Annotated in this window: 49 protein-coding genes and 1 tRNA gene (2 of these 50 cut by a window edge); 25 read left to right on the forward strand and 25 right to left on the reverse strand. The window is 45.6% G+C overall.

Going from position 1 to position 57,671, the window contains the following annotated elements; translation table 11 throughout:
- From KYK27_RS14130 to KYK27_RS14155, 6 genes are all read left to right on the forward strand, one after another.
- Positions 1–244, forward strand: partial view of a C40 family peptidase gene (locus KYK27_RS14130; protein ID WP_233150453.1) — the 3' portion only. 389 nt of this gene lie to the left of the window's left edge; only the last 244 of its 633 coding nucleotides appear in the window; its start codon lies beyond the left edge, outside the window; its stop codon occupies positions 242–244.
- 147 nt (positions 245–391) lie between these two features.
- Positions 392–3,529: a TonB-dependent receptor gene (locus tag KYK27_RS14135; RefSeq protein ID WP_199110723.1), complete on the forward strand. Its 3,138-nt coding sequence runs from the start codon at positions 392–394 to the stop codon at positions 3,527–3,529.
- Between the two features lie 25 nt (positions 3,530–3,554).
- Positions 3,555–3,716 (forward strand): hypothetical protein, encoded by a 162-nt coding sequence (locus KYK27_RS14140; protein ID WP_199110724.1) that lies wholly within the window; start codon positions 3,555–3,557, stop codon positions 3,714–3,716.
- A 240-nt stretch (positions 3,717–3,956) separates the two neighbouring features.
- Positions 3,957–7,115, forward strand: a complete 3,159-nt coding sequence (locus tag KYK27_RS14145) for a TonB-dependent receptor (protein ID WP_199110725.1) — start codon at positions 3,957–3,959, stop codon at positions 7,113–7,115.
- Between the two features lie 128 nt (positions 7,116–7,243).
- Positions 7,244–7,320, forward strand: a tRNA-Ala gene (locus tag KYK27_RS14150).
- Positions 7,321–7,517: 197 nt separating this feature from the next.
- Complete coding sequence (locus tag KYK27_RS14155) at positions 7,518–8,180, forward strand: outer membrane beta-barrel protein (protein ID WP_199110727.1); 663 nt, start codon at positions 7,518–7,520, stop codon at positions 8,178–8,180.
- A gap of 127 nt (positions 8,181–8,307) precedes the next feature.
- On the opposite strand, the gene cysK is transcribed toward KYK27_RS14155, so the two are convergent.
- From cysK to KYK27_RS14195, 8 genes are all read right to left on the reverse strand, one after another.
- The gene (cysK, locus tag KYK27_RS14160) at positions 8,308–9,222 is read right to left on the reverse strand and encodes a cysteine synthase A (RefSeq protein WP_199110729.1); all 915 of its coding nucleotides are present in this window, start codon (positions 9,220–9,222) and stop codon (positions 8,308–8,310) included.
- Positions 9,223–9,232: 10 nt separating this feature from the next.
- The gene (gene epsC / locus KYK27_RS14165) at positions 9,233–10,066 is read right to left on the reverse strand and encodes a serine O-acetyltransferase EpsC (protein ID WP_199110730.1); all 834 of its coding nucleotides are present in this window, start codon (positions 10,064–10,066) and stop codon (positions 9,233–9,235) included.
- Positions 10,067–10,175: 109 nt separating this feature from the next.
- Complete coding sequence (locus KYK27_RS14170; RefSeq protein WP_199110732.1) at positions 10,176–11,252, reverse strand: hypothetical protein; 1,077 nt, start codon at positions 11,250–11,252, stop codon at positions 10,176–10,178.
- Between the two features lie 295 nt (positions 11,253–11,547).
- A complete protein-coding gene (locus KYK27_RS14175; protein WP_199110734.1) occupies positions 11,548–12,255 on the reverse strand; it encodes a hypothetical protein in 708 nt (235 codons plus the stop codon).
- Positions 12,256–12,683: 428 nt separating this feature from the next.
- Positions 12,684–13,889 (reverse strand): hypothetical protein, encoded by a 1,206-nt coding sequence (locus tag KYK27_RS14180; RefSeq protein ID WP_199110735.1) that lies wholly within the window; start codon positions 13,887–13,889, stop codon positions 12,684–12,686.
- Between the two features lie 273 nt (positions 13,890–14,162).
- Entirely contained in the window at positions 14,163–15,338 is a 1,176-nt protein-coding gene (locus KYK27_RS14185) for an MFS transporter (protein WP_199110737.1), read from the reverse strand.
- A gap of 965 nt (positions 15,339–16,303) precedes the next feature.
- Complete coding sequence (locus tag KYK27_RS14190; RefSeq protein ID WP_199110739.1) at positions 16,304–16,798, reverse strand: hypothetical protein; 495 nt, start codon at positions 16,796–16,798, stop codon at positions 16,304–16,306.
- A 6-nt stretch (positions 16,799–16,804) separates the two neighbouring features.
- Positions 16,805–17,287, reverse strand: coding sequence for a hypothetical protein (locus tag KYK27_RS14195; protein WP_199110741.1), 483 nt, complete (start codon positions 17,285–17,287; stop codon positions 16,805–16,807).
- A 129-nt stretch (positions 17,288–17,416) separates the two neighbouring features.
- On the opposite strand from KYK27_RS14195, the gene KYK27_RS14200 reads away from it, so the two are divergent.
- Positions 17,417–19,366, forward strand: coding sequence for a peptidylprolyl isomerase (locus KYK27_RS14200; RefSeq protein WP_199110742.1), 1,950 nt, complete (start codon positions 17,417–17,419; stop codon positions 19,364–19,366).
- A 227-nt stretch (positions 19,367–19,593) separates the two neighbouring features.
- Here KYK27_RS14200 and KYK27_RS14205 read toward each other — a convergent pair whose 3' ends face one another.
- Both KYK27_RS14205 and KYK27_RS14210 read right to left on the reverse strand, forming a co-directional pair.
- Positions 19,594–20,241 carry a thioredoxin family protein gene (locus tag KYK27_RS14205; RefSeq protein ID WP_199110744.1) on the reverse strand — a complete coding sequence of 216 codons (648 nt, stop codon included), beginning with the start codon at positions 20,239–20,241 and terminating at the stop codon, positions 19,594–19,596.
- Between the two features lie 131 nt (positions 20,242–20,372).
- Entirely contained in the window at positions 20,373–21,287 is a 915-nt protein-coding gene (locus tag KYK27_RS14210; protein ID WP_199110746.1) for a DUF1684 domain-containing protein, read from the reverse strand.
- 151 nt (positions 21,288–21,438) lie between these two features.
- Here KYK27_RS14210 and KYK27_RS14215 point away from each other — a divergent pair, with 151 nt between their 5' ends.
- The 6 genes from KYK27_RS14215 to KYK27_RS14240 all read left to right on the forward strand — a co-directional run bounded on the left by KYK27_RS14215 (position 21,439) and on the right by KYK27_RS14240 (position 25,607).
- Positions 21,439–22,851 (forward strand): alpha/beta hydrolase family protein, encoded by a 1,413-nt coding sequence (locus KYK27_RS14215; protein ID WP_199110748.1) that lies wholly within the window; start codon positions 21,439–21,441, stop codon positions 22,849–22,851.
- 227 nt (positions 22,852–23,078) lie between these two features.
- Positions 23,079–23,423 carry a hypothetical protein gene (locus tag KYK27_RS14220; protein WP_199110750.1) on the forward strand — a complete coding sequence of 115 codons (345 nt, stop codon included), beginning with the start codon at positions 23,079–23,081 and terminating at the stop codon, positions 23,421–23,423.
- 74 nt (positions 23,424–23,497) lie between these two features.
- A complete protein-coding gene (locus tag KYK27_RS14225) occupies positions 23,498–23,929 on the forward strand; it encodes a DUF3592 domain-containing protein (RefSeq protein ID WP_199110751.1) in 432 nt (143 codons plus the stop codon).
- Positions 23,930–24,028: 99 nt separating this feature from the next.
- Complete coding sequence (locus tag KYK27_RS14230) at positions 24,029–24,508, forward strand: hypothetical protein (RefSeq protein WP_199110753.1); 480 nt, start codon at positions 24,029–24,031, stop codon at positions 24,506–24,508.
- A gap of 85 nt (positions 24,509–24,593) precedes the next feature.
- Positions 24,594–25,118 (forward strand): GNAT family N-acetyltransferase, encoded by a 525-nt coding sequence (locus tag KYK27_RS14235; RefSeq protein WP_199110755.1) that lies wholly within the window; start codon positions 24,594–24,596, stop codon positions 25,116–25,118.
- A 45-nt stretch (positions 25,119–25,163) separates the two neighbouring features.
- Positions 25,164–25,607 (forward strand): GNAT family N-acetyltransferase, encoded by a 444-nt coding sequence (locus tag KYK27_RS14240; RefSeq protein WP_199110757.1) that lies wholly within the window; start codon positions 25,164–25,166, stop codon positions 25,605–25,607.
- 29 nt (positions 25,608–25,636) lie between these two features.
- Here the strand turns inward: KYK27_RS14240 and KYK27_RS14245 are convergent, their stop codons facing one another.
- The 4 genes from KYK27_RS14245 to yidD all read right to left on the reverse strand — a co-directional run bounded on the left by KYK27_RS14245 (position 25,637) and on the right by yidD (position 28,770).
- Complete coding sequence (locus KYK27_RS14245; RefSeq protein ID WP_199110758.1) at positions 25,637–25,909, reverse strand: hypothetical protein; 273 nt, start codon at positions 25,907–25,909, stop codon at positions 25,637–25,639.
- A 107-nt stretch (positions 25,910–26,016) separates the two neighbouring features.
- Positions 26,017–26,712 carry an ABC transporter ATP-binding protein gene (locus KYK27_RS14250; protein ID WP_199110760.1) on the reverse strand — a complete coding sequence of 232 codons (696 nt, stop codon included), beginning with the start codon at positions 26,710–26,712 and terminating at the stop codon, positions 26,017–26,019.
- Positions 26,713–26,741: 29 nt separating this feature from the next.
- Entirely contained in the window at positions 26,742–28,217 is a 1,476-nt protein-coding gene (locus tag KYK27_RS14255; RefSeq protein ID WP_199110761.1) for a DUF5687 family protein, read from the reverse strand.
- Positions 28,218–28,548: 331 nt separating this feature from the next.
- Positions 28,549–28,770 carry a membrane protein insertion efficiency factor YidD gene (yidD, locus tag KYK27_RS14260; protein WP_199110763.1) on the reverse strand — a complete coding sequence of 74 codons (222 nt, stop codon included), beginning with the start codon at positions 28,768–28,770 and terminating at the stop codon, positions 28,549–28,551.
- Positions 28,771–28,956: 186 nt separating this feature from the next.
- Here yidD and KYK27_RS14265 point away from each other — a divergent pair, with 186 nt between their 5' ends.
- From KYK27_RS14265 to KYK27_RS14280, 4 genes are all read left to right on the forward strand, one after another.
- Positions 28,957–31,278, forward strand: a complete 2,322-nt coding sequence (locus KYK27_RS14265) for a S46 family peptidase (RefSeq protein ID WP_233150454.1) — start codon at positions 28,957–28,959, stop codon at positions 31,276–31,278.
- Positions 31,279–31,603: 325 nt separating this feature from the next.
- Positions 31,604–33,931 carry a family 20 glycosylhydrolase gene (locus tag KYK27_RS14270; RefSeq protein WP_199110765.1) on the forward strand — a complete coding sequence of 776 codons (2,328 nt, stop codon included), beginning with the start codon at positions 31,604–31,606 and terminating at the stop codon, positions 33,929–33,931.
- A gap of 452 nt (positions 33,932–34,383) precedes the next feature.
- Entirely contained in the window at positions 34,384–35,166 is a 783-nt protein-coding gene (locus KYK27_RS14275) for a hypothetical protein (protein WP_199110767.1), read from the forward strand.
- Position 35,167: 1 nt separating this feature from the next.
- Positions 35,168–37,249, forward strand: coding sequence for a hypothetical protein (locus KYK27_RS14280; RefSeq protein ID WP_199110769.1), 2,082 nt, complete (start codon positions 35,168–35,170; stop codon positions 37,247–37,249).
- Between the two features lie 299 nt (positions 37,250–37,548).
- On the opposite strand, the gene sigZ is transcribed toward KYK27_RS14280, so the two are convergent.
- The 10 genes from sigZ to KYK27_RS14325 all read right to left on the reverse strand — a co-directional run bounded on the left by sigZ (position 37,549) and on the right by KYK27_RS14325 (position 46,995).
- Complete coding sequence (gene sigZ / locus KYK27_RS14285; RefSeq protein WP_199110771.1) at positions 37,549–38,145, reverse strand: RNA polymerase sigma factor SigZ; 597 nt, start codon at positions 38,143–38,145, stop codon at positions 37,549–37,551.
- Between the two features lie 19 nt (positions 38,146–38,164).
- On the reverse strand, positions 38,165–38,677 hold the full coding sequence (locus tag KYK27_RS14290; RefSeq protein WP_199110773.1) for a GNAT family N-acetyltransferase: 513 nt from the start codon (positions 38,675–38,677) through the stop codon (positions 38,165–38,167).
- Positions 38,678–38,760: 83 nt separating this feature from the next.
- Positions 38,761–39,171, reverse strand: a complete 411-nt coding sequence (locus tag KYK27_RS14295) for an ArsI/CadI family heavy metal resistance metalloenzyme (RefSeq protein ID WP_199110775.1) — start codon at positions 39,169–39,171, stop codon at positions 38,761–38,763.
- A gap of 127 nt (positions 39,172–39,298) precedes the next feature.
- Positions 39,299–39,760 carry a hypothetical protein gene (locus tag KYK27_RS14300; RefSeq protein ID WP_199110777.1) on the reverse strand — a complete coding sequence of 154 codons (462 nt, stop codon included), beginning with the start codon at positions 39,758–39,760 and terminating at the stop codon, positions 39,299–39,301.
- 51 nt (positions 39,761–39,811) lie between these two features.
- Complete coding sequence (locus KYK27_RS14305) at positions 39,812–41,716, reverse strand: DUF3857 domain-containing protein (RefSeq protein ID WP_199110778.1); 1,905 nt, start codon at positions 41,714–41,716, stop codon at positions 39,812–39,814.
- 98 nt (positions 41,717–41,814) lie between these two features.
- Positions 41,815–43,779, reverse strand: coding sequence for a DUF3857 domain-containing protein (locus tag KYK27_RS14310; protein WP_199110780.1), 1,965 nt, complete (start codon positions 43,777–43,779; stop codon positions 41,815–41,817).
- Positions 43,780–44,160: 381 nt separating this feature from the next.
- Positions 44,161–44,529 (reverse strand): hypothetical protein, encoded by a 369-nt coding sequence (locus KYK27_RS14315; RefSeq protein ID WP_233150455.1) that lies wholly within the window; start codon positions 44,527–44,529, stop codon positions 44,161–44,163.
- A 200-nt stretch (positions 44,530–44,729) separates the two neighbouring features.
- Positions 44,730–45,506, reverse strand: coding sequence for a TIGR03915 family putative DNA repair protein (locus KYK27_RS14320; protein ID WP_199110781.1), 777 nt, complete (start codon positions 45,504–45,506; stop codon positions 44,730–44,732).
- Between the two features lie 7 nt (positions 45,507–45,513).
- On the reverse strand, positions 45,514–45,636 hold the full coding sequence (locus KYK27_RS18455) for a hypothetical protein (protein ID WP_262901898.1): 123 nt from the start codon (positions 45,634–45,636) through the stop codon (positions 45,514–45,516).
- 93 nt (positions 45,637–45,729) lie between these two features.
- Entirely contained in the window at positions 45,730–46,995 is a 1,266-nt protein-coding gene (locus KYK27_RS14325; protein WP_199110784.1) for a putative DNA modification/repair radical SAM protein, read from the reverse strand.
- Positions 46,996–47,237: 242 nt separating this feature from the next.
- Between KYK27_RS14325 and KYK27_RS14330 the strand changes: the two genes are divergently transcribed.
- The 8 genes from KYK27_RS14330 to KYK27_RS14365 all read left to right on the forward strand — a co-directional run bounded on the left by KYK27_RS14330 (position 47,238) and on the right by KYK27_RS14365 (position 57,053).
- Positions 47,238–49,124 carry a hypothetical protein gene (locus KYK27_RS14330; protein ID WP_233150456.1) on the forward strand — a complete coding sequence of 629 codons (1,887 nt, stop codon included), beginning with the start codon at positions 47,238–47,240 and terminating at the stop codon, positions 49,122–49,124.
- Between the two features lie 64 nt (positions 49,125–49,188).
- Complete coding sequence (locus tag KYK27_RS14335) at positions 49,189–49,821, forward strand: Dps family protein (protein ID WP_199110786.1); 633 nt, start codon at positions 49,189–49,191, stop codon at positions 49,819–49,821.
- 1,222 nt (positions 49,822–51,043) lie between these two features.
- Positions 51,044–51,883 carry a S1 RNA-binding domain-containing protein gene (locus tag KYK27_RS14340; protein ID WP_199110788.1) on the forward strand — a complete coding sequence of 280 codons (840 nt, stop codon included), beginning with the start codon at positions 51,044–51,046 and terminating at the stop codon, positions 51,881–51,883.
- An 83-nt stretch (positions 51,884–51,966) separates the two neighbouring features.
- Positions 51,967–54,480 carry a DUF5916 domain-containing protein gene (locus tag KYK27_RS14345; RefSeq protein ID WP_199110790.1) on the forward strand — a complete coding sequence of 838 codons (2,514 nt, stop codon included), beginning with the start codon at positions 51,967–51,969 and terminating at the stop codon, positions 54,478–54,480.
- A gap of 13 nt (positions 54,481–54,493) precedes the next feature.
- Positions 54,494–55,180 carry an oxidoreductase gene (locus tag KYK27_RS14350; RefSeq protein ID WP_199110791.1) on the forward strand — a complete coding sequence of 229 codons (687 nt, stop codon included), beginning with the start codon at positions 54,494–54,496 and terminating at the stop codon, positions 55,178–55,180.
- Between the two features lie 25 nt (positions 55,181–55,205).
- Positions 55,206–55,991 carry an SAM-dependent methyltransferase gene (locus KYK27_RS14355; protein WP_199110793.1) on the forward strand — a complete coding sequence of 262 codons (786 nt, stop codon included), beginning with the start codon at positions 55,206–55,208 and terminating at the stop codon, positions 55,989–55,991.
- A gap of 101 nt (positions 55,992–56,092) precedes the next feature.
- A complete protein-coding gene (locus KYK27_RS14360) occupies positions 56,093–56,587 on the forward strand; it encodes a hypothetical protein (RefSeq protein ID WP_199110795.1) in 495 nt (164 codons plus the stop codon).
- A gap of 229 nt (positions 56,588–56,816) precedes the next feature.
- Entirely contained in the window at positions 56,817–57,053 is a 237-nt protein-coding gene (locus tag KYK27_RS14365; RefSeq protein ID WP_199110796.1) for a hypothetical protein, read from the forward strand.
- Positions 57,054–57,173: 120 nt separating this feature from the next.
- Here KYK27_RS14365 and KYK27_RS14370 read toward each other — a convergent pair whose 3' ends face one another.
- A protein-coding gene (locus tag KYK27_RS14370) for a succinylglutamate desuccinylase/aspartoacylase family protein (RefSeq protein WP_199110798.1) crosses the window boundary here: on the reverse strand, positions 57,174–57,671 show its 3' portion. The gene runs 444 nt beyond the window's last position; 498 of the gene's 942 nt are visible here — the last part of the coding sequence; the start codon falls outside the window, past its right edge; the stop codon is at positions 57,174–57,176.

Here is a 57,671-nt window from a genome sequence, read left to right on the forward strand (position 1 = left end):
AGACGAGCAAAGCCGGTTTGGGAAAGAGGTAAGAGTTAAAGACCTGCAGGAAGGAGACCTTGTGTTTTTTGGAGCTAACAGGAACAGCAGGCAGATTACCCATGTGGGCATGGTAACCGAAGTAGTCGATGATAACAACATCCGTTTTATACATGCCTCCACTTCGCTCGGCGTAATCGAAAACAACCTGTTTGCCGAACACTACCAGAAGATTTTCATCAAGGCTGTGAGGCCGGCAATTTAAGATCCTCTATTAAATAATCATATTATAATTATACAACTATATTTAATTTTTATCCAAAATATATCCTATAGTTTGATATAAATTTCCAACTTCATACGTACTTGTAGGTAGTTACAACTTATTGTCCACTAACTACTTATCAGTGCTATGAAACACATCTACACTTTCATACTTCTGTGTACGTTCTTACTGCTCCAATTACAGGTAGCATGGGGGCAGGGCGCTACTACAGCCGCCATGAACGGAACAGTAAAAGACCAGAGTGGTACGCCCCTGCCGGGAGCCACAATCATTGCCATACACAACCCGACAAATACACAATATGTTGCCACCACCAACAGCGACGGGTATTTTAATATCCAGAACATGCGTGTGGGTGGCCCATATACTGTCCGGACCTCTTACGTAGGTTACCAGGAGCAGCGCTCTGATAACGTGACACTTGCGTTGGGACAGTCGGCCCGGGTCGATTTTACTTTAACAGAAAGTAGTCGCGAGCTGGGCGAAATAGAGATTGTTGGTGAGCAGAACGATGTATTTAACCAGGACCGTACAGGCGCAGCTACCAACGTATCGCGGGAGCAGATAGAACGGTTGCCAACACTTAGCCGCAGCATTCAGGATTTTACCCGACTTACGCCACAAGCATCCGGCAACTCTATAGGTGGCTCCAGTAACCGCTATAACAACATAACGATAGATGGCGCTGTAAACAATGATGTGTTTGGATTGTCGGGTAGTGGTACGCCTGGTGGCTCGGCCGGTACGCAGCCAATTTCGCTGGATGCCATTCAGGAGATACAGGTAGTAATAGCCCCTTACGATGTGAAGCAAGGCAACTTTACGGGTGGTGGTATAAATGCTGTTACCCGTTCGGGTACTAATAAATTTTCCGGTTCTGTGTATGGTTTTGGCCGTAACCAGGATATAATCGGTAAGGCAGTGGAAGGACCACGGGTTAAAGCAGATGAGTTTAAAAATTATCAGTATGGTGTTCGTATAGGCGGGCCTATCATTCCGGATAAACTGTTCTTTTTTACCAACTATGATGCTACACGGATTACCGAACCTGTTCGTTTTGCTCCGGGCTCCGCAGAATCGCAGATACCCCTTAGCGCTGCGCAGGATCTGGCCGCCTTTGTAAGAGAAACTTACAACTATGATGTGGGGTCTTTCGGAGGTTTTGACAGAGATACGGAAAGCGACAAACTATTTGCCCGCCTCGACTGGAACATTACCAACAACCACTCCCTTACGCTACGCCACAACTATATTGATGCCTTCCAGGTGTCATTTTCAAGAAGCCGTGCCGAGGCTCGTTTTGGCAATAACGCCTACCGGTTTAACAGCAAAACAAACTCCACAGTAGCTGAACTTAACAGTCGAATATCAAACAGTTTCTCAAATAACCTGATCATAGGGTACTCCAGAATTAGAGAAAATCGCGAACCTTTTGGCCAGCTCTTCCCGCAGGTTACTATTTTTGATCCGGTAGGCACACTGGTGTTCGGCTCTGAACGCTCCTCCACTGCCAACGAACTCGACCAGGATATCTTCGAATTTACCGATAACTTCTCGTACCTGGTTGGCAAACACAACTTTACTGTCGGCACGCACAACGAGTTCTTCAAATTCAGGAACCTGTTCATTAATAACCTGAATGGCCGCTGGGACTTTAACAGCATCGAAGACTTTATTGCCAATAACCCCTCCAGGGTACGGGCCGGTTATTCCCTGTCAGGTAACCCACGCCCGGCTGCCGAATTTAACGCGGCACAACTTGGCTTTTACCTGCAGGACGAATACACAGCTTCTGAACGGTTAAAATTAACCCTGGGCCTGCGCGTAGATATCCCGGTTTTCCCGGACAAGCCGGAACGTAACACAAAACTCGAAAGCGACTTTGGAGGCCTTTATCCGGGAATTAGAACAGACCGTACATCAAGCGGTCAGGTACTCTGGGCGCCACGATTCGGGTTCAACTTCACTCCTACCGAAGACAGAGCATTCCAGATAAGAGGTGGTACAGGTATTTTTACAGGCCGTGTGCCATTTGTGTGGATGTCGAATCAGTTTGTGAACACAGGTACAATACTTGGAACTATAGATGTGAGGAACCCTGAAGAATTTATTGCAGATCCAACTAACCAGACAGCCGCAGGACCTCCGGTTCAGACAGTAGAAGTAAACGTAATAAACGACAACTTTAAGCTACCACGCGTTTGGCGCAGCAACCTGGCCTTCGACTATACTTTGCCGTTAGAAATTATTGCTACCGTAGAAGGTATTTATTCTAAAACACTGAATGATGTGGTGTACCGCGACCTGAACCTGGTAGACCCGATTGGCAGACTAGCCGGGCCCGATAACCGGAATATCTTCTCGGATAGAGATAACAGCCGCCGCCGAAACGAAGATTATACAAATGTTATTCTTTTAGATAATACAGATGAAGGCTACCGCTATAGTTTAACAGGCCAGCTACGTAAAGATTTCACCAACGGCCTTAACACCTCCATTGCCTATACTTATGGTAAATCAAAAGATGTGAACAGCGGCACGAGTTCTACTGCCTTATCTAACTATGAATTTAACCAGATCGTGAATAACCCGAACGATCCGGAACTGGAATACTCCAGGTATGATGTAAGGCATAGAATTGTTGGTACAGGCGGCTATACGTTCCGTTTCGGAGAAAACTTTGCAACCGGTATCTCCTTATTTTACCAGGGCCAGTCAGGTTTGCCAATTACATTTGTTTATTCTCAGGACCTGAACGGCGATGGCAACATTGCAAACGACCTGATCTATGTGCCGAGAAATCAGAGCGACATAATTCTTGTACCTTTTACAGATCGTAGCGGTGCAGTAATTCCAGGAAGTGCTACGCCACAGGAACAATGGGACGCATTGGATGCACTGATCAGAAGCGATGATTACTTAAGTGACAGAAGGGGCCAATATGCGGAACGTTATGGAGGCCGTATGCCATGGACCCATCAGTTTGATCTGCGCCTGCTCCAGGACTTCTACCTCACCTCCGGCGAGAACAGGCACACTTTCCAGATCACCTTTGACATTTTTAATGTTGGCAACCTGATAAATAAAGACTGGGGCCGACAGTATTTTGTGAATAACAATGCTAACGAACTCATCCGGTTTGCGGGCCTTAACGCTGATGGTGTTCCAACTTTCACGTTTAACACAAATACCAGGATCTATAATATTTCACAATTCGATTCTAGGTGGCAGGGCCAGTTGGGACTACGCTACATTTTTAATTAAATTATAACGAAACAAAAAGCTATAGTTGCCCAGAAAGCCCGCAGGTGAATTGCCTGCGGGCTTTCTGGGCAACTATAGTTTATGGCTTGTCAGAGCAGGAGACTTAGGATTGCTTTCAGGGGTTTATAAGCACGCCCTTATCGGTGCCTTTGAGGGCAGTAAATACAGCATTTCAGACCAGGTTTAGTAAACCATTCATACTCCTATAACACAAGAATCACATGCGGCTCATGGCTACACCTGTCGCTACCTATCCGTAGGCAAACTATACTCAGCAATTTGTTCGTAGTCAACAATTACCATGTAAAAGTGCATAGAATGGGCTGGCTCGCAAGCAATAGTTTTTTTTAATATTAAGTTAATATTTCTGTTAGGATTTATCGACTTTAAGAAGTTAACTTTGCGCCAAAATCAATCAACCCATTTTATGAAAAACATTTATAGTACTTTATGCTTTCTTTTAGCATTGGTATTGTCAGTTCAGTCCAGTTTTGGGCAGGGTACAACTACCGCCGCGATGAACGGTGTGGTAAAAGACCATAGTGGAACGGCACTGCCAGGAGCAACGGTAGTTGTTGTCCATCAGCCAACAAATACCCAGTATGTAGCGCCTACAAACTCTGAGGGGCGTTATAACATTCAGAACATGCGTGTTGGTGGTCCTTACACTGTTAAAACCTCTTATGTAGGTTATCAGGAGCAACTCGTAGAGAACATTACGTTAACATTAGGTCAGAACTACCGTCTTGATCTGATCTTAAACCAGAGCTCTACCGACCTTGGTGAGGTTGAAGTAGTTGCAACACAGGATAAAGTTATCAACTCTGACAGAACTGGCGCTGCTACCAGCGTTTCTACTGAGCAGATTGAGGCTCTACCTACTATTTCAAGAAGCTTAAATGACTTCACACGTCTTACACCACAGGCTTCTACAGCTGGTTCAGGTACGTCTTTCGCAGGTCAGAGCAACAAGTACAACAACTTCTCTATCGATGGTACTGTAAACAACGACGTATTCGGTTTGTCATCAAACGGTACGAACGGTGGTCAGTCTGGTGTTCAGCCTATCTCTCTGGATGCTATTGAAGCTATCCAGGTAGTAGTAGCTCCATTCGATGTTCGTCAGAGTGGTTTTACAGGTGGTGGTATCAACGCTATTACAAGAAGTGGCTCTAACAACTTAGAAGGTTCAGCTTATTACTTCGGTAACAACGAGAGCCTGGTAGGTAAGAGCAACGATGCAGCAAGAGCTGAGTACCCAGAGTACACAGATTACCAGGTAGGTGCAAGATTAGGTGGCGCTTTATTAAAAGACAAACTGTTCTTCTTCGTAAACGGTGAAGTAACAAAGAAAAACCAGCCCCTTTTATTCGAACCAGGTACATCTACCTCAAACTTCACTGTAGAAGAACTTAACAGAATTGGTGCAGTTGCAAAACGCTTAGGTTACGATGCAGGCAGCTTCGGCTCTCAGACTGAAGAGACAAACAGTGAGAAGTTCTTTGCCCGTTTAGACTGGAACATCACTAACAACCACCAGTTAACACTACGTCATAGCTATGTATATGGCGAAGACCTGGACCTTTCCAGAAACCCTAACACAGTTCGTTTCTCAAACAACGCTGTGTTCTTCCCAAGCACAACTAACTCTACAGTAGCGCAGTTAAACAGCAACTTCGGTGGTACTTTCGCTAACGAATTTGTAGTTGGTTACACAACTGTAAGAGACAAAAGAACATACAATGGTAATCCTTTCCCAACTGTACAGCTTGACCTGTCAGGTGGTAGAAGAGTAACGTTAGGTAGCGAGGCATTCTCTGTTCGTAACCAGTTAGACCAGGATGTTCTTACTATTACAGATAACTTCAACTGGTTCTTAGGTAACCACACCCTTACTATCGGTACACACAACGAGTTCTACAAAACTTACAACCTGTTCATCCGTCAGGAGTTTGGTGCTTACCAGTACCGCTCTATCGAAGACTGGGAAAAAGTTGGTACAGCTGCTGAAGTGGCACCTTACCAGTTCGACAGAACTTACTCTCTCACTGACAACCGTCAGCAAGGATCAGACTTTACTGCTTACCAGTTAGGTTTCTATGTTCAGGATGAGTACGCTGTAATGCCAAACCTGAAAGTAACAGGTGGTGTTCGTTTAGATATCCCGACTTTCAACGATGAGCCAGCAACTAACCAGGCTTTCAACACTAAGTTTGCCAGCCGTGGTTTAGCTACTAACAAAACGCCAGGTGCTCAGCTTATGGTATCTCCAAGAGTTGGTGTAAACTGGGATGTATTTGATGATGGTAACACACAGGTACGTGGTGGTTTAGGTATATTCACAGGTAGAGCACCATTCGTATGGATCTCTAACCAGTACACAAACACTGGTACAGTACTTGGTAGCGTTAGCCAAAGAGGTTCTGGTATGCCAACACTGCGTTTCAACCCTAACCCTGATACGCAGCCGACTTCAGGTTCACTTGGCCTGAATGAAAAAGTATCAGAAATCAACATCACTGACCCTGACTTCAAATTCCCTCAGTTGTTCAGAGCAAACGCTGCTGTTGACCAGAGACTACCAGGTGGCGTAATTGCTACTTTAGAAGGTATCTACTCTAAAACAATGAACAACATCTTCTATCAGAACCTGAACCTGAAAGAAAATGGTAAGCTTGAAGGTAAAGGTGACACACGCCCTATCTTTAAAAAGGATGATGCTAATTTCAACGACATTATCTATTTAACAAATACAGATCAGGGTTACTCTTACAGCATTACAGGTCAGTTACAGAAGTCTTTCTCTTCTAACCTGTATGGTTCAGTAGCTTACACTTACTCAAGAGCTCAGGATGCTAACCCAGGTAACTCCAGCCAGGCACGTTCTAACTGGATCAACGTTAACCAGGTTTATGGTCTGAATGATGTTAGAGCTGCATGGGCTGATAACGATGTTCGTTCACGTGTAATTGCTGCTCTTAGCTACACTCTGAACTACGAAAACGGATCAGCAACTACAATCTCTGGTTTCTATAACGGTCAGTCTGGTGTTCCGCTTTCTTACATCTATAACGGTGACGTAAACGGTGACAACGGTACTACTAACGACCTTGTATACATCCCGCGTGATAAGAGCGAAATCAACTTTACTGGTGATCAAGCTTCTAAAGATGCACAGTGGAATGCTTTCAATGCTTACATCGAGAGCAACGAATACTTAAGAGAGAGAAGAGGCCAGTATGCAGAGCGTAACGGCGACAGATTACCTTGGACTAACCAGGTAGACCTGCGCTTAATGCACGAAATTAAGCTGAACACAACTGATGAGAACTCTCATAGACTTCAGTTTACTTTCGACGTAATGAACGTTGGTAACCTGATCAACAAGGATTGGGGTCGTCAGTATGGCGCTAACTTCAACGCATACCAGTTATTAGACGTTGATCGTAATACTGCCGGTACTCCTACTCCAGCTTTCACTTATACAGGTAAAGGTTTAACAGATGGTAACCCTTACTTCATGCAGGATTTCACTTCTCGTTGGAGAGGTCAGTTTGGTGTACGTTACATCTTCGGAGGTAAATAAGCGCCTGACTATATAAAACAAAAAGGGAGAGCAATTGCTCTCCCTTTTTGTTTTATATAAAAACCTGCATAAATAATCGCTGCGAATTTCAGAATATCAAAATTTAGTCTATTTTTGTAGCACCATAAGGGGGATTAGCTCAGCTGGCTAGAGCGCTTGCATGGCATGCAAGAGGTCATCGGTTCGACTCCGATATTCTCCACCAAAGGCAACTATAACTATAGTTGCCTTTTTTTGTTTTATCTCTCATATATAGTTAAAAACTATACTTTTGTGAAAGTGTGCTAATGCTTTGGGGCTTTCTATACAAAGTTCTTTAGCTTAACTATAGATTCCTGATACTACTTCAGCCAAACTTAAAATTAACTACAAACTTAATATTTCAACTTTCAGCTACTGTTCATGAAAAAATTATTACTATCTGCAACCCTTATAGTTCTGGGATTCACAGCAACAGCTCAGGATATTGAGTCAAATCCTATTAGATTAAGACTTGGTGGGGGTGTTACAATGGCCACAGGAGACTTTAAAAGTACAGATGTAAACAATGATAAATCTGGATATGCTAAAAATGGCATCTTTTACTCTTTGAGTATTATCAAAGACGTGCATTCTAATTTTGCTATTGGCCTATCCTTCGCCAAAGGAACTAATAAGTTTGATAAAGAAACTTATCGGGATCATTTTATCAGAAGTGGCGTCTACCCTGTAATAAAAGCTGACAACTATAAATTCACCCATATGACAGGTGATATTTATGGCCAGGTTCCTGTAAATAATTCTGCTTTTTATGCTAAGGCATCTTTGGGTCTGGGCTTTTTAACATCGGGAGATATAGAGGCGACTATATATAAAGGCAACGAAAAGATGACTCTCAGCCGAGAAGATAAACGTGCCCCGAGTTTAGTTGCTGGTCTGGGAGCTGGTTTTCGCCACGACTTTGGCAAATTTGGAATGGGTGTGGAAGTAGCTTATACATATGGCAAATTAAAGTTTGATGAATCTTACAAGCAGCTTTTTGCCACTGTTAACAGTACACTTGGGCTTTACTACAGAGTCAGGTAATTCAACCTCGTAACAAGAGATAGAGATAGTTGCTTTAGGAAATTTGCTATAGCACTAAACTACGGCTTAATCAAAACATAAAAGCCACAGTGGTTGCTGTGGCTTTTACTATTTATAGTCTGGTACTTTACACAAAAAGCCCTTCTACAGAAAGGTAGCGTTCACCGGTATCGTAACAGAAGGTTAGAACACGGGCGCCTTCCGGTATTTCTTTTAGTTTTTGCGCAACAGCTGCCAGCGATCCTCCAGACGAGATGCCAACAAAGATGCCTTCTTCGTGGGCTGCCCGCCGGGTATAATCAAAGGCGTCATCAGCTGCTACCTGTATGGTGCCATCCAGCAACGTAGTATCCATAATGGCTGGTATAAACCCTGCTCCCACTCCTTGTATTGGGTGTGGTCCTGGCTGGCCGCCGCTTAGTACTGCCGAAGCTGCGGGCTCAACAGCAAAAACTTTTAGGTCAGGATTCCGGGCTTTCAGAACACGCGCTACACCGGTAATATGCCCGCCTGTTCCAACGCCGGTTATCATGTAATCAAACCCTTCCGGAAAATCCTGCAATATCTCTTCTGCGGTAGTTTCAATATGCACCTGTGTATTGGCTTCGTTCTCAAACTGCATCGGCATCCAGGAGTGATCATGTTCGGTTAAAATCTCTTTGGCCCGCTCAATGGCACCTTTCATTCCCTGTTCCCGTGGAGTCAGTTCAAGTCTTGCTCCATACGCGGTCATCAGTCTGCGGCGCTCCACCGACATCGATTCCGGCATAACCAATATCAACTCATAGCCTTTTACAGCCGCCACCATGGCCAGCCCCACGCCCGTGTTACCCGATGTTGGCTCAACTATAACGCTTCCTTTTTTCAATATGCCTTTCTGTTCGGCATCTTCAATCATGGCAAGCGCAATGCGGTCTTTTATGCTTCCGCCCGGGTTGCTGCGCTCCAGTTTCATCCAGACCTCTGCCTTATCGCCGAATAATTTATTGATGCGCACATGTGGCGTGCGCCCTATTGTGTCAAGTATAGTGGTAGCTTTCATAGTTATATGATTAAATAGAAAAATTGAGCACGTTTTCCGGTTCGGGAGCTTTGCGTACTTTTATTTGCGGATGATGATAAACGCGTGAATAAGGCGGAACACTTTCTGTAAGCCATACATTACCGCCAATAATACTACGTGTGCCTATTACAGTATTTCCGCCCAGTATAGTTGCCCCGGCATAGATCACGACATGGTCTTCTATAGTTGGGTGGCGCTTCATATTGGCCATACTTTTCTCCACACTGATAGCGCCAAGCGTTACGCCCTGATATACTTTCACATAATCGCCGATTACAGTTGTCTCCCCGATGACTACACCGGTGCCATGGTCGATGCAGAAGTACGCACCTATAGTTGCTCCGGGATGAATGTCGATGCCGGTACGGCCATGCGCAAACTCAGAAATAACACGGGGCAGTAACGGGATATCTAACCGGTACATGGCATGCGCTAATCTATAAAGTGCAACTGCTTTAAATCCCGGGTAGGTCCGGATTACTTCTTCCATACTCTGGGCGGCAGGATCGCCGTGTGTAATAGCTTCCGCGTCGCCTAACAACATGCTGTGTATCTGGGGCAGTTCCTGCATTACGGCTGCTGCAAGTAAGGCGGGAGACTCAGGCAATGTACTTTTCATTCCATCCAATATCCGTTCCAGGCATTGCTGCAACAGTTGGGTATGCTCCTCAAAATCGGAAAGGGAAGTATAACGCTTTTCAGAAAGTGGCGGAAACAGTAATTGTATGATAGCTTCAGCAAAGTGGCAGGTAGCGGAGGCCGGGACCAGGTGGCGGGTATGCGTGTGGTCTTCGTACAGCTGTGCTAAAAAATCCTTATCCATAAACTATGTACGGCAATGTAAACTGGTTTGTGCATTTCAAAACAAAAAAAGGAGCCCAATGTTTGAGCTCCTTTTTATAGTTATAGTTACTGTAATCTATAGTTACTGGTTAGTCGCAGTGGCCCGGACCAACTTTACCATTGTTATAGGCATCCAGTAATTCTGCCCACGCTAGAAGCTCGCTTCTGGTTGGTTTGGTTTCTCCTTTAAAGTAAGCTTCCGCAGCATCCCAGGCAGCTTTTACATCTGCTGGTATAGATGCCCCTGATACTACGTTAAGTTCAGCAGCTATAAACTGGTGTGCCAGAATATAGTATGCGTCTCCACCTTTTGGAGCTGTGTTCAGTACAGTCAGGTAATTCTGGCCACTGTTATAGAACATCTTACCAAGATAGTCATCCCAGGCATTGTTGTATTGCTTCTTCTTAGGATCTGCATGGTTTTTCCAGTAGCCTTGTGTACGGGTGCAACCTGTTACTTCATCAGTTGGAGGTGTTACAGCTGTTTCACAGAACATGATATCATCAATAGCACCTGAACCTGAATAACTTTGTGTACCAGCCAATACTACTTTCATAGTTTTAACACCCGCAGTTTTCTTCAGATCAACTGTTTGCTTGCTGCTGTTGCCCAATGGTAACAGTTTTACCTTGTATAGTTCCTTTCCGTTTTCGTTGTAAAGGTATACCCACGAGTTGTCTTCATACGTGTCTATGTCAAGTACTTTCATAGACTCCAGGGTCATTGCTTTCGAAAAGGTCAGCATCATCTCGCCACCCCACTGGTTATCATTCGGGCCATCGCCATACACATTCGGATCATCTACCGGGTTAACACCAATTTCCTGGATGATCAATGTATTGCCCCATTCTGGTGTGTACAGATCTTCATCATCGCCGGTTATCTTTCTGGTGTCATAGATCATCGCCCTGTTATCATTCAGCATTTCACCGCTTGAGTTACGGGCTTTATTATGCACCATTACAGCAACACCATTTGCTGAATTTACTCCTGTTATAAATTCTCCTACAGGAGCATTTTCAAAATCAATTACATCACAAGTGCCGGCAACTATAGCCTGGGAGGTTGTAGGGTTCATTTCTTCGATCTCGTTTTGAGATTCGCATCCCATAAAGGCTAATGTTGCCAGGCTCAGTAGGCCGGTCTTTAATAAAGTTTTTTTCATAGTATATAAATTTAGGTTTGAAGTTTTAACTTATACTTGACTTACACAAGCACGAAAAGTACAATTATTCACTACATACTGATACCATAAACTATAGTTTTAGCTACAGTATACAATCCTGCTAACTTTATAAAGAAACCTATAAACACATCATAAACGGATAGTATTACCAGGTAAACCATTGGCCTGATGAAAAAATGAATGAAAAAAGAGCTAAAATAGAAAACCCGTAATATAAGCTTAGTTATATTACGGGTTAAATAAGTTTGCAGCGTTCTTACTGCTTATAGTTTGGTTATTTGTAGCAGATAGTACCTGGGCAGAACTGCACTACATCTATAGCACCTGAGCCGCCACGGCCATTCGTAGATTTAAAGGTAACACGCAACTTAGTTACACCAGCAACGCCCGGGCCAAGTACCAGCGGCTGGAAGGTGTAGGCACCAGTTACAGGTAAAACCATTGAATAAATAACGGTACCGGTAGCATCTAATAGTTCTAAGGTAGAGCCACTTTCATGTTCCTCGATATCAGCGATGTAAAGGCCACGCATCACTACACTTCCGAAACTGGAGAAGTCCATTTCTATACTGCCGCCTTTGTCGTTTATAGTTGAGTTACTGCCACGGTCTTCGCCAACAGTAAGAACATTACCTAACTGAAACGGACCACGGTTTACAGCCATATAACCTGCGTTCTTCTTGTCAGGATTTGTGGTATCGTAAACCAAAGCTGCATTCTCCGATGTATTTTTTCCGGCAGCAAGGCGGGTAGCCGTGATCTTTACAGGCAGCGTGGTGTAGCTGTCTTTCTTTACTTTGATTTCGTCGATGTATCCGTTGGACTCTGAAAAATCGATGATGGTTGCACCCGGTATAGTACCGAATTTTTTAGTATCTGAGGTAGTTAATGGTTTTACTTCAGCTTCTGTTTCCTGAGCGCAGGAAGCAACTAAAAGACTGGCAAGTGAAAGGGCGAGGGTTTTGTAGAAGATTGTTTTCATGTCGCAACTAATTGTAAAGGGTAAATTTTAAATAATGTAGTTGCCGGAGGAGCCCAACTATAGCCAGGCGTATATCATCAGAATTGTATATTTTAATGTCCCTTTGGCAAAAAACATTTCACCCTTGTACGGGCAGTTATTACAAAAAGGTTAGCCTGTTTTTAAAATAGTCACTAAATTTTAAATTTATATACATATGGCTATTTTTTCATTATTGCACTAATTGCTGTTACATCATAGCTTTAAATTACTCCAGGGGCATTTCTGGCGTTTGCCTGCTGGTCACCAGGTTTACCTCCTGTTACAGAAAAAATTTAAAAAAAATCAGGTGTGCATAAGGTAGCTCCTTCTGTAAGCTATAGTTTATAGTTGAGGTAAAATAAAAAAGGGAAGCCTTCGCCTCCCTTTTCCTTTACTCTTCAGTTTAACTAGCGCACACAGAACCGGATGTTGTCAATGGCTCCAGATCCAGTCGCCCCGTCTCCATCGATCCAGATCACCAGCTTGATCACTTCCTGGATGTTGCCAAAGTCGACGGTAAAGCCCACGTTATCGCCATGCGGCTCCAGGTAGATTTTTCGTGGTTCGTCTTCTCCCTGTACATACACAAAGGCCCAGGAATCATGCTCATTTTCATCGATGTCCAGTACCCGCATCGAGGTTAAGGTTACGGGCTCCAGGAAGCCGATCCGCATTTCCGCACCCCACTGGTTGTCGTTCGGCTCGCTTTCCTCGCCCAGCTGCTGCACAATGAGCACGTTGCCCCAGTCGGTAGTGGCCAGGTCGTCGTCGTCACCGGTCCAGTTCTCCGAGTCGAAAATCATGGCGCGGTTCTGGTTTACCGGCTCGTCGTTCTCATCGCGGGCAATACCGGCTACGTGTATAGTTCTTCCGCCATCTGACTCTACCGACGTTCTGTAACCAGTCTGGCCTTCGAAGCTGATCATATCGCAGTTTGTCTGTTCTGTTGGTTCATCGCCGAATATTGGAACACAGAACTTAATATTATCAATAGCACCAGATCCGTAAGCTCCATCGCCATCAATCCATATTACTAATTTTATTACTTCTTCTATATGACCGAAATCTACGGTAAAGCCCACGTTGTCACCATGCGGCTCGAGGTAAATTCTGCGTGGTTCATCTTCTCCCTGTACATACACAAAGGCCCACGAATCGTGCTCGTTTTCATCGATGTCCAGTACCCGCATCGACGTTAACGTAACGGGCTCCAGGAACCCAATCCGCATCTCGGCACCCCACTGGTTGTCATTCGGCTCGCTTTCCTCACCCAGCTGCTGCACAATGAGCACGTTGCCCCAGTCGGTAGTGGCCAGGTCGTCGTCGTCACCGGTCCAGTTCTCCGAGTCGAAAATCATGGCGCGGTTCTGGTTTACCGGCTCGTCGTTCTCATCGCGGGCAATACCGGCTACGTGTATAGTTCTTCCGCCATCTGATTCCACCGACGTTCTGTAACCGGTCTGGCCTTCGAAACTGATCATATCGCACTCTTCACCGATTACCTGTTTTCCGTCCCTGACATTTACCAGTGGATCTTCTTCTTTTTCGCAGCCATAAAAAATTAACGAAGCTGCACATAATAGAGTAAGTAGTTTTCCATTCATTCCCTTCATTATCGTTCTGTTTTAAGTTTGTTGTAATGTTTGAGCAGTACATCTCATCTCACTGTAAACACAGTGCACCGGGGAAGTAGAAGAATAGTGTGCTGCCTGCCGTACTATAGGCGAAAGGCTTACTTTGTGGAAGTACAAAACCTGGATATGCAGCACATATACTATAAATCCTATTTATTAAAATAAGTATATTACTAATACGATTTTGCTTCCAAAACCTCAGCTTATTTTAACCGATTTTGGTAAACAGTAATTACAATTGCTTTAATAAGCTTAATATTTTCGTGAAGGGATTTTGACGAAGAAAAGCAGGTAAAGAAGGGAAATAAACACAACGGCAGCACCTGTCCAGAATACAAGTCGGAAGTTTTCAGAGTTATTATTATAAAGCCAACCTGATGAAAGTGCTCCAATGCCAATACCCGCTTCCATGGCGATATACATCGTTGCCATAGCCCTCCCGCGGTGTGCTTCATGGCTCAGGTCAATGGTCCAGGCAAAAACGGTTGGTGAGTTCATTCCCTGCCCGATTCCGAAGAGTACGCCGGCCAGCATTAGTTCTGTTAGATTAGAGGAGAACCCCACCGCAACCATAGCCAGCATCAGCACAAATGTACTTACCCGCAGTACCTTTACCCGACCATATTTGTCGGAGACACGCCCTGCCACAAACCGGATAGCCAGCGAAGAAAGCGTGAAGCTCATAAAGAAAAGTCCTTTGTTCTTTATACCCAAGAACTCACTGAAATCGGGGATCACAGTAAGTATGGTGCCAAACGAGAATACCGTAAAGAACAGAACAACAGATGGTGCAATTACCCGCGGCTCAAAAAGCTCGCTTCGGGAGATACGCAACAGCCCCATCCGGAAATGCTGCTTTTCGTGAACAGTTTCCTTCATTCGCACTACCACCGCCACCGACAGAAAAGCAGCTACCGACGAAGTATAGAACATGGTATCGAGAGAGAAGTGGTTGGCTATAGTGCCGCCCAGTGCCGGACCTGCTGCCATACCCAGGCTGCCGCATAGGCCTAGCAGACCGGTAGCCTCTCCCCTACGGTTGACGGGTATGATATCGGCAACATAGGCTGCCGTGCCGGTAGGCGTAAACCCCGTAGAAAAGCCATGCACAAAACGTAACAGTAGAAACGCCGCTACAGAGCCTGTAATCGGATAAAGAAAACCACAGACAATACATACAGCACCACCCACCACCATTACTGGTATGCGTCCTATTTTATCAGCAAGCTGCCCGCTAAACGGCCTGGACAAACCGGCTGTGAGTGTGAAAAGGGAAATGATAAGGCCTTTGTAATCTTCGCCGCCCAGGCTGGTAAGGTAATCAGGCAGCTCGGGGATGATCATGTTAAAGCTGGCAAAAAACAGGAAAGAGCTCAGGCAAAGTAGCCCAAACTGAAGTCCGTACACCCGCGTTTCCTGCTTTTCCATTCGTAGCACTAAATCGGCCGCAAGTTGGCAAAGTATAGCTTAGGAAACTACCAAACTATAAAAAATGATGCATGGGAGTTAGCTATGGTTGTGCTTTCTAATAGTTATAGTTCTATTGTTCGTACTGCTGCCGCGAGCGTCCTCGCTCGTGACTTAGGATGGTGTTGAGTCTTCTGACCTAACTGGCCCGATAGGTACGGATTTTGTCTGAATCAGGATTTTAAGTATTAAAGGATTGGCAGGATCTTACTACTGCTATAGTCAGACTATAGTTTTATAGTTGGCGTGGTCCAGCCACCCTTTATACCCTCCTTGTCTAAGGCGGGGAGCTTTTATGGCCTTTGCTATAGTTCAACTGATAGTTTTATAGTTAGCGTTTTAACCCACCCCTACCCCCCCGAGAGGGGAATTTCTGCTATAGCTGTAATTTAAGCTTCGGTTCTATAATTTCCGTTTCAACACCACTATAGTCCCCTCAAGGGTACAATTCTGACATTAGTATAGTTTGCTTTATAGTGCTAGAGTTACAGTCCAAGACCAGGACAGGTTTACCTGTTCCTTTGGAATTACTACCACGATACATCTCGAAGCGAGCAGATTCAAACTATAGACAAACTATAGCTATCGAACTGATCTCAGTCTTTGGGTTGAGCGCCTTGTAGATTTCTTGTACCGAAGGTATTGTGAGGAACGAACAAAAGAAATGTACACCGCGCGATGCCCGAAGACGGGGCCTCCCGGCCGTGAGGGCACCAAAGTGGGTTTGGAACGATAGACGGGAAGAGCTCCCAGGATTGGAAGTAACTATAAAAGGAAGGCTTGGTTCAGGTTGTAGAGTAGCCAACTATAGAATTCAGATTTCTCGCAAAGGCTCGAAATGACAAATAGGGAAACTATAAGACATAAAAGACTCCTCCGCTAACGCGCAGGATAACAAAAGTGGAATATCAATTGTAAAATCTAATCTAAGCAACCGCTCCCTTCGGGCGGGCCAGCACACCATTTACTAAAACGTTCCGCTCCAGGGCGGCCAGGTTAATACTTGCTTTTATGTGGCGGGCTGTTCGTTCATCCGGGATGGTGGATAACTGAAGTGTTACTTTCCTGTTATCTTCAAGCTTAAACTCGATGCTGGAATCTGCTACGCGAATGGCACTCAACTGGCTCCAGTACAGCACATGTTCCCTGCCTAAAAAGGTATGCCGGAAACTCAGGCGTGTCGGGTTCATCGAAAAATACAGTTCTTTTAACTGAATAAAGCCAAGTCCTACGCCTGTTCCTATTCCTCCTGTTATGATCAGGGAAACAGCGGCAAACAGGAACTCGATACGATGTGGTTCTGGCATGCGTAGCTCCCTAACCAACGTAAAGATACCCCCTGCTACCAGGAACAACCCCAGCATTAAAATATTTTGTTTTAGCCTTTTAAGCTGCTTACGAGAGTAGAGGGAGATAAACATGCTGATTTAGCTTACAGTTAGGGTAATGCCTTTTTGCTGCACAATGTGCTGTATAGTCTGCCTTGCCCGATGTAGCGCAGTATTACTATGCAGCATGTTGAACCGCACAAGGTGGCGTTCCTCATTTTTAAGTACAAACACAACTTCCGCAATGCTAAGGTATACTTCGTCTACTTCTTCCCAGTCAAAATCTTGCTCCTTTTTCCGGAAACCTTTACGATAACGAACGCCCTGATCAGTAAGTGTAAGATGGCGACGGTACTCGGGGTGCAGGTCGAGCCAGATGCGGGCAACCAGGAACGGGAACACCAGCAGGTGCAGCAAATAAATACCCACAAAACTATAGGAAAAGCCTTTGGTAAGCACCAGGTACAACAACAGGCCGATCTGCAGCAGCAACAGGAAAGCTGTCAGCAGATTGGTGCGCTGCTCAGCTTTCAGGTTGCCGGTAAAAGCTCCCTCGAATAGCCTGATGTTGATATTTTGCATATTCAGTTACTTGTCCAGACTCAATTTAGCAAAATTTTATATTACTGCCAACAGAAATTATGGCTACGGCCCGGATGTAAAAGCATTTCGGTTGATTTTAGTATATTCAGGCACCCAACCAGGATTAACATGAAAAAGATACATACGCTCGGCTTTGGCCTGCTTTTACTTAGTGCCTGCCAGTACTTGCCACAACAAAGCCAGGAACAACCAGCCGGATTAAATAAATTTACAGATCCGCAGTTACAGCAGATTTACACGTTGCAGGATGAGCGCAAAACAGCAGACCTGCTGCCATTTCTGCAACATGGCAAACATACTTACCGCCAGGAAGCAGCACTCGCCTTTGCCTCCGTGCAGGATACGCTGGCTATTCCGCAATTGCTTAGCCTGCTAACCGATACCTCAACTATAGTTCGGTCGGCGGCGGCTTACGCTCTTGGCCAGGTCGGTGATAAAAAGGCCGAAAATGCACTTATACGTCATATTGAGCACGAAGCCCGCCCACAGGTACAGGCCGAAATGCTGGAAGCGCTTGGCAAAGTTGCTACACCCGTAGGTGTTGATTTTCTGGCCAACTTTAAGCCGCGCACCCCGGAGGCCACGGCCGGACAAACCTGGGGTTTATACCGTGCCGGTTCCCGCCAGCAGTTCTCTCCTAAAAGCTTAGCCGTAGGCGCAGAGTTACTAGCCGAACAAAATCCGTTTGAAGCCAGGCTGGGCGCCGCCCATTTTCTTGCACGTTCTCCAAAAGCAGACATTACCCCACATCGGCAGCAATTAATTACCACCGCCACATCAGACCCGGAAGCAGAGGTACGTATGGCAGCAGCACAGGCATTAGGTAAAGTAAGAGCTATAGATAAGGGCAGATTTTTATCCGGCATCGCGCAAAGCGACCCTGATTACCGGGTGCGTTTAAGCGCCATCCGTTCCATGACCGGCCTGGAATACAATGAAATAAAAACAGCTTTACTGGCAGGCCTGCAGGATAAGAATATAAATACAGCCGTGGCTACATCAGAATTTTTGCTGGCTAACCCGCAGGGCGTAAATATTACAGACATGCAGCAGGTGCTTACCAAAATACAGGATGCCCGTGTGCGCTCAAATGTGATCTGGGTAATTCTGAAGAACAGCCCGGCGCGTGATTTTCTGAGTGAGCGTTACAAAAGTTATTTCGAGAACGCTACAAACCCTTACGACAAAGCCCAGTTCCTGAAAGCTTTATCTGGCAACTATAACAACTATAACTACATTGCAGATGCCATGTTTGCAGCAAAAGAGCCCGTAATTGCAACCACCGGCATGGATGCCCTGCTGCTGATGCGTACACAGCCTGATTTCCCGAAAGCGATGGAGGCTGATTTTGCGGCTATCTTTAAGAAAGCAGTTGGCTCGGGAGATGTGGCACTGGTAGGCATGGGCGCCGGCGCAATCCGCGACCCGAAACTGAACCTTCGCAGCTACTATAACGACTATGGTTTCCTGGCACAGGCACAGCAAAAACTGCAACTGCCCCGCGACATGGAAACCAACATTGAGCTGCAACGAACGCTAGATTACCTGAATAACAAAGAAAGCGTAGCACCCGAGAATCCTTTCACGCACCCGATAGACTGGACATTAGTGGCCACCATATCTACTAACCAGCAGGTAGAGCTGCAAACCGAGAAAGGATTGATTGTGCTGGAGCTATTTGTAGAAGATGCACCGGGCTCTGTGGCCAACTTTGTAGAGCTTACTAAAAAGAACTTTTTTGATGGCTTATACTTCCATAGAGTAGTTCCGAACTTTGTAGCGCAGGGCGGCGATAAACGTGGCGATGGCTGGGGAAGCTCGGAGTATTCCATCCGGTCTGAGTTTGCGCCACTGCATTACCGCGAAGGGTATGTAGGCATGGCATCAGCTGGAAAAGACACTGAAAGCAACCAATGGTTTATTACGCACTCACCGGCTCCGCACCTCGATGGCCGCTATACTATTTTCGCGAAAGTAGTAGAAGGCATGGGTGTAGTGCACCAACTGAAGATAGGCGATAAGATAAACTATGTAAAGTTAAGAGCGCCAATGCAATAAATTGTAAACTATAAAACTACAAGGCCATTATACATGTCGCAAGTTTGAGCGTAGCGGTAACTTGTGGCTTGGCATGGTGCCAGTTTGTAACTGGCTTGTTCAGAACTACAGTTTCGCCAGTTACAAACTGGCACCATAAATTTCGCTACCGCTAAACTGCCGGCATTGGACAACAATAAAAAAGGCGACACTAAGGTGTCGCCTTTTTACTTTATAGTTATAAGCTATTAGCTGTTCTCTGTTATAGTTTCTGCTACGCTGGTCCAGGCGTTAAGTAATGGAATAAACTCCTGTTGCAGGGTGCGGCTGCGGTCTTTGCCGTACCAGCCGTGCAGTTTTTCAGCCATTTCTTTAAAATCCATGTTCTGCGCTTTGGCATCCATCACCAGTTGCTGCGCCGCCTCCGGACGTGGTCCCCAGGTTCCCAATTCTTCCAGTGTTTCTGCATCCAGGGCAATCAGTTTAGGAATTGAACGGCCACCATTAGTCAGGTAAGCATCCATCACCTCCAGGTTTTCGTCGCGCAGTAAAAGTTTCAGGTCGATCAGCGGGCTGGCATCTGCCATCTTCATAATGCCCGGCAGGTTCTGGGCTGCATCGCCACACCAGGCTTCGGTTATTACCACCCACACCATTTTGCGCTCTACTTTTTGCAGTGTTTCCAGCATCTCATCGGTTAGTACCGCCGATTTTTCACCGCGGCGCATACGATGCAGGTTCATGCGGGTATATTCTACCAGGTCGTCAGCGTGGTTAGTGCCGGTTGTTTTGTTCTCAGCCAGTAATTGTTCGGTTAAAGCTACGTATTCGGTATAATTCAGGGCTTTTTCGAGGTGCGCCTGAGTAATTACTTTTGGTGTATTTTGGGTTATCATGTTATCTGAAGGTTCGGAAATATTTATGTTGTAGTATAGTTCTTTCCATAGATAATGGAAGTCTCTATTTACAACAAAGCCATTATCCGAAATGTTTCCGCATCTCAGCAGTTCGCCAACTATAGCCAGTACTAATGATTTGCCTCAAACGACTTCTCGCCGGCAGGTATAGCTACCTGTAAAAAGTTCTGCTTAGGCGGCAGCGGGCATGTGGCATACGTTACGAAAGCGCACGGCGGGTTATACGCTTTATTAAAGTCGATGGTAACGTTACCGTTTGCATCCGGCAGGTCGGTATACAGGTAGCGCCCGGCACCATACGTTTCGTGACCGTTTGTTTTATCTGCGAAGATCACGAACAGTTCTTCGCCTTCTTTCAGCGCATCCAGCTTGTGCTGCTTCCCATCTATAGTAAAGACCAGCGCTCCGGGCGTTTCTTCTTCGCTTACCTGGCCAACTATGTTGGTAATGGAAATCTTTCGGCCGGTAGTGTTTGGCTCTAGCTTCGCCTGTATCTTATAGTTGGGGTTTACTTCGTAACGGTCTATGCCTGTAAAATTTTTCCTGATGTCGCTCTCGGTATCCAGCAAACGCACGCCGTACTTGTCGCCACGCTTTATCACAAACCAGGTCAGCGACCCATGTTTCAGTTTTGGTGCATCCACGGTATCCGAATTATAAACTATAGCCTCCTGCACCGGCTTTCCATCCAGTTGCACATCAGTGCCCTTATCTAACTTTACCTTTACCTGGTTATCAGCAAGTATAAAAGTACCTGCTTTGGCTGCAATTTTACCTTCCGGAAAAACGATCGCATTTGCAGGGTCGCTGCCAAAGGTGTTTTCGCCGGGTTCCAGCCAGAACAGACCAGCAAGCGCCAGCCAGCCATCTTCTTTCTTCAGGTTCTCGACACGCTGTTCATGCCAGGCATCTATAGTTGCTACATAAGCCGCTTTATCTTCGGGAGTAGTTTCGGGAGTATTGTTGCAGGCCGAGAACATGCCAACTATAGTTAGTAAGACTGTTGAAAGCAGGAAATTCTTCATAGATCAGAAATTAAATCAGCTACAAATTTAAGCAAAGAAAGCCGGTTTATAGTTTGTGTACTTCATTTTCACTTCACCCGGTTTTCCGGATATACATAACTATACCCGGAAATTATTACCTTAGTACTACACAAATCTCAATCATCCCTCTATGAGAAAATATCTGCTTGTTTTGCTGGCGACAATACTTACCACCATTACCAGTTATGCACAACAACCTGCCCAGACTATAACCGGCAGCTGGAACGGCTCTTTGGCAATTGGCGGCGCAAAACTGCGACTCGTGTTTAACTTAAGCGCTAACCCGGATGGCTCTCTTACCGCCACCATGGACAGCCCCGACCAGGGTGCAAAAGGTATTCCGGTAACATCGGCCAGGCTGGTGCAGGATAGTTTGTACTTAGATATAAAAGCGATTGGTGGCTCTTATGTTGGCAAAGTGACCGGTCCCGAAACGATTGATGGCTACCTGAAACAGGCAGGCCAGACCATGCATATTCCGCTTACGAAAGGCGAGGCAACAGAAGCTAAACGTCCGCAACACCCAGTAAAACCCTACCCTTATCAGGAAACCGAAGTAACTATAGAAAACAAAACCGCCGGCATAACCCTGGCCGGAACCTTAACTATACCAAAAGGCAAAACCAAGGCTCCGGCCGTGGTGCTTATTACTGGCTCCGGCCCACAAGACCGCGACCAAACCATTTTGGGCCACAAATCATTTTTAGTATTGGCCGATTATCTCACCCGCCAGGGCTTTGCTGTACTTCGTCTGGATGATCGTGGTGTGGGCAAATCGGGTGGTAATTTCGCGGCTGCCACTACCGAAGACTTTGCCTTCGATACCGAAGCTGCTTTTACTTACCTGAAAAATTTTGAAGGCGTTGACGGAAAGAAAGTTGGTTTGTTGGGCCACAGCGAGGGTGCCCTGGTTGCAGCAAAAGTCGCCGCCAAACACCCCGAGACTGCTTTTGTAGTATTGATGGCCGGAAGTGCCGTGCCTGGTACAGACTTGCTATTAGCCCAGAACGAAGCATTGCTTAAAGCTACCGGCATGCCCGACGCACAACTACAGAACTACCTGCAACTCCGCAAGGCCCAGTTTACTGTTGCCGCTACCGAGACCGATATTTTTAAAGCTTCGCAAACTATAAAACAGCTGGAGCAGGAAGCCAAAACAAAACTTACCGCTGAAGAGCAGAAGCAAATGGGACTTACCCCGCAAAGCGAACAGGCTATAGTTGCCCAGCTCAGTTCGCCCTGGACGCGTTACTTCTTAGGGTACAACCCTGCCCCTACACTGCAGAAACTGAAGATGCCCGTACTTGCACTTAATGGCACCAAAGACCTGCAGGTACCTTACCAGCAAAACCTGCCTGCCACCGAAAAAGCCCTGAGAGCCGCCGTCAACAAAAAGTACACAATAAAAGAGATGTCCAACCTGAACCACCTTTTCCAGACGGCAACAACCGGTATGGTAAACGAATACGGCCAACTCGAAGAAACTATAGCTCCGGCAGCTTTGGAAGTAATAGGAAATTGGATGAAGGGAGTGGTTAAGTAATTGAAACTATAGATGGTTATCCGGTTGAGGTTGTCTATAGGAAGTGACAAAAAGCTGTATGTTTTATTTCGTTTATACTATAGTTAGCGGCAAGAGCAATAATAATGGAATGTTTGAGTAGAATGAGATTGATAATAGGCTTCGTGGTAGTCATACTGTTATGGTTGATTTATTTTGCTACTCAAATGAGTGCTACCTATGACCCATTGAAGTCCTATCGGTTTTCTATGACAAAGGAAGAACTTGAAGAAAGGCTATTGCAGACAGTTAAGTCAAATCCAAAAATGACTCTGAATCCAAACGACAGTACGGGAACAGATAAGGAGTATCTTCACTATTATGCTGATATATCAATTGAGGGTGGGACCGAAGATTATGAGTTCACTATATCTTATTATGAGAGAGATAGCCGATGGGACAACAATACCAAATCTGAAGTCTCTCTTATTGGTGCATTTGATAGGGCGAATAAAACAGGTGGTTATAAAATCGAAAATACTGGCGTTGAACAACTGATTGCTGTGTTCGAGAGCCAAGTTATAAACAAAATAGATAAAAACTCCTCCCGCTAACAAAGTGCATAATTAAGGTTCGGCTACGCCTCCCCATATTATAGCACCAGCACGTTAGTAGTAATTATAAATAGATGGACCCTTTTTACTTTTTCATCGGAATTTTGATTCTTGGTACTGGTTTGTATTTTACTATATCTGACTATTATCATTCAAAGTATGGTTTCCATACAGTAGGAACAGTCAGTAAAATAGTCGGAAAATGGAGTGGTAGTGGTGGCAAAGTGAGTTATCTGTATTTCCCGATGGTGCAATTCAAAACAGAAGATAATCGAAATCTAGAACTAGAGTTAGAAGTAGGTGCAAGTCTACCTCTTTACAATGAGGGACAAAGGGTGAAAATTATCTATTATAATAACAAAATTCATCCAACAGGTACTGGATGGAAATTATTTTTTTGGTCTGTCTTATTGTTAGGTTTAGCAACGGTGTCATATCAACTAGTGCTATTGGCTAACTCTGATATTTGGAATAACTTGAACTTTATCTGGAAGATTTTGAAATAATTGTTTTAGCAGAAAATAAGAATAAAAGCTACTAATAGGGCGCATGAGCAGAGCTGCTGCTTCGCTTTGCCCACCCATATACAAATCCATTTTTAAGAAATGCGCGCAAGAACAATAGCTTTATTCCCAATAACCTTAGGGGCTTTATTCAGTTGTGACCAGGTAAATATGATTGCTGCTGGTAGTTTTGCATATGCTGAAACATATGAATTGGATTATCCGGAAACAGAAGTAATTGAGGCTATCACACAATTTAAAAGGCAATACCCCGAAAAAATAGTACCTATCCTTCCTGATGGTTCTGTTTTAAAAGACCAGCGAAGAAATGAATCAGACCATTGGTTTCATGTATATTTCTATGATGCTACTAAAAATCAAATATTAAATACATGGACAAGGCCAGCTGGAAGGAGGAAAACTACTTTTGCTTTGATTTCAGTTAATAAGGGACTAGAAATTGGAAACTGGAAAATCCTGAATAGTGATTTCAATTCGGAAGAAAACAGAAGATTGAAAAATGATTTTGAAAGACAAATTCTAAAGCCTATTCAAGGAATTCTAGCTAAAAAGAATAAATAGTAGCCAATAACAGAATAAATAAACCCTATGCAGAAGTATAATTCACAATACTGCACTGCACCTAGACACAACCTCAAACCCAAAAATGCATAACATCGAGATTAGAATAGCTACGGTAAATGATATAGACCAATTACAGCAGATTGGCAGGCAAACTTTTTCCGAGACGTTTTCAGAAGGAAATACAGAGGCGAATATGAAGAAGTACCTGGAAGAAGGATTCTCTGTCGAAAAACTAACTACTGAGCTCCAAAACAAAAACTCCGAATTCTATTTTGCTTCTGTTAACGGTGATATGATCGGGTATTTAAAGCTAAACTTTGGCCCATCACAAACAGAATTAAAAGACGATAAAGCCCTTGAAATAGAGCGGATCTATGTGTTAAAAGAATTTCATGGGAAGAAGGTGGGCCAGTTACTTTACGAGCATGCCATGAAAATTGCAAAGCAAACAGATGCCGACTACGTTTGGTTAGGTGTTTGGGAAGAAAACCCGAGAGCCATCAACTTTTATAAGAAAAACGGTTTTGTTGAGTTTGATAAACACGTTTTTAAATTAGGCGATGACGAGCAGACAGACATCATGATGAAACTCCAGCTGAAAAACTGATCAGGAGATGTCTCACCACTTTAAGCACCAACCTACTTTAAAACTATGATCCGCCCTTACACCCACTCAGATAAACAAGCGGTTGTTAATTTGCTGCAATTAAATATTCCGCGCTATTTTGCTGAGACTGAAGCGCCGGACTTTATAGTTTACCTGGACGAACACCTGGAGGATTATTTTGTAATAGAGGAGGCTGGAACTATAGTTGGAGCAGGCGGCATTAATTACTTTCCCGCTGAGCGGCTGGCGCGCCTTTCATGGGATATTGTTCACCCGGACTTTCAGGGCAAAGGCATTGGTACAAACCTAACGCAGCACCGCATAAACCATATCAACAAAAACCCAACTATAGATTTGATTATAGTTCGGACCTCGCAGGTAGTATATAAATTTTATGAGAAACTAGGCTTTGTGCTGGAACACACGGAGAAGGATTACTGGGCAAAAGGCTTCGATCTTTACCAGATGCGCCTGCCTCTTAGGGGTTAAACTATTAACACACAAACTATAGGTGGTTTCTAATCCATTGGCTCCAGCTCCAGCATTACCGGCTCTTTGGATATCTTAGCTAACAGTGAATTGATGATACTGAAAGCGGTAAGCATGTCCTGCTTATGTCCGTAACTATAAAGCGAGAAAAGCTCGTCGCCTTTCGAGGTTTTTTCAAAAATATACAGGTTATGAGCCCCTGCACCAAAAAAGGAAAGGGATCGGTTTTCTATGCGTAAAATATCAGTAAGCGATATGACGTATCGCTTACTGCCTTGCGGAACGGGTACTTTAATATTCATTTTGCCTACGTTAAACGGGTGAAAAACTTAGGCGTAAGCCGGAATGCGGGCTTAATTTATTGCAGTTTACTAATTTAAATCCTTAAAACCGAAGTAAAAATTGCCTTTTAAACGGTAAAGTAGGTCTCAAGCTCACGAAGTGTGTTCTCATTAGTTGCCATATCCTGCACCAGCTGTCCTTTTTCCAAAATAACGATACGTTCACATACGTCAATTACGTGGCTCAGGTCGTGGCTTGATATCAGCATGGTCATTTGTTTTTCTTCGCGCAGGTTTTTGAGCAGGTTTTTCAGGCGTATCTGTGAGCTGGGATCCAGGTTGGCAAAAGGCTCATCCAGTATCAGCAACTCAGGGTTCGACAGCACAGCTGCGGCAACACCTATCTTTTTCTGGTTCCCTTTCGAGAAATCGCGGATATACTTACGCTGCCCCAGAATTTCGCCGTTAAACAGGTCTGCAAAAGGTGCCAAGCGCTCAGCCACATCGCCGCCCGACAAACCATTCAGGTCGCCGATAAACTTAAAATACTCTTCGGTGGTCAGGTAATCTATCAGAAAGCCTTCATCCAGGTACGAGCCGGTATAGTTTTTCCAGTCCCCGGATTCCATCACACTAATGCCTTTCGAGAACACTTCGCCTTTGCTTGGCCGTATCAGGTCCAGTATCATCCTGAAAAGTGTGGTTTTGCCGGCTCCGTTATTTCCTACCAGCCCAACAGATTCGCCTGCTGTTATAGTTAGTTCCGGTATGTTTACGACAGTGGTGCCGTTATATACTTTCTGAAGGTTATTTATAGTTAGCATTGCTCTGATTTTTATAGTTGATCGGTTGATTAAGATTGTCTGTAGCCAGCTGCCAGTTTGTACTTGTGTGCTGTAAAGCGGTTAGCTGAGAATGTAAGCAGTTGTTTCTGAAAGATAATGCCCAGTAGGCCAAGTCCGCCAATTGCCGCTATGCCCGCATAAGGAACATCCAGTAAACCGAAAGGCAGGTAAATGAGAATAGGCAGAACCATTAACGGCAGCATCATCACAAACTTAGATGCCCCTACGCCCTGCCAGTTAAAGGACGCGCTCTTGCTCAGGTCCAGCTTCTGGGTATTGTACACTGAAAAGAAGAAAACGATGAACACGTTAACCCCGACATTATAAAGCAGTGCTGCCGCATTTATCAGGAGGATCTTATAACCAAAGAAGCCATATGGCAGCGTCAGAATAAAGGCAAGCACCATAACCGGCACCATCATCCAGTATTTAGCGCTCAGGAACTGGTAAGGCGAAATGCGCTGCGTTAGCAACCCGTCGAAGTGGCCGCTCTGCCAGCCTGGTAAAAACTGGCCATAGTTAAACATCGGCATCCCCGACAATATAATTCCGACAAAGATCAGGATCCCGAAACCATCCATATAATTACCCTTGCCATAAAATATAAAGCCATAGAACAGGAATATAGCCGACATGATGATAATCGATTTGGTACGCTTGTGTCGCCAGATCAGCTTCAGTTCCAGCTCTATTAACTTGCCCAGTTCCCCGAAGCGGTTCAGGAATGCGATGTCGCCACCTGTAGCTTCCTTTGCCTTATGTACCCTCAGTTCTTCTGGGTAAGTATGGGCTTTCAGAAAGTAGAAATTAAGCAGGTAAGCACCAGCCAGCAGTAAAACCGGAACTATAACCAGCCACGGCTGCACCAATATGGCACCAAATATAGCCTGGGAAATCACCTGCAGTTGCAAAACATCCAGGTAATCGAGTAGCATCAGCGAAACTATAGTTATGCCGAAAGCCAGCGTATAAAGCGGCTTATTGCTCATTTGCCGTTTAAAATACAGCAGCAGGAAATTGTTAAGCAGTGTTACAACCACCAGAGTCAGTAGCCAAACTATAGCCATGCCCGAACCAAAAGCCGGTATAACCGACGTGACCATAAAAGGCACAAAAAACAGCAGCGGTAACAGGTTAAAAAAGCTCGGTACAGATTTTACGAGCACATAATGCACCAGCTTGTTTTTAGAAATGGGCAAATGCAGGTAAGGCTGTATGGCCAACACTGGCAGCTCCTGCATCAGAAATCTAAAAAACAGATCGATCAGGAAATAGACCAGCAGCATGCCGTTGAAGATGGTTACCACATTTTGTCCCGGGTATATTTTTGCCAGAATATCATCCAAATAAAAACCCAGGAACAGGAAAATGCCACCAAAATAGACGATGAACAGGCCCAGTATAATGTTAAGCGCGATGCTTTTCTGGAAAACGGAAGACCGCAGCTCGGACCGCCATTGGTGCGATAGTAACGTCAGGAACATAGGCAGAGGAAGAATGAATATTGTCTTTTCTCAATATACTTAAAAAAAGACAGAAATCTCAATCTGCCGGACCGGGCTTTAGACGAACCTGGCTTAAAACTATACTTACAGGCAAGAACTCCCGATGAAGTTACTTTTACTTAATCGGGTCGTAACCGCCCTCGCTCGCGTATCGCGAGTGTGAGCTACTAGTGGCGTCCCGCCACTTTAAAACACGAGCATATAGAAAAGCTAAACTATAGGTTAAAGCGGCCAGAGGCCGTTGGTAACTCACACTCGCGGCACGCGAGGGCAACACTAAAGAAACTTGAAAGGATCGCCTTAGCAGACTTTACTTCACCGGATCGTAGCCGCTTCCGCCCCAGGGGTGGCATCGGCCAATTCTTTTCAAGGCCATCCAGCCGCCTTTAAACGGGCCGTATTTATTGATGGCCTGCACCGCGTAAGTAGAACAGGTGGGCGTGTAGCGGCAGGTAGCTGGTTTTAATGGCGAGATCATGTACTGGTAAATCCAGATCAGGCCAAGCATCAGTTTCTTAAATATCCAGCTCATGTTTCAGTGTAATAAGTATCCGGCTATAGTTATCGGGTAGCTTCCTTTGTTTTTGTAAAACTATAACTGGGCATCAGAAAACGGGAAAACTATATACAAAACAGCTATCTTAAAACCCTAACAAGCGTTAGGTGCGTAATATTTTTATTAAATTGCATGCAGTTTAACTAATCTAAACAAATTTCCATGTTAAAAAGAATCCTTTCACTCCTACTTTTAGTTGCGCTTAGCGTGCCGTTTACGGCCAAAGCCGACGAAGGTATGTGGTTACCGATGCTGATAAAGCGCCTGAACCACGCTGATATGCAGAAAAAAGGACTTCAGCTTACTGCCGAAGAAATTTACTCTGTGAACAACTCGAGCCTGAAAGATGCCATCGTGCAGTTCGGTGGTTTCTGTACCGGTGAGTTCGTTTCGAAAAATGGTCTGTTGCTTACTAACCACCACTGTGGTTACGGCCAGATACAGGCGCACTCTACACCGGAGAACGATTACCTGACGAATGGTTTCTGGGCGAAGAGCTATGCTGAAGAGCTTCCGAACGAAGGTCTTTTTGTGGATATTTTAGTGCGTATGGATGATGTGACAGGCAAAGTACTGGAAGGCATCAATAACAATACACCGGAAGCAGAACGTGCCCAGCAGGTTGGCCAGCGTATGCAGGCACTTGCCAAAGAGGCCAGCAACAACGGCGAATATGTAACGTATGTGCGCGATTTCTTTAACGGCAACGAGTTCTACCTGTTTGTTTACAACCGTTACACCGACGTTCGTCTGGTAGGTACACCTCCATCGTCTATCGGTAAATACGGCGGTGATACCGATAACTGGATGTGGCCACGCCATACCGGAGACTTCTCTGTTTTCCGTGTATACGCGGGCAAAGATGGCAAGCCGGCTAAATACAGCAAAGACAACGTTCCTTACAACCCTAAGCACCACCTGCCGATTAACATCGGCGACAGAGAGCCAGGCGATTTCTCTATGGTTTTCGGTTTTCCGGGCCGTACCAAGCGTTTCATGACCTCTCAGGGCCTGCAACTTGAAGTTGACCAGCTGAACAAAACACGTATTAAACTGCGTGACAAAAAATTATCGCTTTGGAAAGAAGATATGGACAAGAGCGATGCTACCCGTATCAAGTATGCTTCCAAATATGCGTCTACTTCTAACTACTACAAATATTCTATCGGTCAGAACGAAGGCATTAAGCGCATGAAGACCATAGAAGGCAAAGTAGCTGATGAAGCGAAATACCAGGCTTGGGCCAACGACCCGCAACGCAAAGCCCTTTACGGTAACGTGCTAACAGATATTGATGCTTCTTACAAAGAGATCGCAAAATACAACCTGGGCTCTGTTTACCTGAACGAAGCAATTCTGGGTACTGAATCGCTGATGATGGCTTACCGCCTTATGCCGCTTTACATGACACTGAAAGGTGGCGACAAAGCAGCTACTCAGAAAGCTATAGAAGACCTGATGCCACGCGTGGATGCTTTCTTTAAAGACTACAACATGCCGACAGACAAAAAAGTGTTTGCTGCCATGCTGAAGTTCTACTCTGAAGACATCGCAAAAGACCAGCAGCCGGAAGCATTTAAAAACCTGGTTGCCAAGTACAAAGGCGATTTCAACAAACTGGCTGACCACGTGTACAGCAACTCGTTTGTAGTATCGGAGCAGAAACTGAAAGACTTCCTGAAAAACCCGACTGCCAAGAAACTGGAGAACGATCCTGCTTTCGCAATTGTGCAGCCGATAATGGAGAACTATATGACCAACATCGCTCCTAAATTAGCTGGCGCTAACGCGAAGTTAAACACTGCCAACCGCCTGTATGTAGCCGGTCTGCGCGAAATGAATCCTGACTTTGTGTATTACCCGGATGCAAACTCAACGATACGTTTAAGCTACGGTGCTATTAAAGATTACAGCCCGCAGGATGGTGTACTATACAACTACTACACTACCATGGAAGGCTTAATGGCGAAAGAAGACCCAACTAACGAAGAGTTCGAAGTACCTGCCAAGTTAAAGCAACTATACGAAGCTAAAGACTATGGCCGCTATGCCAACTCTAAAGGCGAAATGGTAGTCAACTTCATCACAGATAACGACATTACAGGTGGTAACTCAGGTTCTCCGGTAATTAACGGTAGAGGTGAACTGACTGGCCTTGCGTTTGATGGTAACTGGGAAGCGATGACTGGTGACCTTGTTTATGATGCAGACTACAAGCGTTGCATTAACGTGGATGCCCGTTACGTACTGTTCATCATCGACAAATATGCAGGTGCCAACAACCTGATCAGCGAGATGACGATTGTAGACACAAAAAGCCCGGGTGCCGGCGACGCTGCGAAAGCAGAAGCAACTACCCCACAGGCTGAACTACTGAACGCAACCATGACCGAAGCACAGGAGAAACTGCGTGCCGGTAAAACTGAGTTCAAGATCGAAAAGAAAAAAGGTGACGCGAAGGTTAAACTTCAGGTGAAAGACTAAGTACCTTTTTAAACTATAGAAAAGCGCTGGGAGCAATCTCAGCGCTTTTTTTGTGGATCAGTGATTAAGGGCTATGGCGCGAGCGTCCTCGCTCGTGACTAAGTATAGCGGGGCCTCCGGCCCTTTTTTATAGTTTAGTCTGCGCATTCATTTACTACCGTAATTACTTTATAAAATGGGCGGAAAGCCCAACTATAGCACGACACGAGCGAAGACGCTCGCGCCATTCTATTCATGATTTGATTCACTAAATCTTAAAAATATTAGTTCAGGCTTGGCATTTTAAACTTATCCTGCTTATTCTTGAGGTTCAAATCTTTGCCTGATGCCACGACTGCTCACCCTTCTAGTTTTTATAGTTACCATTTTGTCAGCTTCAGCGCAGCAAACCGCTGTTCCGGATATTTCTATAGTTCCGAGGCCCCAACACCTGATAGTGCAGCAAGGCAACTTTATCCTGAATGCAAATACCAGACTATACATCAACCCGGAGCAGCATTTCCTGAAAACTACCGCCGAGCAGCTGGCACAAACTATAAAAACCGCAACCGGTCAGCAGCCACAAGTACTTATCAAAATACCCCGAAAGCGGGCAGCCAACTATATTTACCTGAGCCTCACGAATACTCCTGATACGCTTGGCCCGGAAGGCTATAGTTTGTCGGTACAACCTACTAAGATCTTACTTACAGCTAACCAACCGGCGGGCATTGGCATGGGCATTCAGACTATAAAACAGCTGTTGCCACTTACTTTTAATTTTACATCTGTGGCTGTGCCTGCGCTGGAGATAACCGATAAACCAGCCTATAGTTGGCGCGGGCTGCATTTAGATGTAGTGCGTCATTTCTTCCCGGTTTCAGATATCAAAAAGTACATCGACTACATGGCGATGTACAAACTCAACACCTTCCACTGGCACTTGACCGACGACCAGGGCTGGCGCATCGAGATCAAAAAATACCCGAGACTAACTGAAGTTGGAGGCTGGCGCGACGGAACTATAGTTGGCCATGCCCTGGAGCGTCCGCAGCAGTTTGATGGCAAAAAATATGGCGGCTTTTATACTCAGGATGAGATACGTGAAGTAGTGCAATATGCTCAGGACCGCAACATAACTATAGTTCCGGAAACAGAAATGCCCGGCCATGCACTGGCTGCGCTGGCTGCTTACCCGGAGCTGAGCTGCACCGGCGGCCCGTTTAAAACAGAGCAGGCCTGGGGTATTTTTGAAGATGTATTCTGTGCCGGTAACGAGCAAACCTATAGTTTCCTGGAAGATGTGCTGACCGAAGTTGCAGCCCTTTTCCCAGGGCAGGTACTACACATCGGAGGCGACGAAGTGCCCAAAACCCGTTGGAAGGCCTGCCCGAAATGCCAGGCTAAAATAGCTTCCGAAAACCTGAAAAACGAAAATGAGCTACATGGTTATTTTATCCAACGCATCGCGAAATTTCTGAAAACAAAAGATAAACGTATTATTGGCTGGGATGAGATATTGGATGGCGGCATTCCGAACAATACGTTGATCATGTCGTGGCGCGGAACAGCAGGTGGCATAAAGGCAGCTGAGCAACAACATGGTGTGGTGATGACCCCCACCTCGCATTTGTATTTCGATTACTACCAGGGAGTTCAGCAACTGGAGCCGCTTGCCTTTGGCGGTTACACACCACTCAGCAAAGTCTATAGTTTCAACCCAACTCCCGACAAACTCACTCCGTCCGAAAAGCGCTTTATAGTTGGAGCGCAAGCCAACCTCTGGACCGAATACATCCCGACTTTCGAGCAGGTAGAGTATATGTTGTTCCCGCGCATTGCGGCCGCTTCCGAAGTTTTCTGGACCAACCCTGCAAACAAGAACTGGGACAATTTTACACAACGCATGCAAGGGCAATATAAGCGCTACGATGCCTTAGGCATAAACTATAGCACCAGCGCCTACCAGGTAAAACAACAGGTAACTATAGATACCGCACAACGCCATGCAACTATAACCTTTACCTCGGATGCTGCTGGTACACAACTATACTACACGTTGGATAGCTCCGCTCCTACCCCAGCTAGCCAACTATACACTAAGCCATTTATAGTTGATAAATCAGCAACTATAAAAGCGGCTTCTTTTATGGATGGCAACCTAATGGACGAGCCAACCACTACTACCCTAACCATACACCAGGCCTTCGCCCGACCAGTAAAGTTAAGCAGCAATCCCAGCCGCTACTTTCCTGCGCAGGGCAGCGCAACTATAGTAAATGGCCTAAACGGCTCCCTTAACCAGTCGGATGGCCAATGGCTCGGCTTTTCCGGTAACGACTTTGAAGCTGTAATTGACCTGGAGCAACCTGCCACTATAACACGCATCAGCAGCTCGCATTTACAGAACATGCTGGCCAATATTTTCCTGCCTACGCACGTAGCGTTTATGGTTTCTGAAGACGGTAAAAAGTACAGAACTGTTAAAACTGTAGCCAACACCACCGACCCTTTAAAAGGCGGCATTTTCACCCAAACATTCTCTGCTGAGTTCGCGCCAACTCAAGTCCGCTTCGTGAAAATAGTAGCGCGTAATATTAAAGTCTGCCCGCCAAACCACCGCTCCGCCGGCAAAACCGCCTGGTTGTTTGTGGATGAGGTGGTGGCGGAGTAAGATAGGATTGTCTGAACGGGGATTAATGGGGATTAAGCGAATTACAAGCCTCGAATTCATACCGCATGTTTAGCGTAGCGTAACTTGTGGTTAACCATGGTGCCAGTTTGTAACTGGCTTTCTGCGTGAGCAGAAAACATTAGTTCTATAGTCAAGCATATAGTTCTTTTGCTTTTTCAAAGCAAAGCCAGTTACAAACTGGCTGCCATGTACAGCCACAAGTTACGCTACGCTAAACTTGCGGTATTTAATCTATCTTAATTTAAACTATAACTATAGCCTACTCCGACAATCCTTCCATAATAAAAAACATAGTTCCAACTTAATCAACAACCTCCCGTAAGTCCTATTTCGCTAACTGTTAAAGCCTTACGGATGGGATAGCTTTACTGCGTTATAGTTTATACTGCTTCTTATTCCTCTTCCCTTCACTTGTAAAGGCGCAGGCTGATGTGCCGTTTGGTGCCCGTGCCGCCGCACTTGGCAATGCCTCCGTAACCATTCCCGACCTTTGGGCACTGCACAACAACGTAGCCGGCATGGCCGGGCTCTCGCAACCACATGCCGGAGCTTATGCTGAGAACAGATTCGGTGTTCGGGCCTTCACTACAGTAGCGCTTCTGGGTGTTTATCCGACTTCAAAATATGGTGTGTATGGCATCAGCCTGAGCAGGTTTGGAGACCAACTATACAACCGGCAACACATTGGCCTGGGTGCCGCGCATAAACTGGGACAGTTCAGTCTGGGTGCAAAAGCGGAGATCTGGCAGGTATCAGTGCAAGGATATGGCAGCCGCAAAACGGCAACTATAGCCATTGGCGGGCAGGCCGAAATTGTGCCAGGCCTGCACTTCGGCGCATACGCTTACAACCTCAACCAGGCGAAACTTTCTGATTTTGAAGATGAACGCTTGCCTACTATTATGAAAGCTGGTCTCAGCTACACGCCTTACAAAAAGCTGTTACTGTTGGCTGAAACTGAGAAGAACATCGACCATAACGCTACTTTTAAAGCAGGTATCGAATATCAGCTGTTTCTGGATAAATTTATAGTTCGCAGTGGCTTTCAGTCGCTTACCAATACACTTAACTTTGGCGCCGGCTTTATGGCCCGGCAGTTTATAGTTGATTATGCTTTCGGTAATACTACGCACCTGGGCAACAGCCACCATTTGTCGGTTAGCTATAGTTTTGGGAGCGAAGCCATAGTTTCAGCCCCTCTTAATCCGATGTAATATGGTGCGGACTATAGTTGTACTGTTACTGATTTTCTGCTCAATTCCGCAGGCCCAGGCGCAGAACTACCCGCGCCAGACAATAGATTTCGATTTGTTTGTACAGGAACTTTTTTCGCAGCAGGAAGACGAAAACATCTCCTACGAAGACCTGTACGAAACGCTTTTCCAATATTATCAGCAGCCCATTGACCTCAACAGTACTACGCCCGAAGAACTAGCCTCGCTGTTTATCCTTTCTCGCCCGCAAATCGCTTCGTTTTTCCAGCACCTCCAAGACAACGGTAAACTGCTCAGTATTTATGAATTACAAGCCATTCCAGGCTTTGACCTGATCACAATCTACCAGCTGCTGCCTTTTGTTAAAGTGGATGATGCCGGTTTGTATGCCGATTCGCGCCCATTGTGGCAACGCATGATAGGTGAAGATAACAACGCACTTATAGTCAGGTATGAGCGGACACTGCAACAACGCCGAGGCTATAGTTCAGTTGATTCCAGCAGCCGGTCGCAGAGCAGGTACCTGGGCTCACCGGATAAGCTTTTTATGCGTTATCGTAACAGTGTAGCCCAGGATTATAGTTTGGGCATAACGGCCGAAAAAGATGCCGGCGAAGCATTCACTTGGGATCCAGACACAAGGCGTTATGCGTTCGATTTTTACACAGCGCATTTCCAACTCTACAACAAAGGCAGGTTTAAAACGATAGCACTTGGAGATTACCAGTTACAGATTGGTCAGGGATTGCAGTTGTCGTCGGGGTACAGCGTGGGCAAGGGCAGCGAAACGATAACGACTATCAGTCGGGCAAACCTGGGCATCCGACCTTATAGTTCTGTGTTGGAATCAGCCTTTTTCAGGGGTGCGGCGGTTACCTATCGTTTGTCAGATGACCTGAACCTAACAGGCTTTTACTCCACCAAACGTACTGACGCAAATTTACAAGCTGATACCATCTCTGATGTTAGCGAAACATTTACCGGCATTCAGACTTCCGGCTTTCATAGAACAGAAACAGAGTTAGCTAATAAAGGGCGCGTGCGGGAGCAGATTTTTGGCAGTAGTTTGCAGTACCAGAAACAGGCTTTTACGGTTGGCTTTACGGCTGTTGGCACCAACTATAGTTCGCCCATTAAAAAGACCGATGCCCCTTACCAGCGTTTTGAGTTTAATGGTAACAGCAACTATACAGCCGGCACCAACTATAGTTTTACCTGGCAGAATGTGTACCTGTTCGGAGAAACGGCTATGAGCAAAAGCGGTGGCGTAGGCGGTGTAAATGGCCTGATCGCGAACCTATCTGACAAAGCAGAGGTGGCGATGCTCTACCGATACTATAGCCGGAATTTTCATAGTTTGTATGGTGGCGCGTTTGGCGAAGGCAGCCGGAATATTAATGAGCGTGGCTTTTACACCGGCATCAAACTAAAGCCAATTGCCCGCTGGGAGATAACGGCCTATTACGACCGATTTACCTTTCCGTGGTTGCGCTATCGCGTTGATGCCCCTTCTTACGGCGACGAATACCTGGTGCGGCTCTACTTTAAACCCAACCGGCAAAGCGCCCTTTACGCCCAGTTCCGCACCGAAAACAAAGGCCTGAACGCACCAAACAACACCACAACTATAGATTATGTAGCACAAGCCCTGCGCCGCAATTACCTGTTATACTATGAGTTTACGCCAACACCAGCGCTCAGTTTAAAAAGCCGTGTGCAGTTCAGCAGTTACGAGCACGAAGCACCAAAGCAAACCGGTTACCTCATAGCCCAGGACATTAACTATAGTTTCAAAAACATCCGCCTCAGCACCCGCTACGCCCTATTCGACACTGACAGTTACGACACCCGCCAGTATGTTTATGAGCGCGACGTGCTCTATGCATTCTCCATTCCGGCACTGAGTGGCAAAGGTACCAGAGCATATGCCTTGTTACAGTTTCAGTTAGTACGTGATCTGGATGTGTGGGTGAAATATGGCATTACCAACTATAGAAATGTAGATACCATCGGCTCGGGGCTGGAAACCATTGAAGGTTCTACAAGATCAGATATGAAGGCGCAGGTCAGGTATAAGTTTTAGTTAGTGGTTGTTCGTGGTCTGATTAACCCATCCCTACCCCTCCCAAGAGGGGAATTAGGGCTTTACTATAGTTATAACTATAGTATTATAGCTACTTTTAGCTGGCGTGGATTTACAATCCGTGACTAACTATAAAGATGGATCTGTGATCCGACTGGGCCGGAGGCCCAAACTATAGACAACACGAGCGAGGACGCTCGCGACATAAATACTGCTATACAAGGCTACAAAATTCCCCTCTTGAGAGGGGTTAGGGGTGGGTTAATCGAACCACGAAAGTCAACAACTAATAACCTCAACTACAAACCCTGCAAGGGCTTACAACTATCTTTTATAGTGGCTGAAACGATGTTGCCGTCGTGGCTAAACTCCAGGTGGCAACATTCTATGAACAGGGCTTTCAGTTTTTCGCGGCCGCGCTGCACCCTTGATTTTGCCCCGGAATACGAGATACCCAAACGCTCTGCAATTTCTTTTTGGCTAACTCCTTCCAGTTCGCTCAGGCGCAGCGCTTCGGCATATTCTTCTGGTAGTAAGCTGATCAATGGTGCAACTAATGCTTCCACGTCGTGGCGGGTGTCGTCAGGCAGTTCATCCAATTCTACTTCAGCTATAGTTTGGTAGCGGCTGCTTTCCCTGAAAAAATCGTAGACGGCGTTGCGTGTTATCTGGTAGAGCCAGGCCTGTATGTTCTTAATTTCGGGTAACTGTTCGCAGTTTTTGTAGATCTTCAGGTATAGTTGCTGCAGAATGTCGTTGGCTTCGTCTTTGTCTAAAATACGCTTCTGCACAAAGCCTTTTAGTTGCGCTTCGTAAGCCAGAAAAACAGGTGCTACCGCCGCGCAGGTGTCGGTAGTTAGCTTTTGAGGTGCAGAGGTGTTGCAGCAATTTTCCATCGGGTAAATTATAGTTAGCTTAAACTCCTACTATGTTACTGCGGCGTTCCATCAGGCAGATGTCGCGCCACTGCCCGTGTAGTTGGCCCAATTTTTCACGCACGCCTACTATTCTGAAGCCACATTGCTCGTGCAGGTGTATGCTTGCTTTATTTTCGTTAATGATACCTGCCTGCAGCGTCCAAATACCCGCCTGCTCCGACTGACGTACCAGTTCCTGTAACAGCAACTTTCCAATTCCCTGGCGCTTAAAATCAGGATGCACATACACGGTATCTTCGGCCACGCCCGCGTACACACACCTTCCTGACACCGCCGACAAAGTAGCCCAACCTGCTACCCTATCGTTTTGCAGCGCCACGAGGCGGCAGTTCTTCATAAATTTAGCATCCCAGTCGGCCCATTCAGGTGCTTTTGTCTCTAAAGTGGCGTTGCCTGTGGCCATGCCCAGTTCGTAAATTTCCTTTACCTGCGGGTAGTGCTCCGGCAATAGGTTGGCAACTATAGTTTGTGCGGTTGTTTCGGCTTGCATAGGTGGCTCAATTTAGCTGAAAACAGCAATAGCGGCAAGTATAAGTTTACTTGCCGCCTTACTTTTTATAGTTTTATAATGTACTAAACGGCTGACTCGGCTTTGCGGGCATTGGCGCCTTCGCCGTAGACAGTGGCTTCTCCGAATGTATAAAATGCTTCCCAGTCTACACCCTGCGGATCTGTGATCCACGACTTCTCAGATTTGGCATAGCAGCAGGTACATTTACCTTCTTCGCGGATGGCGCCTTTCGCTTTTTTCAGGTTGCCATACACCTCTGTCAGCTCTTCTTCGCTTTCGGCCTGTATGCCCAAGTGCTCGATGCCAGCGTTCTCAGGGTGCAGCGATATAGCAAAGTTTATACGCGGATCTTCGAGCATCCATTTGGCATAATCCTCTTTCAGCACAGTGGGCTCTGTAGCAAATAAGGCAGTATAGAACCCTATAGATTCTTCTAAGTTCTTTACTCTGACATTAACGTGAAATCGTTTCATGGCTCTAATAGTTTAAGGTGTTTTATTTCGTTTTACACCCTGATGACGGAGCCACTTATAAAAAGACGCAGCCCACAGAAAATAATTTTCTGTGGGCTGCGAGTTGCGCTTTGCAACGAATGTATTCCTATAATATAGGCGACATAAAAAATACAAGCGGGATTATCATAATAACGGTAACAAGAGCACAAACTATCCCCAGCCAAACTGAACGCCATACAGAGTAAAAGGCCCCATTCTGTAGTTCATGATCAAGTAATATGTCACTTTGGTATTTTCTGGCCACAAAGAAAGCTATACCGCCGTTAACCCAAGGTATTAAAATCCGGGGTATCAGTTCCACTACAGGTTCAGGCAACAGCATCATTATACCAAAAAGTAAATATGTATAGATGATCGCCCAGATAATTATACTCTTGGCACCTTCTTCCTCTCCGGTAGTTATATAGTTCCTATACATCATATACCCGGCAGCTATAGGCCCGCCTAAAACAGTAGCAACCATAATAGGTTTCAGGTTATAGTATTTTTCTTTGGGTATACTCGGTACGGGTTCTCCCGCTGTCACTTCGGTATTCTCTGTTATCATTTTAAGTAAGCTAATTGGTATTCAGTTAAAGTTATTGGTTAACTCTATACCCTACTGCACATTCTTCACAAACACCAGTTGCTGGCCGTCGGCTTTTACGATGCTGTTCATAAACTCCAGCATTTTGGTGTAGGCTTCGGGCTTGTAGCGGCCTTTGTGCATTTGTATGGTTCGCACGTAGGTTACTTTCTGGCCCTCTACTTTAGTGGTGGCCTTAAACGTGCCAAATTCTGTATCATAGGCCATGTCGGTTGGCTTAAACTCTAAACTATAGCCTGCAGGTAACTCATAAATTACGGTGTCGGAGTTGGTGTAAGCTGAGGAGCGCACTACTTCTAAAGTTCGGTTCTCTACGGAGTTTGGCGTGCTGTCCCATTTGTTCATCAGGTTAGGAGCCAGGAACATGCGTTTACCACTGATGGTCGCACACTTACGCACACTCAATTCCAGCTTTTCAGTTACTTCAGGCAACCTTGCTTTTTTCATGTCAAAAGAAAACTGCTTCAGCTCGAAAGATGGAATACTGATGTTGCGGTAGAGCCACTTGCGCTGATCTTCGGGAGAGGCCACATGCAGCAGGTCGCGGTAAGATTCATGCTCTACCCCTTTATAGTGCGTTACCGCAGAAGCCGTTCCGTTTCCGGCATCGTCCAGCGTTACTTTAACCGTGCGGTTCACTGTATTTTCAGCTGCTTTGTAGGCAGGCGTGTTTACCAGTTTGCCGCCTTCCGGGGTAATAAGAAGGGCTTTTCTGTTGCCGGTAAAACTTCCCGCATACCCCGCCGATTCGTTCTGGCTGGTACATTCCAGCCAAAGTGTGTCCTGTTTCATCGGCACCGACAATATAACGTGGTTAAACTGGCTGCTCGGGAAATCAGTCATCAGATCCGGAACGTTCTCGCCGGCACGTATCAGGGCATGGTGAGACTGTATGCCTACAGCTTTCAGCATAGCCTGCGTATAGTTGGTAAGCGCTTTACAGTCGCCATAACCTTTACTATCTACAAAACTTGCCTCAAAAGGCTGCCAGCCGCCAATACCCAATTGTATAGAAATATAGCGGGTGTTGCTTTGCAGGTAATTGTAGATGCGTTTTACTTTTTCTTCAGGCGTTTTGGCATCAGCTACAAGGGCTGCAATTTTTGCTTTGGTAGCCTCCGGCAGCACATCGCGGCCTTCGTTTAGTTTGTTAAACCACTGTCCATAGCTCAGCCAGTTATTCATGTCACCGGCGTAACCCTGCACTTCAAATTCGGTTGGGGCAGTGCGTACCATGGGCACCAGTTCAGCCATTGGCGGTGCGTATGGTTCAGTCTTGATCGGTGTTAAATTACTTACCTGCCAACTATAGATTGTTTTACCATCTTTCACCTCGGTTGCAACTTTCTGCTGTAGGTTGGCTTCGCGGTAACGCATTTTCATAGCTTGTGGCATTACAACCGTAAACGTGGCATTCTCTACCGACAATTTATCTTCATCAAGCGGAGCCCAGGTATGGTAGAACAGCATGTTAGATGATGTGGTCTGGTACTCAAACTCAACTATGAACGGGTATATGGTATGGGTAAGGTCAGCGATCTTTATACGGTTATCCTCAAACAGCGAGAAATCGGAAATAGAACTCACATCCGTTATATCACTGTTTTTCAGCGTTTTTATCTTTTTACCACCCTGTAAATAAGAGGCGCCCTTTATATAGTTCACCTTCGATAGCTTGTCGTAAGGCACATATAGTTTGGCGCGGTGCAGACCGTTCTCGTTCAGGATAGTTATCCGGGTTTTAAAAGTAGTGGTAGCGCTGGCCGGTGAGGTAACAGTAAAAACGGTTTCCTGTGAGTTTATAACGGCATTGGCACCTTTTATAAGGTCTACTGAGGAAATGCTGCGGGTTGCAAATGCGGCAAAAGGAATTACCAGCCACAAAAGCAGGGGCATAAATACGGATTTTTGTTTCATAACTATGGCTTAACAGAAGCGAGCAAAGGCAGTAAAAGGGCAACCGGTAACTTAACCGGGCTGCCCTTTTACTGTAGCTGCATTTTTGATGGCTTTAATTAATTGGAAGAGCTTTTCTTTAAAACGATCTGTTCGGCGTGCTTGGCCACGATCTGATTATAGAACTCTTTCAGGTATACATACTCTTCGGCGTAAAACACCGGTTTGTTTATGTTTACACGGCTCATTACCTGCAACTCATTTCCATTCTGCTGCACCATATACATAAACTTTCCACCGTTCTCCGGCAGCAGTACATTCACGCTTTTAGGAGCTTCATCAATAACATATCCTGCCGGTATAATATACTTTGTAATGATGGTCTCATCTATAGGTGTGGCAAAATCGACAGGGTAAAGGCGCTCGGTAAGTTTAAAAGGATTCTCTGTATCGCCATGCCCCATTAACGGGTTCAGGTAAATGATACTGTTCTGCTGCCCGTTACCGCTTGCGCTGATGTTGTACTTGATATGAAGTGGGTCGCCTATCTTTTCCTTGTTCTCGAACACCGGTTTGCCAAGCTTATAGTTACCTACTTCGCGCGACATATTTTCTGCAAATTTCTCTTCGCCCTGTTCTTTAAGTGATTTGCGTAATGTTAAGGCATAATGCCCCCCTGCTGACTCTACAGCCTGTCCGGACATGTCGCCGTTCTCGCTGATGGTAACATCTGTATTTATAAACTTAGAATAAACTACAGGTTTTAAATCTACCCAGCGGTGCTCATTCTTTTTAACAATATAACCGTTGCCGTTCAGGGCTCTTACAGGCAGCATACCAAATGGCAGAAACGGATCAGTGGCATCCAGCAAATACTCTTTGTTATCTACAAAAACACGCGCTATTACATAGTTAAACTTATTTACCAGCGGCGAACCTTGTGGCGGACGGCCATTTGCGCGCGTGCTCACCAGTACCGGTGCAGCGTCTATCCCAGCTTCCTTTAGCATTGCCACAAGCAGCAGATTTATATCGGCGGCATTACCAGTACCTTTGCTATAAGCATCACTTAAGCTTGTTCTGGCCAGGTAAGAGTTTTGCTCGTTCCAGGTCATTTTACCTTTTACAAACTCATAAATGGCGCGCACCTGCTGTTCAGGCGTTTTATGCTGCGCTAAAATGTTTGTCAGGTCGCGCTTATAAAAACCGCTTTTGATTATCTGCATACCAAACCGGTCGTTTGCCAACAGGTTCATTACTACGTCTTCCCAGTTTCCGGTCATAATTTTAGGAGCCTGATTCGGCAGATTTACGCGCTGCAATTCAAACTCTATTTTAGACTGGTAATCCTTAAGCGTTGTAATGTATCTTTCTTCTTTCAGGGCCGGCACATTCTTCATTGTCCAGGTATAGGCATAGTTTGTAAGTTCAGGCGTACCTGAGCCCTTATTATTCTTGTTGTTTGTGTGCAAAGGATGGTACCCCTGCATCAGGAACTTATAGTCGAAGTAAGACGGAATTTCGGCGCTGTATTCGCTCCATAGGGTTGGGATAGTGGTCTGGAACTCCCACTCGCGCATGTTGTAGAAAAAGTCGGATGAAATGGTATAACTCACCTCAATTACGGAACCCACTTTAACATTAGGCATGGTAAACTTTTTGGAGTACCAGTTCTCACTGTGCTGCTCTTCAAATACGTTTTTGGCCTCCAGCTTATGCTTCTGCACTTGTCCGTTCTCCAGTGTATAGGTTACACCTTTTATACTGGTAACGCGTTCGCGGTCGCCACCTTGCACATAAAACGGCACCTCAAAGTTTGCCCAATCGTAACCCGACTTTTTAAGGATCTTGATGCGGATGTGGCGATCAGTGATAACCTGAATGCCATGGTTTAAACTGAACTTGGTAAAACCGATATCTGACAGCACTACTGCTTCCGCAGAAGTATCCTGTGCGTACTGGTTCATTTTAAGTTCGTGATCATCTACTTTGCCAAACTTCGCCCCCTGGGCAAAAGCACTGTAGCCGGCCAGGCCAAAAAACAATGTAAGAATAAAAGGTAGGGTAAAAGTATTTGCTCTCATAGGCTGTAAAAAAATAGTTTAACTGCTTTGTGGATCGGCCGGACACAGATGTATACCAGAAGATTTACACATACAAATTAAACTATATATTTTACATTATTCCAATCTTTTCAGGAGCAATTTAAACTTGCTAACTCCAAGCAAACCAGCTGGTTTTGCACTTATTATAGTTGCCGATTTTATAAAAGACTAGCTGTTGATTAGCGGATTACACCAACAGGTGATAACTCCATTACAGGCTGGCAAACAATTACATACAGCCTATGTTGCGAATTCTAGCAGATACTGAAAAAACGAGGACTTATAGCAGGGTGAGATGTAGAAAGAAAAACAGAGCGGCAGCCAAGGGTGAGATGGAAGGCCTGCCGCTCTGTAGTTGTACTATAGGTAGGTAGAAAAATTATCTTTGTTCTGCCAGAATTCACGGCAGGCTTTGCGTTGTTCCTCTAAAAACTCCGCATCTTTCTTAAGTTCTCTCCAGTTGCCGTAGCCTAAGCGTTCGCATAGCCTGAAAAAGTTATCTCCCTGGTTCTTAAAACCTTTGGTACTAACAAGTGCACTTAGCAAAGGTCTCCCTTCGGCGTGCTCTTCTTCCGATATTTCGTCAATTACTTCTGTTAGCTGTGCTTTTTCGTAGGTATTGTCAAGGTTCAGGCCTAGTTCTGCTTCGTAGATCAGGTTCTGAAAGGTCATTTGATTTGCTCTGCCACGAGCCACCTGAATAAGTTTTTTACGTACGCGTGTATTCATATGTGCAAAAACGTTAGCTAAGCTGCATGCAGTGGTAAGGCCACTTTATGCTTTAGCAGTTAAGTCTGCCGCTTGTTTTAAAATAAATATATAGTAATGCTTACGTGCAGCGTACAGGGTATGTTACAAAGTGGTGCAAAAAAGCTGTACAATTTTTCACCACTTGTTTCGGGAGAAGATAAACCTAAACTATAGTATACTTAGGCTTGCAGGCGGGGCTGCTTTTCGGAAAGGTACTTCCAGTAGCGTTTAGGCACATGCCTGAGGTGAAGTTTAGGATTTTTACGCTCGACAATGTTTACATGATCGAAGTATACCTGCCACAGTTGCTGGTACGTTTTTTCCTGCTGCGTAATGGCTGATTCGGGCAACACGCCCATCCCTTTGCATGGTGCTGCATCCAGTGTTACGAAAGTGGTGCTATGCAGGTCATAATAAGCACCATATCGGCGGCGTGTGTCGTAAATGGCCCAGCGCTGATCAGCGTAGCGCTTCGTAAAATGCTCTATTATAACCGGCAACACATTAAAGTCTGGCTCAATATGCGCATAGTATAGTTCGTTAGTCGTTTTCTGGAAACGCACAAAAGCTTCCATGCGGTGTTTTTCGCGGTGCAGCTGTTTGGCTGCCTGCTGCACCTGCAGCACACAGGGGGCCGTAAAATTGCCTTCTATGTTTTCAGAAGTGCCGAAAGCCAGTTTTATATAGTTAAATATAATCAGCTCAAAACCCGGCTGTTCCCACAAATAGGTATAGTATAGCTGCTTCCGGGCTGTAGCGGACAAACGGTGCTGCAAACCTTTCCATACCCGTTGTGCTTTTTCTTCGTCGGTTACTACGGCAATAGTTGTTCCGAAAATGCCCGGTTGCGCTACCTGCTCCTGCTCTATGGCAGTCGGCCAGGCTTTACGCTCGTAGGCTTCGAACACTACCGTCAGCAGTCCTTCAAAAGTACCCTCGTAAGTATAAAGGTGCATCTAAAGTTTATTGGTTGTTGCTACGGGCTTTTTCCTGTTTGCGCTCGGCCTGCATTCTTTGCAGGTGAGGTACTAACATGTTCAGTTTGCAATAGCAGGATACGCGGGCAACTTTGTTGTTCTTTCTCATGACTTTTACTTTAATCGTTTTTATCTTTTTTGTTTCTGATTCTAAGTCCGCAACAGGGCTTTTATACTTCTGTGCCATAGTTATATTGGTTTATCATCCCACTTGCCTGAACAGGTCCAGCTGCTGGGTCAGCAACGGACTCCGAACGGCTCCATCTCCAAACAAAATCTTATTCCGGATGCGCTGCGAGTCAAAGTCGTACGGTTGCAGGCTTTTTTGTTGGCAGGTAATAAAATACTTTGCCCGCTTCAGCACGACCCCCATCTGGCGCAAATGCTCATAGTTGAGCGAAGCAAACCTGCGTGCCGACACGATCTTTTTCGCCGACTTCACCCCAATGCCCGGTACACGTAATACCATTTCATAGTCCGCCGTGTTCAGCTCCACTGGAAACACATGGCGGTTGCGCAGTGCCCAGCTCAGTTTCGGATCTATGTCCAGGTCCAGGTGCGGATTGCTGTCATCCAGTATTTCCTTTACATCAAAGCCATAGAAGCGCATCAGCCAGTCAGCCTGGTAAATCCGGTTCTCACGAATAATTGGCGGCTCTGTAATAATTGGCAATCGGCTGTCTGAGCTTACCGGCACATATCCCGAATAATACACACGCTTTAAACTATAGTCTTTGTAGAGCTGGCTCGAAAGCTGTAATATCTGCTGGTCATTCTCTGCCGAAGCGCCAACTATAAGCTGCGTACTCTGGCCGGCCGGTGCAAATGCAGGGGCCGATTTAAACAGTTTCTTCTCTTCTTTCGCCTGTACCAACTGCTGCTTTATGTTATTCATCGGCAACAGTATTTCGCTATAGTTCTTTTCCGGTGCCAGCGCTATCAGGCTCTTCTCTGATGGCAGCTCAATGTTCACGCTTAACCTGTCGGCATATAAACCGGCTTCTTTAATCAGCTCTTCGCTGGCGCCCGGTATAGTTTTAAGGTGAATGTAGCCGTTAAACTTTTCTTCCTGTCGCAGTTTTTTGGCGATGCGCACCAGGCGCTCCATAGTATAATCCGCGTTCGAGAAAATACCAGAGCTCAGGAACAGCCCTTCGATATAGTTGCGACGGTAAAAATTTATAGTCAGGTCCACTACTTCCTGCATCGTAAAAGCAGCACGTTTAATGTCGTTGCTCTTGCGGGTAACACAGTAAGCACAATCAAAAATACAGTGGTTGGTAAGCAATATCTTCAGCAACGAAACACAGCGGCCGTCCTCAGTATAACTATGGCAAATGCCCATACCTTCGGCGTTACCAAGGCCTTTGTTCTCGTTTTTGCGTTTACCACCGCTGGATGAACACGAAACATCGTATTTCGCAGCATCTGCTAATATCTTTAGTTTCTCTGTTATTCTATCGTCCATTCCGGGTATACTTTTCTGCTTTAGCGTTTTAAAGGTAAAACTTTATCTCAAAACCGCCTAACAGTTTTAGCAAAAACTTATAAACATGTTTATCAACATAGCCAAAAATACTAAATTATTTAGCACACAATCTAACTGCAAACGCTGCAAATCCATTTTAAGGAAAGCGCGTATCTGTTGTGCATCTAAAAAACGTTATCTTTAGAAGGTTAACCTGCCCCCTAAGCTACCTGAGTAATTTTATGCACCGTTTTCGCCCAAACTATAGCTTCGTGCTCCGCATGTTTTTGCTGGGCCTGTTGCTGTTGTTTACTATAGATGGAATTGCCCAGAAAAAGCCTGTCACCAAGCCCGACACAACTATAGTTTCCGATACCGCACGTTTTGAAGACCGCGTGATGCGCAACCTGAAAGAGTTGTCGGAGCGGAAAACGATAATGGGGAAGCTGCTTAGCGCTATGCTGGATTTTACACCTGAAAGCGAAGCCGCTCTAAACCTGGATGCCGAGCTGATAGAGCGGGAATTTGAACGCCACAACTATAAAGTCGTGCGCAGCATACGCGTTATTCCGCTGGATGCTTTTGGTTACTCTATACAGGATACCACCCGGAAACCTGCGAACTGGCTGGAGAAAACCGGCAATGTCTTTCATGCAAAAACCAAGAGAAGCCTGATCCGGAACAAGCTCCTTTTTGAGCAGTATAAAGTGCTGGAGCCACTGGCGCTTGTAGAATCGGAACGTTTACTGCGCCAGACAGACTATATCCTGGATGCCCGCATTATTGTAAATGAGCAAACCACTACTGAAGACAGCCTGGACGTGATCGTGATTACGAAAGACGTTTTTAGCTTGGGCGGGTCCGGGTCTTTTACACCTTCGTCGGGAGCTGGCAGGCTAACGGTGCGGGAACTCAACTTTTTAGGATTGGGCCATCAGCCAGAACTTTCTTACCGTTTTAACCAGGCCAAGCCCCGCCCCTGGGAGTTTGCCGGCCGCTATAGTATAGAGAACATTGGCAGGTCTTATATAACTGCTGACATAGCGTATGTTAACGAAAACTATTACCAGGAAAAGAGTGCCTTCCTGCAACGGGATTTTTATGCCACCAACACACGCTATGCAGGTGCCGCAGGCATTAGCCAGATAGAAGAACGCATCCTGCTTCCGCCAACCAGCACCGATACTATTCCGCGGTTTGGTAACCTGTCCTATACCCGCCGCGATGCCTGGTTTGGACGTGCCTTTAAGTTTAAAAGCTATAACCTGGGCTACGAGCCACGCGGCCGCATGATTATAGGTCTGCGGGTGATCGATACCAATTATAAAACAACCCCTACCGATAATTTCCAGAGCAACCAACTATACCTGGGCAGCATTGGCTATAGTGTGCGTAAATATTACAAAGACCGCTACTTGTTTGGTTTTGGACGCACAGAAGATATACCGGCTGGTAGTATTATTTCCGTTACTACCGGCTATGAAGAAGGCACCTTAACAAACCGCCGCTACCTGGGGGCTTCGTTCGCTTTTGCCAGGTACCGGCAACACTTTGGCTACCTGTATGGCAATGTAACATACGGTTCGTTTATAAATGATGGAAGCTGGCAGCAGGGCCTGTTACAGCTGCAATCGTTATACTTTACCAGGCTGTACGAAAATGGCAACTGGAAACTACGCCATTACCTGCAAACACGGGCTACGTTTGGCCTGAACCGTAACCCCGAGGATTTGCTGTCTATCAATAACAATGAAGGTTTGCGCGGCTTTAGCTCTGAGTTACTTAGAGGAAGCAAGCGTCTTACGCTTAACTATGAAGCTAACCTCTACACACCTTTTTCCTTTTTAGGCTTTAAACTGGCAACGGTAGCTTTTGCGGATGTGGCCTGGTTATCGGCTGGCAACAAAACTAGCCCCTTTAAAAACAAACCTTATACCGGCTACGGCATTGGCTTCCGGTTCCGTAACGAGTACCTGTCTTTCAGCACGATACAGATCTTACTAAGCTTTTACCCTCGACTGCCAGCTAACGAAGACATCAGCAGCTTTAAGGTTTACGAGGCATCCCGCCCCTACTACGATTTTACCGATTTCCGATTTGAGCGCCCTGGCGTGGCAGAGTTTAAGTAAGGTTTAGCATATCCTTTTTGTGCTTTTCGAGGTAAGTATAGGTATAGCATTACAAACTATACCTATGGAAAAACTAAGAGAAAAATCAGAATATGAAGGGAACCCGGTTGGGTTATCAGATAATACAGCGAAGGTTATGGCCCGTGAACTGGACCGCCACCTGTCATCTTTTATTACACTATTTAACCAGTACCACAAGCACCACTGGATGGTGGAAGGCCCGCAGTTCAGGGATCTGCATTTGTTTTTTGAGGACCATTACACCCAGCTGCACGAGCAGTATGATGCGATTGCCGAACGCCTGACCGTGATGGGCTACTGCCCTACCTGCCACCCACAGAAGCAACTGGAACTTACGTATATAGACCATGAAGAAGAAGGTGTTTTCAGGATAAGAGAAATGCTGGCCAAGGACATGGACGATGAGAAAACGATAGCTATAGAGTTACGCAAAACCATAAAACTGGCTTTGCAGCACGAAGATTTCGCCACCAAAGCACTACTGGAAGGTATCCTGATCAAAACAGAGGACCGCTGTCACCACATAGAGCATTTCTTAGGCGATGATGGTTTATCGATTGGAATGATAGCCAGGCCCGAGGATATTATGGAGAGTGAAGATGAGAAAAGCCGCAGCAGCAAAACCGGCTTAAGAGTAACAGCCAGAAAAGCTCCTGCCAAAGCAAAAGCGAAGTAAGTTTTACAACTATAGATTTAAAAAGGCAGCACTTTGCAGTGCTGCCTTCTTTGTTTACTTTATCCCTAAAAATAAGAGAAGGGGTTAACCCACCCCTGCCCCTTCCGAGAGGGGAATTTTCAGTTATAGTTGGTAGCTATAGTTCTAAAGTTTGTGGGTTTTAGGTCTATAGTTTGATAGTTATTTTTTCGCTGGCGCGGGTTTGCAACCCGTGTCTTACTTTGGTGTTGAGTTTGTAACTCAACTGGCCCGGCAGGGATAAGAATTGTCTGAATCAGGATTTTCAGGAATGGGCTTTTGTAATAGTTGGTGGCTATAGTTTTATAGCTACGGTTGGTCTAACCACCCCTTTATCCCCTCATTGTCTAAGGCGGGGAGCTTTGTGGCCTATACTATAGTTTAATTTATAGCTTCATAATTGGTGTGATAACACCCCTGTTGAGCGCTGCTTGCAAGCTTCGAACTCTCGTTCTCTCTTGTCCTCAAGGTGACAATTCTGTCATTGCTATAGTTTGAGTTATAGTTTTATGGTTTCTGTTTATCATCCCCCTGCCCCCTTCCAAGGGGGACTTTTCAACTACTCCTTTACAACTGTCATTTCGACGAAAGGAGAAATCTGAATTAGCTATAGTTATAGCCCACGAGCAGGACAGGTTTACCTGTCCCTTTGCAACTATTACTACGATCAATCTCGAAGCTGAACGGTTCAAACTATAGACTCAGGTAGCTATGAGAAACGTATCAGTCTTTGGGTGGAGCGCCTTGTAGATTTCTGGTGCCGTGAGGCATTGTGAGGAACGAACAAAAGAAATGTACACCGCGCGATGCCCGAAGACGGGGCCTCCCGGCCGTGAGGGCACCAAAGCTAACTATAGAACGATAGGTACCTAGAGCTCCCAAGATTTGGAGTAGCTATAGAAGAAAAGGCTAGGTTCGGAGTGCAGAGTAGCAAACTATAAGCTGAGATAGATTTCTCTCTGCGTTCGAAATGACTAAAGAAGAACTATAACCCAGACACTAGCAGGAGCTGCGCACACTGCTAGGTCTTATCAATCCAGAAAGTCAATAAAACCCAACTTCACCCTTATTATTACACTTAACCCACTCCAACTTATACTTTATCCGAAATATACGCCCCATACCTATTTAGCAGGTTCTCAGCTTTTAAAGCGTTTGGCTTTTTGTTAGATTTGTAGAACAGCACTTATACAACAACACGCACATGGTAGATTTAGGCAATTACAACGAGCTCGAGATAGCTCGTGAAGTAGACTTCGGGGTTTATTTAACATCTGAAGACGGCGATATACTGCTTCCTAAAAAGTATTTACCAGAAGGCGCTAAAGTAGGCGACTTTGTGCGTGTATTCGTGTACCGTGACTCCGAAGATCGTGTAATCGCTACAAACCTTACACCGCTTGCTACAGTGGGTCAATTTGCGGGATTGTTATGTAAAGATACTTCCAGCTTCGGCGCCTTCCTGGACTGGGGACTGGAGAAAGACCTGCTGGTACCGCTCAATAACCAGAAAGACAAAATGGTACCCGGCCGTAAGTACTGCGTGTATGTGTATTTAGATGATGCATCGGATCGTATAGTTGGCACTGCAAAGATCAACAAATACCTGCAGAACGATGATATCCAGGTGAAAGAAGGTGAGCAGGTAGAACTGCTAGTTGCTGCCTATACCGACCTTGGCTATAACGTGATCATCAACAACACCTATTTAGGCCTCCTCTACCGTAACGAGGTTTTTAAAGACCTGGAGATCGGGGATAAGGTACCCGGCTACATCAAAACCATCCGCCCGGATAACAAAATAGATGTAACGCTGCGCAAACCGGATGCTGATACCTTCAGCGAAATGGATGAAACCTCCGCGAAGGTCATGCAATTGCTTGAAGAACAGAACGGCACCCTGAATCTGTCTGATAAGAGTGACCCGGAAGATATTTACCGTATAGTTGGCGCGAGTAAAAAGATGTTTAAAAGAGCGATTGGCAACCTGTACAAAGCAGGCAAGGTCGAGATTTTTGAAGACTACATTAAACTCAGGCGTTAGCCACGTCTTACCTCCGCAACACTAACTATAAACCAGACTGATAACCTTTTACAGCAGCGCTCTCGTCAGGCGTCGTTACTATAATGCTATACCACTATCTCGCCTTTGCCTTAACTTTTACTTTATTAACCGGTACTGCCACAGCAACCGACAAAAACAAAGAGCCCGAAGCCACGGAGCTGAAACGCAAAACAACCATAGCCGCACGCGCTACCAAAGCTCCTGTGCTGGATGGTTACCTGGAGCCCGAGGTATGGCAAACGGTAGCTCCTGCTACAAACTTTGTACGCTACGACCCGCATAACGGCAAGCCATCGTCTCAGGACACGGAAGTTTACCTGCTTTATGATAACGAAGCGGTTTACATTGGTGCCAAACTATACGATACTGCTCCGGACTCTATACTTACCCAGTTTGGCGGGCGCGACTCCGGGGAGAATAACTCTGATATGTTTGCCGTGTACCTGGACACCTATAACGATAAGCAGAATGCTTTCGCCTTTATGGTTTCGGCGGCGGGTGTGCAAACGGATATAAAGTTTTCGCAGGGCCGCGAAGACTGGAACTGGGATGCCGTGTGGGCCAGCAAAGCTAAAAAAACTACCGAAGGCTGGGTAGTAGAAATGAAGATCCCGTATGGCGCTATCCGCTTCCCCGAAACCGAAGTACAGACCTGGGGCGTAAACTTTATGCGCGTGATCCGTCGTGCCCGCGAAAAATCATACTGGAACCATGTAAATAACGCCGTAGAGGGGTTTGTGAGCCAGGAAGGACGCGCCATTGGTATAGAAGGTATCAAGTCGCCAGTGCGTCTGCAGTTTACTCCTTACGTTTCAGGATACATTAACCATTATTCCGGCGACACCAAAGGCAAAAGCCCTTTCACCCATTCTATAGGCGGTGGTATGGATGTGAAATATGGTATCAACGATGCATTTACGCTAGATGTAACTTTAGTGCCTGATTTTACCCAGACGAAGTCTGATAACCAGGTTCTGAACCTAAGCCCATTTGAAGTGAAGTATGGGGAAAATCGCCAGTTCTTTATCGAAAGCACGGAGCTGTTTAATAAAGGAGGTTTATTAAATTCTCGTCGTATTGGGGGCACACCTATTTTTAAAAACCACATAAGCAGGCAAATTCCTAAAACCGAAACTATAGTTGAGAATCCGGGCATCAGTGGTTTGCTGAATGCAGCCAAATTATCTGGCCGAACTATAAAAGGGTTAGGTATTGGCATCCTAAATGCTTTTACGCGCAACATGTATGCTACTGTCCGGGATAATGAAACTGGTGGAACCCGCGAGGTGCTCACCGACCCGTTTACTAACTATAATGTATTTGTGCTGGACCAAACCTTGCCACGCAACTCATTTATTACGTTTACCAATACCAATGTTACGCGCAGCAAAGATGTTTACGATGCTAACGTATCGGGCTTACAATTGCGCTTTGCTGATAAGACGAATACCTATGCCATACGTGCGGGCGGTAACCTAAGCCAGTTATATGGCAATAACATTATAGTTCGCAGCGATACACTGCCGGATAAGCTGCACCTTGGACACCAATACAACGTGAACCTGAGCAAGGTTAGCGGTAACCTGCGTTACGGCATTAACCATCACGTAGAGTCAAACACTTACGAGATAAATGATCTGGGTTTTCTAAGCAACAACAACGAGGTCAGCAACAGTGCCAGCATCGGCTACAACTTTTACCAACCTATCTGGAAGTTTCTGAGCTGGAGTAACAGCTTGAGCGTGAGCCATAGCATGTTATATGCGCCGCGCGAGTATGTGAGTTCAAGTATGAGCATGAGTACCAACGTGCGCTTCCGTAATTTCATGAGTGCTTACTGGAGCTTTGGGTTGCGCCCGGGCAATGCCTATGATTATTTCGAAGCACGCACCTTCCCGAGAGTTTTCATTAAACCACCTGCCTTTGATACCAACATCGGGATGAGCTCTGACTACAGGAAACGCCTGGCTATGGATGCATCAACAGGTTTCTGGAGATCTAGCCGTTACGATCAATTCAGTTGGTGGGGAAATTTCAGCCCGCGCTTCCGTGTAAATGATAAGCTGTTGCTCATAAACAACAACAACTATAACAAAGAGCTGCGCAACATTGGCTATGCTGGTATAAACAAATCCAAGAATATAATTTTCGGGGATCGTACGGTAACTACATTTACCACTACCCTGTCAGGAGCTTATATCTTTAACGAGAAAACCGGCGTTACCCTGAATATGCGCCATTACTGGAGCAGAGCCGAGTACCAGAAATTTTATGAACTTACCCAGAATGGTGGATTAATGGCAGCAACTGCTGATGAGAATAACGACTTTTCAGGCTTTAACAACATCAACTATAACACCTTTAATGTAGACCTTGTTTATAGCTGGCGATTTGCGCCAGGCAGCGAACTAATGGTTGTCTGGAAAAACGAAATTAAAGACGAACGCAAAGAAGTCGAGAAAAAATATATCGAAAACCTGAACAAGACCTTACAGGCACCACAGAACAATAATTTCTCTGTTAAATTATTATACTACATCGACTATATAGCCCTCAAAAACGTATTCTCAGCATAAGCTTACATCTCTTATGCACAAAACCCGAAATGCGTTAATTGTTGGTGCCAGCGGTTTGGTTGGTGGTCATTGCCTGCGCCTGCTCCTGGCCAGTGAAAGGTACAGCCAGGTTATTTCTGTGGGTCGCCGCGACCTGCCGCTTATCCATCCCAAACTGGACCAGAAGGTTATAGATTTTGACAATCTGAAAAAGTATGGTGCTGAGCTTGCCGCCGACGATGTATACTGCTGCCTGGGCACCACTATCAAAAAGGCTGGTTCTAAAGAGAACTTCTATAAGGTTGATTACACCTACGTGGTGGAGCTGGCCAAGCTCGCCTCTGCTAAAAATGCTGCGCAGTTTCTGGTAGTTTCCTCAATGGGTGCCGATGCCGGTTCTATGATCTTTTATAACAAAGTGAAGGGCGAGATGGAGCGCGATGTGCAGGACCTTAATTTCAGGACGGTGCATATTTTCAGGCCTTCTCTGTTGTTGGGCGAGCGCGAAGAAGAACGTACCGGCGAAGAACTGGCCTCTAAAATAATGAAGCCCCTGAGCGGATTAATGGTTGGCCCGCTAAGCAAGTACAAACCTATACTTGGCGAAGATGTAGCCAAAGCCATGCTCTATGCCGCTTCGCAAAACCAAGGTGGCACCCAGATCTATCCGTCTGACAAAATAGCTAAAATGGCTGCAAACTATAGCCAGAGCCTTGCGTAAAGGCTAATCACCTAAAGCTATAGTTATGCAGCAGCGCCACCTTCGGCACGTTTTCCCGAAAGCCAGCCAGTACGACCCCGAATGGGTGCGCAAGCACTCGATGGGCGAAAACGTACTTTTCAACCTCGAAAGCCTAACCAAATCACTGCACCTGAAACCGGGCATGCGCGTGCTGGACCTGGGTTGTGGCAAGGCCATCAGTTCTATTTTCCTGGCAAAAGAGTTTGGCGTTAAGGTCTGGGCTGTGGACGAGGCCATTTCTGCGAGCGACAACTATGAGCGCATACTGGAAGAAGGCTGCGAAGAGAACGTAATTCCTATAGAGGCCGATGCCCGCTCGCTGCCCTTTGCCGAAGAGTATTTTGATGCCGTAATTGTGGTGGACTCTTATACCTACTTTGGCACCGATGAAAAATACCTGCCCTACATCGCCCGCTTTGTAAAACCCAATGGCTACATAGCTATAGTTGATGTGTGCTTTACCGAAGAAATAGAAACACTGAAGCAGGTTCCGAAATTTCTGAAGAAAGACTACAAGAACTACTGGTATTTTATACACAGTGTAGCCTGGTGGCGAAAGCTATGGGAGAAGACCGGATTAGTACAAATCGAAGCTGCAGAAGAATTATCCGAAGCAAAGGTAGTACGCGAGCATTATATCCGCGATTTTGAGAACGAAAAAAAGCCGGATGCTTTTGCCAAAGCGCTTAAGCTTGATGATCAGCAGTTTATCTCTTTTTTTAAGCTGATCGGGAAGCGAACTCGCAAGTCTGTGTATCTGCAGAGCTACAAAACTTCATTTAAAAAGTAGACCGATCGTACAATTTTTGTTTAACTATGCGTTAGATGTTTTAATTTTACGGCATCTGGCAACACAATTGTCAGTTGCACATTTTTAACTTTTAACCTTTCATGAAAACGTTAATTCGAATTTCCTTTGCACTAGCGCTGATCTTATCGGTTGCTTTTAGTGCAGAAGCCCAGAGTGGCTACAAAACAGGTATTGGTTTCAGGGGCGGTGTTGCTTCGGGCCTTACTGTAAAGCATTTTATCAAGAGCGATGCAGCTATTGAAGGTATTCTGAGCACAAGTTTCAGACATCGTGGTACTGTTCTTACAGTGCTTTACGAGAAACATGCACAGGCTTTTAATGCGAGTGGCCTTCAGTGGTACTATGGCTTAGGTGGTCACGTTGGTTTCCACGAAGGGCACCACTACTACAAGCATGGCCACGACCATTACCACGACGACCACGTTGTGGCAGTAGGTATAGATGGCGTTCTTGGCCTGGAATATTACATCCGCGACATACCGTTCACGATCGGTGCCGACATTAAGCCATACATTAACATACCAACCGGCGGTGGCTACTGGGATTCTGCCCTGCACGTGCGTTACGTATTCTAAACTATAAATTGTTTAATGGTTAAATTGCTTAACTGTTAACTATAAAAACGGCCCTGCTATAGTTTAGCAGGGCCGTTTTGTTTTTATAACTATAGGTGCCGCTCGTGCTGCCTGTTGTTTAGCCTGATTCTAAATTTCCGTAAAATCACCAATATAGCAAACCGGTACTGCGCCAGGCAAGTATATACAGGAAGTATATTTTACGACAAACTATTAAACCTACATAACTATGGAAGCAACATGCAATCACTGCAATCATTGGGAGCAGGACCCAGCTAAAGTACAGATACAGAACAATAACTTTGGTGTGTGTGATGAACTGACCGGCCAGCATGCCATGGACCCATCATATGTGCTGCCACTGGTGCACGAAGCATCGGCAGACCTGCAACCAAAGCGCTTTGAGATGATAACAGGTGCCGAGTTCGGCTGCAACCACTTCAGCGAGCGCCGAAACTGGGTATAAACTATAGGTGAACTATAAAACAAAAGCCCGGCTACAACTATAGCCGGGCTTTTGTTTTAACACCCGCACGAGCGGCGCACGCTTCGAGGTCTTAGAGTATGCTTTAAAATCAATCCAAAATTAAAACGCAATATGCACCAGCGCATCGCCCTGATTTACCACCGGCATATTATTTAACCCAACCACATAACCGGCTGCCGGCGCATTCATACGTACTTCCATTTCGCCGTACGGGTCGGTTATACTGCCAATGTTCTGGCCTTTTTTAACGTAATCGCCGGGCTGGATAAACGTGCGCCACAAACCGGCATTTTTAGCACGAAGCCAGATATCTTTCATGCAAACCACACTTGGCTCTGCTGCCTCCGTACAATTCGGGGTCATGCCCAGATGGTGTAATACGCGGCAAGTGCCTTCCATGCCCAGTTTTATGCCTTTCTCATCAAAACGCAGGCTTTCGCCGGTCTCGTACACCAGTATGGATTTTCCCAGCTTACCTGCCTCTTTACGGAGCGAGCCCTGGCGGTAAGGGGCATTCATGATGAAAGGTGCGGCAAAGGCTTTGGCTAGTTCTTCGTTTTTATGGTCGCCGAGCACACACCTGATCTGCGGGTAATT

Origin of the sequence: Pontibacter populi, from assembly GCF_019336435.1 — a bacterium.
GTDB lineage: Bacteria > Bacteroidota > Bacteroidia > Cytophagales > Hymenobacteraceae > Pontibacter > Pontibacter humidus.

What these genes read in the sequence shown, in the direction of transcription:
- KYK27_RS14190 (WP_199110739.1), bottom strand. Translation starts at nt 16,798, where the DNA reads ATGTTTATCTCCCTCTACTCTCGTAAGCAGCTTAAAAGGCTAAAACAA.
- KYK27_RS14345 (WP_199110790.1), top strand. Translation starts at nt 51,967, where the DNA reads ATGCTATACCACTATCTCGCCTTTGCCTTAACTTTTACTTTATTAACC.
- KYK27_RS14230 (WP_199110753.1), top strand. Translation starts at nt 24,029, where the DNA reads ATGCGCGCAAGAACAATAGCTTTATTCCCAATAACCTTAGGGGCTTTA.
- KYK27_RS14170 (WP_199110732.1), bottom strand. Translation starts at nt 11,252, where the DNA reads ATGAAAAAAACTTTATTAAAGACCGGCCTACTGAGCCTGGCAACATTA.
- KYK27_RS14365 (WP_199110796.1), top strand. Translation starts at nt 56,817, where the DNA reads ATGGAAGCAACATGCAATCACTGCAATCATTGGGAGCAGGACCCAGCT.
- KYK27_RS14185 (WP_199110737.1), bottom strand. Translation starts at nt 15,338, where the DNA reads ATGGAAAAGCAGGAAACGCGGGTGTACGGACTTCAGTTTGGGCTACTT.
- KYK27_RS14195 (WP_199110741.1), bottom strand. Translation starts at nt 17,287, where the DNA reads ATGCAAAATATCAACATCAGGCTATTCGAGGGAGCTTTTACCGGCAAC.
- KYK27_RS14145 (WP_199110725.1), top strand. Translation starts at nt 3,957, where the DNA reads ATGAAAAACATTTATAGTACTTTATGCTTTCTTTTAGCATTGGTATTG.
- KYK27_RS14225 (WP_199110751.1), top strand. Translation starts at nt 23,498, where the DNA reads ATGGACCCTTTTTACTTTTTCATCGGAATTTTGATTCTTGGTACTGGT.
- KYK27_RS14310 (WP_199110780.1), bottom strand. Translation starts at nt 43,779, where the DNA reads ATGAGAGCAAATACTTTTACCCTACCTTTTATTCTTACATTGTTTTTT.
- KYK27_RS14155 (WP_199110727.1), top strand. Translation starts at nt 7,518, where the DNA reads ATGAAAAAATTATTACTATCTGCAACCCTTATAGTTCTGGGATTCACA.
- KYK27_RS14180 (WP_199110735.1), bottom strand. Translation starts at nt 13,889, where the DNA reads ATGAAGGGAATGAATGGAAAACTACTTACTCTATTATGTGCAGCTTCG.
- sigZ (WP_199110771.1), bottom strand. Translation starts at nt 38,145, where the DNA reads ATGGAAAATTGCTGCAACACCTCTGCACCTCAAAAGCTAACTACCGAC.
- KYK27_RS14300 (WP_199110777.1), bottom strand. Translation starts at nt 39,760, where the DNA reads ATGATAACAGAGAATACCGAAGTGACAGCGGGAGAACCCGTACCGAGT.
- KYK27_RS14135 (WP_199110723.1), top strand. Translation starts at nt 392, where the DNA reads ATGAAACACATCTACACTTTCATACTTCTGTGTACGTTCTTACTGCTC.
- KYK27_RS14270 (WP_199110765.1), top strand. Translation starts at nt 31,604, where the DNA reads ATGCCACGACTGCTCACCCTTCTAGTTTTTATAGTTACCATTTTGTCA.
- KYK27_RS14175 (WP_199110734.1), bottom strand. Translation starts at nt 12,255, where the DNA reads ATGAAAACAATCTTCTACAAAACCCTCGCCCTTTCACTTGCCAGTCTT.
- KYK27_RS14220 (WP_199110750.1), top strand. Translation starts at nt 23,079, where the DNA reads ATGACAAAGGAAGAACTTGAAGAAAGGCTATTGCAGACAGTTAAGTCA.
- KYK27_RS14235 (WP_199110755.1), top strand. Translation starts at nt 24,594, where the DNA reads ATGCATAACATCGAGATTAGAATAGCTACGGTAAATGATATAGACCAA.
- KYK27_RS14280 (WP_199110769.1), top strand. Translation starts at nt 35,168, where the DNA reads ATGGTGCGGACTATAGTTGTACTGTTACTGATTTTCTGCTCAATTCCG.
- KYK27_RS14210 (WP_199110746.1), bottom strand. Translation starts at nt 21,287, where the DNA reads ATGAAGAATTTCCTGCTTTCAACAGTCTTACTAACTATAGTTGGCATG.
- KYK27_RS14340 (WP_199110788.1), top strand. Translation starts at nt 51,044, where the DNA reads ATGGTAGATTTAGGCAATTACAACGAGCTCGAGATAGCTCGTGAAGTA.
- KYK27_RS14330 (WP_233150456.1), top strand. Translation starts at nt 47,238, where the DNA reads ATGCACCGTTTTCGCCCAAACTATAGCTTCGTGCTCCGCATGTTTTTG.
- KYK27_RS14360 (WP_199110795.1), top strand. Translation starts at nt 56,093, where the DNA reads ATGAAAACGTTAATTCGAATTTCCTTTGCACTAGCGCTGATCTTATCG.
- KYK27_RS14290 (WP_199110773.1), bottom strand. Translation starts at nt 38,677, where the DNA reads ATGCAAGCCGAAACAACCGCACAAACTATAGTTGCCAACCTATTGCCG.
- KYK27_RS14265 (WP_233150454.1), top strand. Translation starts at nt 28,957, where the DNA reads ATGTTAAAAAGAATCCTTTCACTCCTACTTTTAGTTGCGCTTAGCGTG.
- epsC (WP_199110730.1), bottom strand. Translation starts at nt 10,066, where the DNA reads ATGGATAAGGATTTTTTAGCACAGCTGTACGAAGACCACACGCATACC.
- KYK27_RS14245 (WP_199110758.1), bottom strand. Translation starts at nt 25,909, where the DNA reads ATGAATATTAAAGTACCCGTTCCGCAAGGCAGTAAGCGATACGTCATA.
- KYK27_RS14255 (WP_199110761.1), bottom strand. Translation starts at nt 28,217, where the DNA reads ATGTTCCTGACGTTACTATCGCACCAATGGCGGTCCGAGCTGCGGTCT.
- KYK27_RS14215 (WP_199110748.1), top strand. Translation starts at nt 21,439, where the DNA reads ATGAGAAAATATCTGCTTGTTTTGCTGGCGACAATACTTACCACCATT.
- KYK27_RS14305 (WP_199110778.1), bottom strand. Translation starts at nt 41,716, where the DNA reads ATGAAACAAAAATCCGTATTTATGCCCCTGCTTTTGTGGCTGGTAATT.
- cysK (WP_199110729.1), bottom strand. Translation starts at nt 9,222, where the DNA reads ATGAAAGCTACCACTATACTTGACACAATAGGGCGCACGCCACATGTG.
- yidD (WP_199110763.1), bottom strand. Translation starts at nt 28,770, where the DNA reads ATGAGCTGGATATTTAAGAAACTGATGCTTGGCCTGATCTGGATTTAC.
- KYK27_RS14355 (WP_199110793.1), top strand. Translation starts at nt 55,206, where the DNA reads ATGCAGCAGCGCCACCTTCGGCACGTTTTCCCGAAAGCCAGCCAGTAC.
- KYK27_RS14295 (WP_199110775.1), bottom strand. Translation starts at nt 39,171, where the DNA reads ATGAAACGATTTCACGTTAATGTCAGAGTAAAGAACTTAGAAGAATCT.
- KYK27_RS14335 (WP_199110786.1), top strand. Translation starts at nt 49,189, where the DNA reads ATGGAAAAACTAAGAGAAAAATCAGAATATGAAGGGAACCCGGTTGGG.
- KYK27_RS18455 (WP_262901898.1), bottom strand. Translation starts at nt 45,636, where the DNA reads ATGAGAAAGAACAACAAAGTTGCCCGCGTATCCTGCTATTGCAAACTG.
- KYK27_RS14250 (WP_199110760.1), bottom strand. Translation starts at nt 26,712, where the DNA reads ATGCTAACTATAAATAACCTTCAGAAAGTATATAACGGCACCACTGTC.
- KYK27_RS14315 (WP_233150455.1), bottom strand. Translation starts at nt 44,529, where the DNA reads ATGAATACACGCGTACGTAAAAAACTTATTCAGGTGGCTCGTGGCAGA.
- KYK27_RS14320 (WP_199110781.1), bottom strand. Translation starts at nt 45,506, where the DNA reads ATGCACCTTTATACTTACGAGGGTACTTTTGAAGGACTGCTGACGGTA.
- KYK27_RS14240 (WP_199110757.1), top strand. Translation starts at nt 25,164, where the DNA reads ATGATCCGCCCTTACACCCACTCAGATAAACAAGCGGTTGTTAATTTG.
- KYK27_RS14205 (WP_199110744.1), bottom strand. Translation starts at nt 20,241, where the DNA reads ATGATAACCCAAAATACACCAAAAGTAATTACTCAGGCGCACCTCGAA.
- KYK27_RS14350 (WP_199110791.1), top strand. Translation starts at nt 54,494, where the DNA reads ATGCACAAAACCCGAAATGCGTTAATTGTTGGTGCCAGCGGTTTGGTT.
- KYK27_RS14200 (WP_199110742.1), top strand. Translation starts at nt 17,417, where the DNA reads ATGAAAAAGATACATACGCTCGGCTTTGGCCTGCTTTTACTTAGTGCC.
- KYK27_RS14325 (WP_199110784.1), bottom strand. Translation starts at nt 46,995, where the DNA reads ATGGACGATAGAATAACAGAGAAACTAAAGATATTAGCAGATGCTGCG.